Source organism: Macrococcus armenti, from assembly GCF_020097135.1.
Classification (GTDB): Bacteria; Bacillota; Bacilli; order Staphylococcales; family Staphylococcaceae; genus Macrococcoides; species Macrococcoides armenti.
On sequence record NZ_CP083608.1, the window covers coordinates 1 to 57671 of the forward strand.

A 57671-nucleotide genomic window follows, 5' to 3' on the forward strand; every position below is an offset into this window, starting at 1 on the left:
AAGAGGATTATTATATGAGTGGAATTGATACGATTTGGGATAAAGTGCTTGCTAATATAAAGAAGCGCCTCGCACTTGCAAGTTATGAAACTTGGTTTAAAGATACAGAAATTAAAGCATTAAACAATCACCAGGTTGTTATCCAGGCACCTTCATCATTTACTTCAGAATGGCTTCAAACGAATTATATAGATTTTATTCAGGAAGTTGTCGAAGAAGAAATCGGTGAGAAACTGCAAGTTAAAATCATTTCAGCTGATGATGACGTACCTAAAGATGACTTCACGATGCCGCCACCTAAAGTACAGCCAAATAATCAGGAAACATTGCCAAACCAACTAAACACAGACAATACATTCGATACTTTTGTTATCGGAAGTGGTAACCGCTTCAGTCATGCAGCAAGTCTTGCAGTTGCCGAAGCACCTGCTAAAGCTTACAATCCACTATTCATTTATGGTGGTGTTGGTCTCGGTAAAACTCATTTAATGCATGCAATTGGTCACTATGTAATGGAACACAAAGAAAATGCCAGAGTTGTTTACATATCTAGTGAAAAATTTATGAATGAGTTTATTAACTCAATTAAAGACAATAAAACTGAAGAGTTCAGATCAAAGTATCGTAATGTAGACGTCCTATTAATCGATGATATACAATTTCTTGCTGGTAAAGAATCAACACAGGAAGAGTTTTTCCATACGTTCAATGAACTTCACCAGAATCACAAACAAATTGTTATCTCAAGTGATCGGGCACCTAAAGAAATTCCTACACTTGAAGAGCGATTACGTACTCGATTTGAATGGGGACTAATTACTGACGTCACTCCTCCGGATTTAGAGACAAGAATCGCAATATTGAGAAAGAAATCTGAAGAAGAAAATATTGATATTCCAAATGAAGCAATGCTTTATATTGCAACACAAATTCAGTCAAACATCCGTGAATTAGAAGGTGCATTAACTCGTGTATCTGCCTATTCAAAACTTGTTAACCGTGAACTTAATTCTGATCTTGTAGCAGAAGCACTTAAAGATATTATCGCTACAAGTAAACCAAAAAAAGTTACAATTAAAGACATTCAGCTTATCGTTGGTGAATATTATAATGTTCGCTTAGAAGATTTCAGCGCAAAAAAACGTACAAAATCAATTGCTTTCCCACGACAAATTGCAATGTATTTAGCACGTGAGCTTACGGATTTCTCATTACCTAAAATTGGTGAGGAATTTGGTGGTCGAGATCATACTACTGTCATACATGCACATGAAAAAATTAAAAATCAAATCGAAAATGATGAAAATTTAAGAAATGAAATTAAAACGATTGAAAAAGATATCACCACGTAATTGTGGGTAATGTTAATAAAGTGTTCTAACTTACAAACAAGTTATACACATGTGGATACTTACAGTCACGTAAAGTTGTTCTACTTATCCACCTATTCACAGCCCCTATTACTATTATTACTATTTTAAAAAAGATATTATATAGTTATAAATATCAATTAAGGAGATTTATCGAATGAAATTTACTATACAAAGAGACTACTTTATTACTCAATTAAATGACACTTTAAAAGCGATATCACCTAGAACAACTTTACCTGTACTAACAGGTATTAAATTAGATGCTCATGATAATCGACTTGTATTAACAGGTTCAGATTCTGAAGTTTCAATCGAAATTACGATACCTTCTGAATTAAATCATGAAGAAATTCTAACAGTTGAAGATAAAGGTGCAATTGTATTACCGGGTAGATTCTTCGTTGATATCATTAAGAAACTTCCTGCAGATACTGTAACCATTGAAACTAACGATAATTTCCAGGCTAAAATTACTTCAGGTCAATCTGAGTTCAATGTATCTGGAATTGATTCAGATCAATACCCATTACTACCACAAGTAAGTGAAGATGAAGCAATCACTTTACCTGTGAAAGTACTTAAAAATATTATTAAACAAACAAACTTCGCAGTGTCCACGTCAGAAACACGTCCGGTGTTAACTGGTGTTAACTGGATGATAAGAGAAGGGATTCTAAACTGTACTGCAACAGATTCACATCGATTAGCTTTACGTAAACTTAAATTAGAAGATACAAATATTGATGAGATTAATGTTATTATTCCAGGTAAAGCATTAAGCGAACTTAATAAAATTATCGGAGATAGCGAAGATACAATTGATATTTTCTTTGCATCAAACCAAGTTTTATTTAAATTTGGACATATCAATTTCATTTCTCGTTTACTTGAAGGAAATTATCCAGATACATCTAGACTATTCCCTGAAAGCTCAGAAACAGCACTTTCAATTAATAATGGTGACTTCTTCCATGCGATTGATCGTGCATCGTTACTTGCTCGTGAAGGCGGGAATAATGTTATTAAACTATCAGCAAATGATAATAGTGTTGAATTATCGTCAACATCTCCTGAAATCGGTACAGTAAAAGAAGATGTTAAAACATCGCAATTCGAAGGTTCAGGTATTAAGATTTCATTCAATTCTAAATATATGATGGATGCACTGCGTGCAATTGATGTAGATGATGTTCGTGTAGAGTTCTTCGGTACGATGCGTCCATTCATATTAAAACCTGAAGAGGACGAAAATTTAGTGCAATTAATTTTACCAATCAGAACATATTAATATAACGGTCACGACAATAGTAGTTTATTGTCGTGACTTTTTTTGACTAATAAATTTATTATTTTGACTAATATACTTGTCAAGATGATTGTGATATATTACAATTTTAAATGAGTTACCACTATTTTCTAAAAGTACAAACTTATATTCAAACACGGAGGATACATAATGCTCATATTAGAGAACGTAAGCAAATCATTTAATACGTTTAAAGCTGTTGATAACGTAAATATTCAAGTGCCACAAGGAGAGATGCTTGGATTTTTAGGTGGCAACGGTGCAGGTAAAACAACAACATTCCGCATGATTCTTGGTTTGTTAGAAAAGTCATCAGGTACAATTACGTTCGATGGAAAACCGATTGATTATTCAATGACAGATAATATCGGTTATTTACCAGAAGAACGTGGTCTAAATCCGAAATTGAAAGTTTCAGAACAAATTCAGTATTTAGCGCGTATCAAAGGGATGAAAAAGTCAGAGATTGATAAAGCGTTAGATTACTGGTTAGAGCGTTTTAAAGTTCCGGAAAATAAAAACAAAAAAATCGAAGAGTTATCAAAAGGTAATCAGCAAAAAATTCAGTTAATCGGGGCTATTATACATAATCCAAAACTTCTTATACTGGATGAACCATTTAGTGGGCTTGATCCGGTAAATGTAGAGCTACTCAAGTCAGCTGTAAAAGAAATGAATGAAAATGGTGCGACGATTGTATTTAGTTCACATCGCATGGAGCATGTTGAAGAGATGTGTGATTACGTCTGTATTTTAAATAAAGGAAAAACTGTCGTCTCGGGAAATATTAGGCAAGTAAAACAAGATTTCGGTAAAAAAGAAATTATTATCGAAGGTGAGCATGATTTTAGTGATCTTGCGAATATCGAAGGTGTATTGAAATTCAAACAGAACAAAAACGATGTAAGATTAACAATTGCAGATCAATCTATCGCGCCGATTATATTCGAAGCAGTTAAAGAAAAAGGATTTGTTTCAAGGTTTCAGGTGGATGAACCATCATTAAACGACATATTTATCGAGAAAGTTGGTGGCGCAATTGAATAAATTTATCCCGACATTCTGGTTAACATACTGGAAAAAAGTATCGAGTAAATCATTTATTTTTTCAACGCTATTTATGATTGTCATTTTCATTGCAGTGAGTAATGCTGATAAAATTTACGATTTCTTTGATAAAAGTGAAGATGATATTACTGTTATCTCTAGTTCTGATAAAGCACTTGCAACAGCATTTAAAGATAGTTATCAGAAACTCGACAAAAATAAAAAATTAAAGATTGTAGACTTTAATAAAGGTGAATCAGGTATTAAAGACGAAAAATATAAAATTTTAATAGATATTAGAGAAAATAAAGATAAGACACTTGAAGCAAAGGTTTATTCAACGGAATATGCAGATGAAGATGTGATGAGTGCTGTTCGCTCAACATTAACAACTTTCCAGAGCAATAATATCGCAAAGTCATTAAATTTATCTCAGGAAAACTTAAGTCGTGTAATGAGTGAAGCAAAAGTAACAGATAAAGTAATAAAGCCGAAAAATGCAAATGATAATGTATCTGAACAAAGTAAAGCATTAAATACAGCAATTGTATATGCAGGATTATTTTTAATATTTATTATCACATTAAATTATGGTAGCCAAATTGCAACAGAAATTGCACAGGAGAAATCTTCACGTGTTATAGAGATGATTATTACAAGTATTTCTCCGATTACACACTTGATGGCAAAAATATCAGGTGTTATCGCAGTAGCTGCGACACAGATGTTGATTTATGCAGTAGCGATGGTCACGTGTATATATGTATTTAATTTAGGTGAAACAATTAGTAAATTTGGTTTTACATTTGATCATGAAAACGTAAGGATTTTAATTTATGCGATTATCTTTTTAATTCTTGGATTATTAATTTATATTAGTGCCAGTGCAATTGTTGGTTCATTAACAAACCGCATTGAAGATATTGCACAATCTATTATGCCGGTTACAATGCTGAATATGATTGCTTTTTATATTGCGATGTTCAGTTTAACAAAACCAGATACAATGCTTGTTAAAGTAGCGAGTTACGTACCATTTTTCACACCACAGATTATGTTGCTCAGAACAATTTCAACAAAAACAAGTGATATTGAAATTATGATTGGTATCATTATTTGTATAATTACGATTATTTTATTGTTCTTATTAGCGGCAAAAATATATAAAGGCAGTGTATTTAGTACAGATAAGAATATCTTTAAAAATTTCAAACGTGCATTAAAAACGAAATAATGTCACAAATTATATAATATTCTTATGATGAAATTTATAATGAATTAGTATAATATTTATATTATATAAATTTATTAGGGGTGTACTATGAAGAATAAAGGTTCTTTAATATTTACGATGGTAATGACATTATTGGTTGTAGGTGTTATCGCTGCGCTAGTAATCACGAAAAAAAATGGTGATTCATCTGATGAGTCACAAATAGCTACTGATTCAAGTAAAGGATTACAAGCAATTGAAAAGATTGATACTAAAGGTCAGCCGCAAATGGGTAAGAAAGATGCAAAAGTAAAAATCATTGAATTCGGTGACTTTAAATGTCCGGCATGTCGATATTTCGAAACAGATATTAAACCTGAAATTGAAAAGAAATACATTGATACCGGGAAAGCAGAACTATATTTTATTCATTCTCCCTTTCATGGTGAAGAATCAATATTTGGAGGACTTGCAGGCGAAACAGTTTTAAAGCAGGCACCAGATAAATATTGGGCATTCCAGAAAGCAATCTATGAATTACAACCTGATACAGATCAGGAATGGCTATCGATGACAGCTGTAAAAGAAGCCGCTAAAAAGGCAGGCATTAAAGATTTAGATAAACTTGAAAAAGCAATTGACAATAAAACAGAAGAAGCAGGATTAAAGAAGGATATTGAACTTGTGACAAAACATAATATAACGATGACACCTACGATTATTGTTAACGGGAAAGAAGTCGCAAACCCTATGGACATTAAAGAAGTAGAAGCAGCGATTGAAAAGGCACTGAAATAATGAGAAATACAAAGCTATTTTATATTTCCTGGGTAATAGCACTTGTCGCAACTTTAGGGAGTTTATATTTCTCGCAGATTAGACATTTTATTCCTTGTGAAATGTGCTGGTATCAAAGAATTTTAATGTATCCATTAGTCATAGTTTCAGGATTTGCTGCATTTGTGAATGCATATTACATGAAATATATGATTATGACTTTTTCGATTATCGGTTTTTGTTTTTCTGTGTATCATTACATGGAACAAAAGGTTCCGGGATTTTCGACTATTAAGCCATGTGTAGGTGGGGTACCTTGTAATACTCAATATATAAATTACTTCGGTTTTATTACGATTCCGTTTTTAGCGGGAACGGCATTTTTATTAATTACAATTGCAATGTTGCTTGTGAAAAAAGAAAATGCAGCTGAATAATACAACTAAATTTTGAGAGGTTTAGACATAACAGTCTAAACCTCTTTATTATTCTTTAAAAAACATGCAATTTTTGTGAAATAACGGTATAATTATATAATGACTGAATGATAGGAGTGAGCCGTGAAATGATAAATATTATCGAACTTGATAAAGAGATTACATTAGGACAATTTCTAAAATCAGAAGGCATTATTTCTACAGGTGGGCAAGCGAAATGGTATTTGCAGGATCATCCTGTAGTTTTAAACGGGGAACCGGAAAATCGACGTGGTAAGAAGTTGCTTCAGGATGATTTACTGGAAGTTGAAGGTGAAACATATCAGATCACGTATAAAACGACAGAATGAAATTAAAGACGTTAACGCTAACTCATTATCGAAATTATGAAACTGCTGAATTAAATTTTAATGATGAAGTAAATATTTTCATAGGCATCAATGCACAAGGAAAAACAAACTTACTTGAAGCTATTTATTGTCTTGCAATGGCTAAAAGTCACCGCACTTCAAATGACAAAGAACTGATAGGATGGGGACATGAATTTAGTCATATCGAAGGCATGCTGTCATACAAACATGGCACGATGCCGCTATCTTTATCCATCTCTAAAAAAGGCAAAAAAGCTAAAGTAAACTATTTAGAACAGAAACGATTAACAGAATATATAGGCCATATGAATGTTGTGCTCTTTGCACCTGAAGATTTAAATTTAGTTAAAGGGAGCCCACAAATAAGAAGAAGATTTATCGATATGGAAATCGGTCAGATATCTGCAGTTTATTTGAATGATTTGTCAAACTATCAGCGATTATTAAAACAGAAAAATCATTTATTAAAGCAAATGAAAGTATCGCGTAGCAATGATAAAACAATGCTTGAAGTCATCAATGAACAGTTTGCGCAATACGCAGTGAAACTAACATTGAGACGAAAGGTCTTTATCGAACAACTGGAAGCATTAGCAATACCGATTCATAAAGGTATTACTAAAGATAAAGAACGACTCTCATTACGCTATAATGCAAGCTTGAACTATGAATTAACTGAGCAGGAGATGCTTGAGGAGACGATTCGCATATTAAATGCACATATGGATAAGGAAATTGAAAGAACACAAAGTTTATATGGTCCTCACCGAGATGACTTAAGCTTTAAAATAAATGATATTGATGTACAGACCTATGGTTCGCAAGGTCAGCAGCGTACAACAGCATTATCTGTTAAATTAGCAGAAATTGAACTTATTAACCAGGAAATTGGAGAGTATCCGATTTTATTGCTGGATGATGTATTAAGTGAACTGGACGACTATAGACAGACGCATCTGTTAACAACAATACAGCATAAAGTTCAAACATTTGTGACGACAACGTCAGTAGAAGGTATTGAACATGAAACAATCAATAGAGCGAAATTATTCAACGTATCAGAAGGACAGATTTCGACTAACTAAAGGATAGGTGAACATAGTGGAACAACAAAATTTAGATCAGTATGGTGCCGACCAGATACAAGTACTGGAAGGATTAGAAGCGGTAAGAAAACGTCCTGGTATGTATATCGGTTCAACTGCTTCAAAGGGATTACACCATCTTGTATGGGAAATTGTTGATAATAGTATTGACGAAGCCCTTGCTGGATATGCCGACCATGTTGAAGTGACGATAGAAGAAGATAACTGGATAAAAGTTACGGATAATGGTCGTGGTATCCCGGTAGATATCCAGAAAAAAATGGGTCGTCCTGCGGTTGAAGTAATTTTAACTGTACTACATGCTGGTGGTAAATTTGGTGGCGGCGGATATAAAGTTTCAGGAGGACTGCATGGTGTTGGTTCTTCAGTCGTTAACGCCTTATCATCTACATTAGAAGTATATGTTCATAAAGATGGCAAAATTCATCATCAGGCTTATCACCGTGGTGTACCGGCATTCGATTTAAAGGTAATTGGAGAAACAGATAAGTCTGGAACGGTCATTCGTTTTAAAGCAGATCCTGAAATATTTACTGAAACAACAGTTTATGAATATGAAATTCTGCAAAAACGTATTAGAGAACTCGCTTTCTTAAATAAAGGTATTAAACTTGAAATTAAAGATGAGCGTAATCAGGATGAAATACGTCATGATGTATACCATTATGAAGGTGGTATTAAATCGTACGTAGAATTGTTAAATAAATCTAAAGAAGTGTTATTCCCTGAGCCTATTTATATTCATGATAACCGAGATGATGTTGAAGTAGAAATTTCGATTCAATACAATAATGGCTATTCAACGAATCTGCTGAGTTATGCAAATAACATTCATACATACGAAGGCGGTACGCATGAAGATGGATTTAAACGTGCCTTAACACGTGTTATTAATAGTTACGGTGTTAAAAACAAACTTATTAAAGAAGCGGATGAGAAATTATCTGGTGATGATGTTCGTGAAGGGATTACCGCAATTGTCTCAATTAAACACGGGGACCCTCAATTTGAAGGTCAGACGAAAACAAAGCTCGGAAATACAGAAGTACGTCAGATTACAGATAACTTGTTTGCAGAGAATTTTGAACGTTTCTTATTAGAAAATCCGCCAATCGCACGTATTATCGTTGAGAAAGGAATTATGGCATCGCGTGCACGTCTTGCAGCGAAAAAAGCACGTGAAGTGACGCGTCGTAAGTCAGGACTTGAAATTTCAAGTCTTCCGGGAAAACTTGCAGACTGTTCAAGTAAAGACCCTTCTATCAGTGAGTTATACATCGTTGAGGGAGATTCTGCCGGTGGTTCAGCAAAGTCAGGTCGTGATTCGAAGACACAGGCGATTTTACCATTACGCGGTAAAATACTAAACGTTGAGAAAGCAAGATTAGATCGCATACTTGGTAATAACGAGATTCGCTCTATGATTACTGCGATGGGAACAGGTATCGGTGGCGAGTTTGATATTTCAAAAGCACGCTACCATAAGATTGTTATCATGACCGATGCCGATGTAGATGGTGCGCATATTAGAACGTTGTTACTTACATTCTTCTATCGTTTTATGCGTCCATTGCTCGAGGCAGGTTATGTTTACATCGCACAACCCCCTTTATACAAAGTTGAGCAAGGTAAGAAGAAATACTATGTATATAATGATCGTGAATTAGAAAAATTAAGAAATGAATTGCCAGCGACACCGAAATGGCAACTTGCACGTTATAAAGGTTTAGGAGAAATGAATGCAGATCAGTTATGGGAGACAACAATGAATCCGGAAAATCGTTCGATGTTACAAGTGACATTAAGCGATGCAATCGAAGCGGATGAAGTGTTTGAAATGCTGATGGGTGACGTTGTTGAGCATCGTCGTACATTCATTGAAGAGAATGCAGAATACGCAAATGTTGATGCATAAAGATTGTACTTTAAGGAGGCGCCATCTATGGCTTTAGACCATGATTCAAAATTGAAGGAGCAAAATATAGTTAAAGAAATGAAAGATTCATTTCTTGATTATGCAATGAGTGTCATTGTATCGCGTGCATTACCAGATGTTCGTGACGGAATGAAACCCGTACATAGACGTATATTGTATGGTATGAACAATCAAGGGATGACACCTGATAAACCATATAAAAAGTCAGCACGTATCGTTGGGGATGTAATGGGTAAATATCACCCACATGGTGACTCATCAATATATGAAGCAATGGTACGTATGGCTCAGGACTTCAGTTATCGCTATATGTTAGTCGATGGTCAAGGAAACTTCGGCTCTATGGATGGTGACGGAGCTGCAGCGATGCGTTATACAGAAGCGCGTATGTCTAAAATTGCAATGGAATTAATGCGTGATATTAATAAAGACACGATTGATTTTACAGATAACTATGACGGTAATGAAAGAGAACCTGTAGTATTACCGTCAAGGTTCCCGAATTTACTCGTAAATGGTGCATCAGGTATCGCGGTTGGTATGGCGACAAATATTCCGCCACATAACTTAACCGAAGTCATTAATGGTGTATTAGAGCTCAGTAAAAATCCGGACATATCAATTCCGGAATTAATGGAATTTATTCAAGGACCGGACTTCCCGACTGCAGGTCTCATATTAGGACGCAGCGGTATTCGACGAGCATATGAGACAGGTCGTGGATCTGTTATCATGCGTGCAAAAACATTAATTGAAACACGTCCGAACGGTAAGGAAACAATTATTATTACTGAAATTCCTTATCAGGTGAATAAAGCGAGACTCGTTGAGAAAATTGCCGAACTTGCCCGTGATAAAAAAGTAGACGGCATTACGGATTTACGAGATGAAACGAGCTTGAAAGAAGGCGTTAGAATTGTTATTGATGTACGTCGCGATGCAAATGCGAGTGTCATCTTAAATAATTTATACAAGCAGACGCCGCTACAAACATCATTTGGAGTTAACATGCTCGCTTTAGTGAATGGTAAACCACAAGTTTTAAATATTAAACAAGCAATTTATCACTATTTAGAGCATCAGAAGACAGTTGTACGCAGAAGAACGGCTTACAACTTAAAGAAAGCGGAAGATCGTGCACATATTCTTGAAGGGTTAAGAATTGCGCTTGATCATATCGATGAGATTATTGCTTTAATCAGAGCTTCAAAGAACGATGCTGAAGCGTTACAAGGTTTACAGGAACAATTTAAACTATCTGAACGTCAGGCACAGGCAATTCTTGATATGCGTCTACGTCGATTAACTGGTTTAGAACGCGACAAGATTGAAGAAGAATACCAGGACTTATTAAAGTATATCGATGAATTACGTGCAATTTTGGCAGATGAAGAGAGACTTCTTCAAATTATTCGCGATGAACTTATTGAGATTCGTGATAAATATGGCGATGCGCGTCGTACTGAAATTGTAGCAGGTGGCTTAGAAGATCTTGAAGATGAAGATTTGATAGACGAAGAAAATATAGTTATTACATTAAGTAGCAATAACTATATTAAACGTTTACCTGCTTCAACTTATCGTGCACAGCATCGTGGAGGACGTGGTGTTCAGGGTATGAATACTCTGGACGAAGATTTCGTAAGCCAGATGGTTACGACATCAACACATGATAATGTGCTGTTCTTTACGAATAAAGGCCGTGTCTATAAAGTGAAAGGTTATGAAATTCCTGAACTTTCAAGACAATCTAAAGGAATTCCAATTGTAAATGTAATTGAGTTAGAAAAAGGCGAATCTATTAGTACGATGATAGCTGTAAAAGATTTAAATCGTGAAGATGCATTTATCGTCTTTGCTACGAAAGAAGGATTAGTTAAACGTTCTAATTTAACACACTTCTCTCGCATTAATAAAAATGGTAAGATTGCCATTAACTTCAGAGAAGATGATGAATTAATCGCTGTTCGTTTAACGGATGGTAACAAACAGCTGATTATCGGTACGAAACATGCTTCGCTTATCCGTTTCGATGAAAACACTTTACGCCCATTAGGCCGCACTGCAACTGGTGTTAAAGGAATTACACTTCGCGAAGGCGATGAAGTAATCGGTTTAGATGTTATTGAATCTAACGATGAACACGAAGTGCTGATAGTTACGGAGAATGGTTACGGTAAACGTACAAAAGAAAGTGAATACAGAATTTCTAACCGTGGTGGTAAAGGAATTAAGACGGCAACAATTACTGAGAAGAACGGTAACCTTGTATGTATTACGACCGTAAAAGGTGACGAAGACATTATGATCGTAACAGATCATGGCGTTATTATTCGACTGGATGTCACTGAGTTCTCTCAAAATGGTCGTTCAGCTCAAGGTGTAAGATTAATTCGACTGGATGAAGGACAATTTGTTGCTACTGTCGCTAAAGTGGAAAAAGAAGAAGTGATGGATGCGGATAAAGAACCAGGAGAAGTTATTGCAGAACAAGGTGCAGATTTGACTGAAGTAGCCAAAGAATCGATTGATGAAACTATAGAGGTTGAAGATGGTCATATGATGGGAACCGTTGATGTGTCAGAGCAAAATCCATTGGAACGTTCTGGATTTGAATCAATATATAATGACAGTGAAGAATAAAAATATGAAATAAAATTTCTTAACTATTAAAAGTTTCAAAACTTTTAATAGTTATTTTTTTATTAAAAACCCTTTATAAATAGTATTTTATTTAAAAATATATTTCTCATTTTAATTATTTGCTATTGAAAATATTTAGTAATATTATAAAAATATAATACAAAGCATAAAATTATATTTAGGAGAGATAATGATGAAAAAATCTGGTGGAGATTTATTTGTTGATACTCTAATTAATCATGGAGTAACTCATGTTTTTGGTATTCCAGGAGCTAAAATTGATAAAGCATTTGATGTACTCGAAGATAGAGGACCGAAAATTATTGTGACACGCCATGAACAAAATGCGGCTATGATTGCACAAGGTATAGGGCGTATTACTGGTAAACCTGGTGTTGTTCTTGTGACAAGCGGGCCAGGAGTAACGAACTTAACTACTGGACTGATTACTGCAAATTCAGAAAGTGATCCGATTGTAGCCATTGGTGGTAACGTAAGACGAGAAGATAGTTTAAAACGTACACATCAATCACTTGATAATGCTGGATTAATGAAGCACGTTACGAAATATTCTGTAGAAGCTCAAGATGCAAAAAGTATTTCTGAGGCAGTGACGAATGCATTTCGTGAGAGTGTCGAAGGCCGCAAAGGTGCAGCATTTGTAAGCATTCCTCAAGATGTTATTTCTGATGATAATATAGAGGGTGAAGCTATTAAAGTAAAAGAAGCTCCAGTCCATGGACCTGCACCAGTTCACGAAATTGATGCGTTGGTTGAACGTATTAAATCAGCAAAATTGCCTGTACTTCTTTTAGGAATGAGAGCTTCTTCTGAAGCATGTACAGCATCCATTCGCGAATTACTCTCAAAAACGCCGATGCCAGTTGTAGAAACGTTCCAGGGTTCTGGTATTCTATCTCGTGAATTAGAACATAATTTCTATGGGAGAATAGGTTTATTCCGCAATCAACCTGGAGATGAATTATTAAAACAAGCTGACTTAGTGATCACCGTTGGATATGACCCTATTGAATATGATCCATTCATCTGGAATGCAGAAAATGAAAAAACAATCATTCACATTGATGAAGTACAAAGTGATATTGATAACAACTATGCACCAGTCACTGAATTGATTGGTAATACACCTTTAACAATTCAACGTTTGAATGAAAAACTTCAAAAAGATGATGTCGAATTAGATGACACAACTAAAGAAATATTAGAAAAAATTCAAACGTTAATTGAAAAAAAATATGAGCTTCCTGAAAACTATAAAGACAGTGAAAAAGTTAATCCTAGACATATTGTTAAAGCAGTACGCGATATAATTGATGATGAAACAACTGTTACTGTAGATGTAGGTTCACTCTATATCTATATGGCACGTTATTTCAGAAGTTATGCGCCAAGACATCTGCTCTTTTCAAATGGAATGCAGACGTTAGGTGTTGCTCTACCTTGGGCTATTGCCGCGTCTATTGCACGTCCTGGTAAAAAAGTAGTTTCGATGGCAGGAGATGGTGGTTTTTTATTCTCAGGACAAGAATTAATAACAGCAGTTGAAATGAAAGCCCCGATCGTACAATTAATCTGGAACGATGGCTACTATGATATGGTTAAATTCCAGCAAGAAGGTAAATACGGCAAAGGTGCAGCCGTTAGATTGCACCCAGTGGATTATGTGAAATATGCTGAATCTATGGGTGCTAAAGGATATCGTGTGAACCATGCTAGTGAATTAGAAGAAATTCTAGAAAAAGCAATGCAAGAAGAAGGACCAGTTGTAGTAGATATTCCTGTAGATTACAGCAATAACTCTAAATTAATGGCAGAGCTTTTGCCTGATAGCACAAACTAAGGAGGAACTTATGAATCATTTATATCAATATTCAACCATGGGTGCATTAGTTGGTGGTTTGTTCGAAGGTACGTTTAAGATGTCAGAAGTACTGAAATCAGGTAACTATGGTATTGGCACGATGGACGGTCTAGACGGAGAATTGGTTATTCTTGAAGGTAAGTCCTATCTCATAGAAAGTACTGGAAATATACGAGAGGTGGATGCTGAAGAGCGCACACCTTTTGCGAGCATGATTGAATTTAAACCTACACATACATTAAATTATAAAGAAGTATTAAATAAAGAACAGATGGATGAAATTATCCTAGAAGAAATACAAGGGATGAACTATTTCCATGCGGTTAAGATTACAGGTAAGTTTAAGCTTATCAAAGCACGTGCGGTAAAAAAGCAGAAGAAACCTTATCCGAAATTAGTAGAGGCAGTAAAAGAACAGGGATACTTTGACTATACAGACACTACTGGAACATTGTTTGGTTTCTATACACCACACTTCATTCAAGGAGTTGGTGTTGGTGGCTATCATGTCCATTATCTGAGTGATGATGGTAAAGAAGGTGGCCATGTATTTGATTATGAAATCGAAGATGTATCTGTAGAGATGGCATTAGCAGAAGATTTAATATTAAGGATGCCAGAAACAGAGACATATCGCAAGAATGACTTGAACAACCCTGACATGCTTAAAGATATAGAGGCAAGTGAATAATAATTATAGAAGAGGATGAGGCATTATGCCTCATCCTCTTCTAATTCTTTCATCATATAAGGTAGCTGATCAATAATAGCAGAAGGTGGTACTACATACATATCACGAGCAAGTTTATCTCCTATAAGGCTATGGATATAAACAGCTTGCTTTATCGCTTCCTCTGTGTCGAATTGTCCGATAAAGCTTGAAATGATGCCTGCCAATGCATCACCCATACCTCCTGAAGCCATAGCGGGATCTCCTACTGTAATCTTATAATCACCGCTTTTAAGGTATAGTTCTGTTTCATGTTGTTTCAATATAACATGTGCTCCAAATTCATTAGCTTTTATTCGATTGAGTTCTGGTGTCTGTTCATCTATACTAATGCCACTGATACGCTCCCACTCCATCTGATGTGGCGTAAGTATTACATTACATTTAGGAAATGGATGTTTTAGTTTGCTTAAAATCGTTATTGCGTCTCCATCAATAATCAAGCTCTGTTCTTCTTTAATATGTTGAAACAGTAGCGTCAGAACATTATTTCCTTGGAAATCTAAGCCGAGTCCTGGTCCGATGAGTATACAATCAGCATTTTCGATAAGTTTTGTTAAACGTTTAATGTCGTTAATATCTGAAACCATAGCTTCTGGGCAACGGGAATGCAGAGCAGTATGATTTGAATGATGGGTAGCTACTGTTGTTAATCCACCACCGCTATATACACATGCACGAGCAGCGATCATAATAGATCCGCCCATATTTTGATTACCACCGATGAGTAATATACGTCCGTAATCTCCTTTATGACTATAAGGTTTACGTTTAGGTATACGTATTTCATTGATTAACTGCATAACCATTCTCCTTTTATGTTTCAATGTCCATATTACTATAACAGATATAGTTGAAATTCTGAAATGAATTTGATAATATGAACTTAAATTCAAATATATTATTTGTCTGTATGGGATAAGTAATGAATACATTTAATATTAGAGACGTAATGGTTGGTGAAAGTTACGGGATGTATTGATGAAATTCTACCCATTGTGTTCATGACAAATCGGTTTAACCGTTATTTAATTGAGAGAATAGTCGTAATGGCTATTAATTAGGGTGGCAACGCGTAAATACCACGTCCCTTTTAAGGGATGTGGTATTTTTTTGTTACCCATATATAAAATATGAGGAGGCAATACAAATGTTAGACATTAAATTATTTAGAACAGAACCAGAATTCGTTAAGAAAAAATTAGAAATGCGTGCGATTGATGCTTCAATCGTTGATGAAATTTTAGCACTGGATGCAAAGTCTCGTGAACTTACTGCACAAACAGAAGAACTAAAGGCTAAACGTAATAAAGCGAGTGAAGAAATTGCACAGAAGAAACGTAATAAAGAGAATGCAGATGATGCAATTAATGCAATGCGTGAAGTAGGAGAAGAAATTAAATCAATTGATACAGAATTAAACGAAGTATCTGCAACTTTAAGAGATAAACTTGTACGTCTGCCGAACTTAGTAAGCGATGAAACGCCATTTGGGAAAGATGAAGATGAAAACGTTGAAGTGAAAAAATGGGGTACACCACGTACGTTTGACTTTGAAGCGAAAGCACATTGGGATATCGTTGAAGATTTAAATATGGCGGATTTTGAACGTGCTGCTAAAGTTTCAGGAGCGCGCTTTGCGTTCTTAACGAAAGATGGTGCACGTTTAGAACGTGCATTAATGAACTTTATGTTAGACACACACCGCGAAAACGGATACGAAGAAATGGTAACACCACAATTAGTAAATGCAGCTTCTATGTTTGGTACTGGCCAACTTCCTAAATTTGAAGAAGATTTATTCAAAGTTGAAAAAGAAGGTCTATATACAATTCCAACTTCAGAAGTACCATTAACAAACTTCTATCGTGATGAAATCTTAACAGATGATTTGCTACCGACGAAATTTACAGCGATGACTGCATGTTTCAGAAGTGAAGCGGGTTCAGCAGGTCGTGATACACGTGGTTTGATTCGTATGCATCAGTTTAATAAAGTAGAGATGGTACGCTTTGAGCGCCCTGAAGATTCTTATGCTGCATTAGAAGATATGACACGTTCAGCTGAAAGCATTCTAGAAAAGCTGAATATCCCTTATCGTACAATCGCATTATGTTCTGGTGACATTGGATTTGGGGCAGCGAAAACTTACGATGTTGAAGTATGGTTACCTAGCTATAATGCATATAAAGAAATCAGCTCTTGCTCTAATATGACGGATTTCCAGGCACGTCGTGCTAACATTCGTTTTAAACGTGATAAAAATGCAAAGGCTGAACTTGTGAACACATTAAATGGTTCAGGTCTTGCGGTAGGACGTACATTTGCTGCAGTCGTAGAGAACTATCAGAATGAAGACGGATCAATTACAGTACCAGAAGTATTAGTTCCATATATGGGCGGACAAACAGTAATTAAATAATTGGCTGAATCATCCCGTTAAGTAAATATGCTTAACGGGATGATTATTTTTATAGTCATTATAATTGAATATGTTAAATAAAAGGTGTTAACATCTAATTATCAGAATAAAAAGATTTTTAATAATATAATTATTATAGTTGCATATACTTTTTATATTTGATATATTAAGTATAACAACAGAACACATCATTATTGATATGTTCAAATAATAAATTAAAAAGGTGGAAATTAATTATGACAAATTTTCAATTAGATAAAGCACATAGTAGTATCGAGTTTTCAATTAAACATTTAATGGTATCTAAAGTTAAAGGTGAATTTACAGAATTCGATGGTGAAGTGACAGGGGATATTAATGACTTATCTTCATTACAAATTAAAGGGTCGGTAAAAGTTGACTCAATCGATACAAATAATGCTGACCGCGACGGACATTTAAAAACAGGTGACTTCTTCGAGGCAGCAACTTACCCAGAGATTAAATTTGTTTCTAAATCAGTTAGTGAGAACAAAATTACAGGTGATTTAACAATTAAAGATCAAACGCATGAAGAAACATTTGATTTAGAGTTCAACGGTGTCCACAAAAATCCAATGGATGGCAGTAGTGTCACAGGCTTTATCATTAATGGAACTGTAAATCGTGAGAAATATGGTATGAACTTCAATCAAGCATTAGAAACTGGCGGTGTAATGCTTGGTAAAGATGTTAAATTTGAAGTAGGTACAGAGTTCAGAATTGAAGAATAATAACGAATAAACAGAGCATCGTTTTTAGAATATCTAAAAACGATGCTCTGTTGTTTTGTATTTGCAGATTAAATTGAAAAATTGAGTCTTTTTCAATAAAGTTGTAAAATAGAGTAGTTATAGAAATATTCTTAGTTGAGAAAGTGAGTCGTTATTTTGAAGATAGATTTGAAAAAAACGTTGATTACTACTGTGTTAATGTTACTGGCGACATTACTGATTCACGTCATGCCTGTACTCTGTTTAATTATCGTACCATTTTTACTGATACCGACTGTAACGTTATATTATCATGATAGAAACAGCTATTATGTTATGAGTGGTATCGTTTTATTTACAACATTGTTTACTTCAATATTTGCGATGCAAGTAATGCTGAGTACGATTTTTGGCGCATATATCGTGGCACAATTATTATTAGAAAGAACGTCGAAAGAACGCATTCTGTATGTCCTTACAGGTTTTTATGCAATTTATTCGTTAATTTCTATGATCATATTACAGCTTACAGGAATAATGCCGAAGTCAGGTGCAATATTTGGTCCTGTTATTGATACATATTCTAATATTCTGATGAAAGAAGTTGAGCGCGGGACAATAACGAAAGATTATGCAGATTTAGTTTTATCAAGTACAGATGCAATAATATTGCAGATACCAGGATTACTGATTTTCTTTTTATTTTTACTCGCACTTATACAACTCGTTATTACGCTGCCTTTAGTAAGAAAATTTAAAGTATCAACGCCTGACTTCAGGCCGCTATATATGTGGCGCATTCCAAAGTCAGTACTGTATCTGTACTTTTTAACATTATTAGTATCGTTGTTTGTAACCGAAAGTGACGTCGTGCTGTTAGGCATAGTCACAAACTTTAAGTATGTGTTAGAATGGATTATATTCATACAAGGATTATCGCTCTTCAGCTACTTTATGAAAGTACGAAGAACGCCTACAGTATTAAACATTTTAATATACATATTTGCATTTATATTCTCACCAGTGACACAAATCTTTGGGATGATAGATATGATATTGAATTTAAAATCTAAAATAAAACGTAAGTAAGATTATAAATTTATCGAAGAGGTGTCAAAATGAACAGGAAGTATAACAGACAGACATTAATGATTCCTTTTATCGTGATGAGTGTGCTCGCACTTATCGTGACCGGAATACTGTATACGGAGAATGTCATGTTAGCTTTAGTTGCCGGATGTATTATATTCATGATGATATGTGTTTCTTTTATTTATATGAGACGTATCATACATGGAAATGAGGCATACATTGCACACTTATCAACAGTGATTGGTAATGGTAAGAAGTATGCGATTAGTGAATTGCCGATAGGTGTTTTATTGCTGGATGATAATGAGCGTATTGAGTGGCACAATCACTTTATGAACGAAAAAATAAGTGAGCCGATTATTTCAGAATCTATTCACGATGTATTTCCAAACTTACTTAATCAACTTAAAGTGAGTGGCATTAACGAAGCAAATGCGCATTATAAAGACTTTAAGTTTAAAGTCATGTACTCAGAAAAAGATAATGTACTTTATTTCTTTGATATTACGGATAAAGTGGAAACGCGTCAGCTATTCGAAGATTCTAAACCTGTAATTGGTATTATGTTCCTGGATAATTTTGATGAAGTTACTCAGAACATGACAGATGCGCAGCGAACAGAAATTAACAGTTTAATGTCTATGGAAATTAATAAGTGGGCAGAGATGAATAACGTTTACATTAAACGATATCAGTCAGACCAATTTATGATGTTCTTTAACCAGAAGATTCTTCATAAAATCGAGGAAACTAAGTTTAATTTATTAGATAATATTCGAGAAAAGAGCCGCGAAATTAAAACGCATATTACATTGAGTGTCGGTATAGGTGAAGGTGCAGATAACTTAATTGAGCTTGGGACGTTGGCGCAATCAAGCTTAGATTTAGCGTTAGGCCGTGGTGGTGACCAAGTTGCAATTAAGCACACGAACGGAAATGTAAGGTTCTATGGCGGAAAAACAGATCCTATGGAAAAAAGAACGCGCGTAAGAGCACGTGTAATTTCTCATGCCTTAAAAGATATTCTCGTTGAAGGTGATAACGTAATGATTATGGGGCACAAGCGACCAGATATGGATGCGATAGGTGCCGCAATCGGTGTTGCCAGATTTGCTAAAATGAATAATTTAAAGGCGAATATTATACTAAATCCTCACGATATCGATGATACATTATCACGTGTGATGAATGAAATTAGAGAAAAGCCAGAGCTGGATGAAATATTTATTACTTCAGAAGAAGCATGGAATTTAATGACGAAACGTACAACTTTAGTTATTGTTGATACACATAAACCAGAAATGGTTATCGATGAAAGTATATTAAATAAAGCTTCACGTAAAGTAGTAATCGATCATCACAGACGTGGAGAAGAATTTGTTTCAAACCCATTGCTCGTTTATATGGAACAGTATGCAAGTTCAACGGCAGAACTTGTTACTGAATTACTTGAATATCAACCAACTGAGCATAAGTTAACGCGACTTGAAGCGACTGTAATGCTTGCAGGTATTATCGTGGATACGCGCAATTTTACATTACGTACGGGCTCAAGAACATTTGACGCAGCGAGTTTCTTAAGAAATCATGGTGCGGATACGATATTATGCCAGCATTTCCTGAAAGATGATATGGATACGTACATTAAACGCTCAGAAATTATTCAGACCGTTGTTCTTGAAGAAGATGGTATTGCGATAGCACATGGGCCTGATGATGAAGTAATCCATCCTGTTATCGTTGCGCAAGCGGCAGATCAGCTGCTTAACATTGAAGGTGTCGAGGCATCATTCGTAGTAGCGAAACGTAAAGACAATGTTGTCGGAATATCTGCACGTTCATTAGGTGAAATCAACGTACAGCTTGTAATGGAAAAAATGGGCGGTGGCGGTCATTTATCTAATGCAGCAACACAAATTGAAGATATGACGGTTGAAGAAGTTATCGGTCAACTGAGAAACATTATTCATGAAGAAGAAGGAGAGGAATAAGATGAAAGTTATATTTACACAAGATGTTAAAGGAAAAGGTAAAAAAGGTGAAATTAAAGAAGTGCCTGTAGGATATGCGAATAACTTCCTGCTAAAAAATAAATTAGCTGTTGAAGCGACACCAGGTAATTTAAAACAGTTAGAAGCACAGAAGAAAAGAGTAGAAGCAGATAAACAGCAGGAGCTTGAAGATGCACAGGCATTAAAAGAAAAATTAGAAACACTTGAAGTAAAAGTGACTGCAAAGTCAGGTGAAGGTGGCCGTTTATTTGGTTCAGTCAGCTCTAAACAAGTTGCTGATGCATTAAATAAACAACACGGTATTAAAATTGATAAACGTAAAATGGATTTACATGATGGGATTAGAAGCTTAGGCTATACAAATGTACCAGTTAAATTACATAACAAAGTAAGCGGGACATTAAAAGTACATGTAACTGAAGCGTAATAGATAAGGAGGATAATATGGCAGATTATCTTGAAGGTAAGAAACTCCCGTTTAATTTAGTTGCGGAACAGTCCGTTTTAGGCGCTATCTTTATTGATAATGAAGTATTATCTTCCGTTCTAGAAGTACTCGTTCCCAGTCATTTTTACAGACAGGCACATCAGCATATATTTGAAGCGATGATGACGCTATCTGAGAAAAATGAAATTGTTGATATTGTAACAGTTGCAGATCAATTGACTTCTGAAGGAACATTAGAAGCAGCTGGCGGTGAACTGTACTTAGTTGATCTTGCAAGTATTGTACCAAGTGCACGAAATGTAGATTTTTATGCTGACATCGTATACAAAGATGCAATCAAACGTCGTTTAATTCATACGGCAGATACAATTATGGCGGATGGTTACAACGAAACACTTGATTTAGAAACATTGCTTTCAGATGCAGAGAAACGCATAATGGAAGTTTCGACGTCGAGAGGATCAGAGGGCTTTAAGGAAATTAAAGATGTATTAACACAAGTCTTTAACAATGCTGAAGAATTGGATAAAAACCAGGGCCAAACGCCGGGTATACCGACAGGTTACAGAGACTTAGACCAGATGACTGCGGGGTTTAACAGAAATGATCTGATTATTATTGCGGCACGTCCATCCGTTGGTAAAACAGCCTTTGCACTTAATATTGCGACACAAGTTGCAACGCATGACCGTGGAGATGAAGTGCCATACAGTGTTGGAATCTTTAGTCTTGAGATGGGTGCAGATCAGCTTGCAACACGTATGATCTGTAGTACAGGCAATGTTGATTCGAATCGTCTTAGAACAGGGACGATGGATGGCGATGACTGGAATAGATTCACCGTGGCAGTAGGAAAACTCTCTAAAACAAATATATTTATTGATGATACACCAGGTATTCGTATTACAGATATACGTTCTAAATGTCGCCGTTTAAAGCAGGAACATGGTCTTGATATGATATTAATTGACTACTTACAGTTAATTCAAGGATCTGGCAGCCGTTCAAGCGATAACCGCCAGCAGGAAGTATCAGAAATTTCGCGTATGTTAAAAGCACTCGCAAGGGAATTAGAATGTCCGGTTATTGCATTATCACAGCTATCACGTGGAGTAGAGCAAAGACAGGATAAACGTCCGATGATGAGTGATATCCGAGAATCTGGATCGATTGAGCAGGATGCGGATATCGTTGCGTTCTTATATCGTGATGACTATTATAATCGCGGTAATGGTGAAGAAGGCGAAGAAGCGGAAATTGATGCGGGTGCACAAGATGAGAATGGTGAGATTGAAATTATTATCGCAAAGCAGCGTAACGGTCCGACAGGTACTGTTAAACTTCATTTCTTAAAACAGTACAACAAATTTACAGATATTGATTATGCACATTCAGATGTATATTAATTAATAAAATGAATAAAACAACTAAGAACCGTACAATAAACTATAGTGTAAGTTTATTGTACGGTTTTTAGTTGTTATTAGCCATAACATGATTCACATAGTTTGTGAAAAAATAAAATTATTTTTGACTAAATATTAAAATATATTATGAAAAACATTGAGGAAACAACTGTTTCCAATATGTATCATATTCACATATCCTATATGATTAATATGACATAGAAAAAAGTGTATATTTATTAATGTTCGTTTTTTAGTTGATTTTTCATAATTTCATTGTTAAAATGTTTAAGGTTAGTGAACAAAATTTGGAGGTGCACTCATGTCATCAATCGTAGTTGTTGGGACTCAATGGGGAGACGAAGGTAAAGGTAAAATCACGGACTTTTTAGCAGAAGAAGCAAACGTTATTGCACGTTTTTCAGGTGGTAATAACGCAGGACATACAATTAAATTTGATGGAGAAACATACAAATTGCATTTAGTACCATCAGGTATCTTTTATTCAGATAAATTATCTGTTATTGGAAATGGTGTTGTAGTAGATCCTGTTGCATTATTAAAAGAATTAGATGCACTGAATGCACGTGGTGTGAAAACTGATAACCTACGCATTTCAAACCGTGCACAAGTTATTTTACCGTATCACTTAAAACAAGATGAATTAGAAGAAGAAAAACGTGGTGATAATAAGATTGGGACGACGAAAAAAGGAATCGGACCAGCTTATGTAGATAAAGCACAACGTATTGGTATCCGTATGGCGGATTTACTTGATAAAGAAACATTTGAAACAAAATTAAAAGAAAACTTAGCAATTAAAAACGAAATGTTTGAGAAGTTATTTGATGCTGAAGGTTTCAAATTTGAAGATATTTTTGAAGTATATTTTGCTGCTGGTCAACGTTTAAAAGAATATACAGTGGATACTGCAAAAGTATTAGACGATGCATTTATGGCAGATGAAAAAGTATTATTCGAAGGTGCTCAAGGTGTAATGCTTGATATCGATCACGGTACTTATCCGTTCGTTACTTCAAGTAACCCGATTGCAGGTAACGTAACAGTTGGTACTGGTGTAGGTCCAACGTTTGTAGATAAAGTTGTTGGTGTATGTAAAGCTTACACATCACGTGTAGGTGATGGACCATTCCCAACTGAATTATTTGATGAAGATGGTCATCATATTCGTGAAGTCGGTCGTGAATACGGAACGACTACAGGACGTCCACGTCGTGTAGGTTGGTTTGACTCTGTTGTATTACGTCATTCACGTCGTGCGAGTGGTATTACGGACTTATCTATTAACTCTATTGACGTATTAACTGGCTTAGAAACAGTTAAGATTTGTACAGCTTATGAGTTGGACGGTAAAGAGATTACAGAATATCCAGCGAATTTAAATGAACTCAATCGTTGTAAGCCAATCTTTGAAGAGTTACCAGGATGGACTGAAGATGTAACATCTTGTAAGTCTTTAGATGAACTTCCTGATAACGCACGTCGTTACTTAGAGCGTATTTCTGAGTTATGTAACGTAAAAATTTCTATCTTCTCAGTAGGACCTGATAGAAATCAGACCAACCTTTTAGAAAACTTATGGGTAAAATAAGAGGTAGAGAACTAAGATAAATAATAATGCACGAAAACATTCAATGTTTTCGTGCATTTTGTTATTAATGAATATCTCTTTTCTTAAATCTTCCGCCTTTAACTTCGGATACATTACCAATTGCAACAAATGCATTTTCATCGTAATGATTAACGATATCTTTAAGCTTAAACTCCTCTAGACGTGTAATGATACAGAAGATAACTTTCTTATCATCGCCTGTATATGCACCTTCACCTTTCAAATATGTTACACCACGTCCAAGGCGATCATTAATTGCGCTACCGATCTCTTCATGTTGATCACTAATAATCCATACCGATTTAGATTCATCTAAACCTTGCTGTACGATGTCAATTGTTTTAAAAGCGATAAAGTATGCGATAACAGAATACATCGCGGATTCCCATGTAAATACAAACCCTGCGACAGTATATATAAAGAAGTTGATTACCATTACAACCTCACCGACAGAAAAAGGTGTTTTATTGTTAATTAATATCGCAAGTATCTCAGTACCATCAAGTGATCCTCCATAGCGAATAACGAGACCAACGCCAAGTCCGAGTATGACGCCGCCAAATATTGTTACGAGAAACTTTTCATCTGCAAATGGAGGTACAGGATGTAATAATACTGTTCCGACTGATAATACTGCAATGGCGTATAAAGTAGAAATCGCAAATGTTTTACCAATCTGTTTATAGCCAAGATAAAAAAATGGAATATTTAATATAAATATAAAAAGTCCGATAGGAAGCTTTAAAAAGTGGCTGGAGATAATCGATATACCAACGATACCACCGTCCAGTAATTTGTTCGGTACTAAAAAAAGTTCAAGTGCAATCGCCATCAGTATGGCACCGATTGTGATTAATATAAATCTTTTAAGTTTCTCTTTCAAAGGTAGTTTTTTATGTGATTTTTTATAATTACTTGAAGTCGCCGCCATAATGTCTCCCCAATCGTATAAATATATAAATAATTATACAAAAAAATATAAAAAATTTTTAAAAATATGCTTGATATTTATAAAATTGTCATGCTATAATCAATCTTGTGTTAAAAAAATATGGCCCCTTGGTCAAGCGGTTAAGACACCGCCCTTTCACGGCGGTAACACGGGTTCGAATCCCGTAGGGGTCACCATTTTCAATTACATATTTATACATGGTCCCGTGGTGTAGCGGTTAACATGCCTGCCTGTCACGCAGGAGATCGCGGGTTCGATTCCCGTCGGGACCGCTTTTTAGAAGATACAGTTATGTATCTTCTTTTTTTTATGCTAATCGGCAGTATAGAAAAAGATAGTAAACAATGGTAAATTATAAAGTAGGTATTTATGAAATTTTTTAAGAAATGAGGAAACTAAATGTCGAGAAAAATCGTAGTAGTAGATGATGAAAAACCGATTGCAGATATATTAGAATTTAATTTAAAAAAAGAAGGTTATGATGTACATGTAGCTTATGATGGCGATGATGCTGTTGAGCTGATTTATGATATTCAGCCGGATATCGTACTGCTTGATATTATGTTACCAGGTCGTGATGGAATGGAAGTATGTCGTGAAGTGCGCAAAAAATATGATATGCCAATCATTATGTTAACAGCAAAAGACTCTGAAATTGATAAAGTATTAGGTCTTGAGTTAGGTGCGGATGACTATGTAACGAAACCATTCTCAACACGAGAATTAATTGCACGTGTTAAAGCGAATTTAAGACGTCACTACTCTCAGGCACAATCAGAAGAAAAAGAAGAAACAACAGATATTGTCATTAAAGATATCGTTGTTTATCCAGAAGCGTACTCAATTAAAAAACGCGGTGATGATATTGAACTTACGCATCGTGAGTTTGAATTATTCCATTACTTAGCGAAACATATCGGTCAGGTTATGACACGCGAACATTTACTTCAGACTGTATGGGGCTATGATTATTTTGGTGATGTGAGAACAGTAGATGTAACGATTAGACGTTTGAGAGAGAAGATAGAAGATGATCCAAGTCATCCAGAATATATTGTGACACGTCGCGGTGTAGGCTACTTCTTACAAACTCAGGAGTAATGAAATGAAGGCAGTATATAAGAAACTTCAATCATTACATATTAAACTTGTAGTTATCTATGTATTATTAATCATCATAGGTATGCAGATTATTGGTTTGTACTTTACGAACAATCTGGAAAAAGAGTTAACGAAAAACTTCAAAACAAATATTAATCAGCAAATTAAATCAATTAACTATGATATTCGAAATGTTTATAACGAGAATAAATCATCTCCGAATAAAATTCAAAAAGAAGTTCAGAAAGTTGTCGATGAGTACGCGATTCGAACGAAAATTGACACGATTAGATTTATCAATGACTCGGAAATGATTATTGCGATGAGTAATGAATCGAATAAAGATAACATTAACCAGAAAATAAATGATAAACAAATTCAAAACTCACTATCGCTTGGTAAAACGAATGATCGTATTAAATTACGTGATGATCCTGATGGTAAAGTACGTGTGTGGGTAAAAAACTTTCCGATTAAAGACGATAATAAAATATTAGGTGTTATTCATATAGAAGAATCTATTGAACCAGTTTATGCACAGTTAATGAAAATTAACAGTATTTTCATTATCGGAACGGGGTTATCTCTACTCATTACAATTATTTTAGGATTCTTTATCGCACGAACAATTACGAAGCCGATTGCAGATATGCGAAATCAGGCGCTTGAAATGTCGAAGGGTAACTATACAAACCGTGTTAAAGTATACGGAAACGATGAAATTGGTGAGCTTGCGCTTACATTCAATAATTTATCTAAACGTGTACAAGAAGCACAGGCGAATACTGAAAGTGAAAAGCGCAGACTCGATTCAGTAATTACGCACATGTCAGATGGCGTTATTGCGACAGATAGACGAGGTCGTGTGCGTATCGTTAATGAAATGGCACTTAAGATGTTGGATATGAATAAGGATGATGTTGAAGGCCGACATGTTCTAGACGTACTTGCGATCGATGCACATTACTCGCTTGAAGAACTGCAGGATATTGCAGGCGGTATTATTATCGATATTAACGAAAAAGAAAAATTAATTGTTAGAGCATCGTTTAGCACAATTATTCAGGATACAGGATTTATTACAGGTTATATCGCAGTATTACATGATGTTACTGAACAACATCACGTAGAAAACGAACGTCGGGAGTTTGTAGCGAATGTTTCACATGAGTTACGTACACCGCTTACCTCTATGCGCAGTTATATTGAAGCGCTTGAGGAAGGTGCGTGGAAAGATGAGAATCTTGCACCACAGTTTTTAAGTGTTACACGTGAAGAGACGGATCGCATGATTCGTTTAGTAAATGACTTATTACAACTTTCTAAAATGGATAACACAGATGACAACTTAAATAAAGAGCTTATCGATTTCAATATGTTTATCCATAAAATAATTAATCGATTTGAAATGTCTGAAGGAAAGAATGCGACATTTGTACGCGATATTCCTAAAAACGGAATATTCGTTGAAATTGATCCTGATAAAATGACACAAGTGTTCGACAATGTTATTACGAATGCGCTAAAGTATTCTAAAGGACGTAAAAAAGTTGAATTCCACGTGAAACAAAATACGTTATTCAATCGAATGACAATACAAATTAAAGATAACGGTATTGGAATTCCATTAAATAAAGTAGATAAAATATTTGACCGCTTCTTCCGTGTAGATAAAGCAAGAACACGTAAAATGGGTGGTACAGGATTAGGTCTCGCAATTAGTAAAGAAATTATTGAAGCGCATAACGGCAGAATCTGGGCGAATAGTAAGGAAGGGTATGGCACTTCGGTGTATATAACATTACCTTGCGAAGTGCTGGATGATGGTGATTGGGATGTATAAAAGCATATTTAAAGGGATTACGCTTATAGCACTTGTACTTATGAGTGTAGTCCTCACTTATAAAATATGGAACTTTAAGCCGAATCTTGCAAACGTTGATAATGCAATTACGAAAAGTTCGACTGCACTCAGTCCGAAAAATCTTGATAATATTCATAGTGCCTTTTTACCTTACCAAGTTATAAGTTATAAAGAGCATGACATCCAGGGAACTACAGATAAAGAACATTTAATGGAATATATCGATAACTTATCAGGGAAAAAACTCATTTCAATTAATAAGAAACCATTTGATATTAATTATATTTCTAAAGGAATGAGAGAGCAGTTTATTATTCTTGATTATGCAAATGACATGCCATTATCAATGTATTTAACAGATATTCTCGACAGTACTTTTAAAAATGATGTTAATGAGACATTTAATCGTCTCATTATTGATAGCCATTCTAAAGAAAACCTTATTCTATATGCTGTAACGAATCAGCAAACAATGATTGCGATCGAAATGAATGCATCAAGTGAGGCCTTTAATTCATTCATAAAGTCTAGCGAGAAGTCTATGGAAGATTATGCTAGGATTATTACGAATGCTCAAACAACAAATGAAAAAACAAGCATATACGTACCAGAACAACCAGCAGAATCAAAGCGTTATAGTTATCTAGCGGATATTATTAATGTAGATGATATAAATAAAGCAGTATTAGGAGATAAGAATAGTATTATAGAGCGAAAAGATAAAAATGGTACGAAAACTTACAATTCTAATACTGGTATCGTTAAAGTGAATAATAATGAATTGTATAAGTTTAACAATCTATCTGAAGTCAATCATGCAAAACCGCGTCCATTTATCCACTTAATAAATAGCTTTAATTTTATAAGTGAACATGGTGGATTTACGGATGATTATCGCTATTTTGATATAAAGCAGTCAGATTCTGCAATCAGTTATCAAATGTTCTTTAAAGGATATCCGGTATTTGATGAAAAGCAACTGAGTGAGATCAATGTAGTGTGGGGAGATAAAGATGTATATGAGTATAAACGTGGATTATATTCAACAAGTGTAGCTGTACCATCTACAAAGGATATTGAAAAATTACCATCAGCTGAAGAAGTTCGCTTTAAGCTAGCATCAAGCAGAGAGTATCAATTTGATAAAGTGTCGAATATGATGGTTGGATTTAAGATGGTTTACTCTGATGAAGATACGATTCAATCTACATTATCATTCCAACCTGAATGGTTTGTGAAATATAATAACGAATGGAAATTGTATCAGGATGGGAGGCTCGTTTAATGGATTGGAAACATGCGACTTCTCTTTTTATCTTTGTATTTCTGATCATTAACATTGCACTTGGATACATTTATTATGAAAAAGTTCAGCGTGCAAATATTGTAGAAGATACGAGTAGTGAAAAACTGGACTTTAACAAAGAAGGTATTAAATTACCGAAATTACCACCCGTTGATAATGTAGCGATGAATATTGTATCAGGAAAGAGTGCTGGTTTTACTCAGGATGCAGCAGACTTTGATAAGAAAAGCGAAGAACTGAGCACCGTGACAAAAGTAGAGATTAAACCTGTCATTAAACTTGCATCGATTCAGGAAGATGCTATTATAAAGGGATTAAAAAGTTACTTAGTCAACTATATTGATAAAGGTAAGGAATATACGTTAAGTGGTATAGACCGAACGAATAAGAAACTTTATTTTGATCAAGTATATGGAAAGTACCCGATACTCAACAATGATAAAGCACAGATTGAATTTTCTTATAATGAGAAGAATGAAGTCACCGCCTTTGAGCAAACATACTTAAAAGACATCCAGGAAGGTCTCGGTAAGAATAACGAGAAGAAAAATGTAATACCAGCTAAGGAAGCACTGGAAGTCCTTTACTATCAGACGAAGCTAGAACGTGGAGATGAAGTGACAAGCGTGCGTCTTGGATATTATTCAATCGTTCGAGAAGTACGTGGACAAGTATTGAAACCGACTTGGCAGGTGGCTGTACGTAAAAGAGATGGTAAGCTGGAAACGTATTATGTAGATGCAGTGAATCCGGAACAACCAATTTTGTAAGTTAAGTGAGTGATTTTATGATAAATATGTCAGTACTAGCAAGTGGCAGTACAGGAAATGCAGTTTATGTAGAAAGTGAAAAAGGATCACTTTTAGTAGATGCAGGACTAACAGGTAAAAAAATAGAAGGATTATTTGATCAGATTGATCGTAAAATTGAGAATTTAAATGGCATTCTCGTGACACATGAACACATCGATCACATTAAAGGACTCGGTGTACTCTCTAGGAAATATAAACTACCCGTGTACGCAAATGAGAAAACTTGGGAAAGAATAGAACATGCAGATAAAAACATACCAAGTGATCAGAAATTTATATTTAATCCATATGAAACGAAAACAATTGCAGGAATGGACATCGAATCCTTTAATGTTTCACATGATGCAGTAGATCCTCAGTTTTATATCTTTAACAATAACTATAAGAAGTTAACGGTAATAACAGATACAGGGTATGTGTCCGACCGAATGAAAGGTATGATTCACGGAAGTGATTGTTACGTGTTTGAGAGTAATCATGACGTGGATATGCTACGTATGGGAAGATATCCATGGAAGACGAAACAGCGTATATTAAGCGATATGGGACATGTATCGAATGAAGACGCTGCATATGCGATGCGTGATGTCATTACGGGGAGTACGAAACGTATATATCTATCGCATTTATCTCAGGATAACAATATGAAAGATATTGCACGAATGAGTGTGCAGCAAATATTGAACGCACATGATATCGATACGGAGAATGAAGTGTTGATATGTGATACGGATAAAGCGGTAGCGACACCGATTTATGAGATTTAAGTGTTCACATGTGTATAAGTGATACAAATTCACAAAATATGTGTATAACTATGGATAAGTGTGTGGGTAAGTGATGAGTTATCCACAAAATCGAAAAGATGTTCGGTAAAACGAGCATCTTTTTTATGTTTATGCAGCGTAATTTTACAATTTTTATATGAAAAATTTTGAAAATGTGATTATAATAAGGTTGTGAAATGTGAATATGTGATTAACTTGTGGATAAGTAGGATAACTTTTATAAAAAGGATGAATAAACATGAAAATTACAGTTATAACTGTGGGTAAATTGAAAGAAAAGTATTGGAAGATGGCAGTTGATGAGTACGTGAAGCGATTAGGTGCATATGCGAAAATGGAATTGATTGAAGTGGCGGATGAGAAAGATTCGGATAATATGAGTGAGAAAGATATTGAGATTGCGAAGAAGAAAGAAGCGGATAGAATACTATCTAAAGTGAAAGATGACAGCTTTGTGTATACGCTGGAGATACTAGGTAAACAACTGGATTCTGTGCAGCTGGCAAAAGAGATGGAGCAGAAGATGAATACAGGGAAAAGTCATCTGACGTTTATTATCGGTGGATCAAACGGTCTGCATCAAAGCGTTATGGACCGCTCTAACTTTGCGCTTTCATTCAGTAAGATGACATTCCCGCATCAGATGATGAAGGTAATATTGTTGGAACAAGTGTATAGAGGGTTTAGGATTATTAGAGGGGAAGCTTATCACAAATGATGCGGTTTTGCTTTTAAGATCAGATTGGAAAGTATGGGTGTTGTCGAATCATTTATTGATTTATTACAGCCATTCGTACATACAAAAAGCCATTTTATTTTTTCATCAGTTATATAATAGATATGAATAGTAAAATAAATTAAATATTGAAAAAAAGGGAGATAGAAATGCAAAGAAAGAAGATACCTGTGAAAGTAGAAAGAAGTTTATATGCTGAATCTCTAGGATGTTGTTTAAATCCTAATTGTAGACAGAGAATTGTTAACTATGAGGGAGATATAAGTGAAAAAGCCCACATAATTGAATATTCTCAATCACATGATAATAGTTATGAAAATTTAATAATATTATGTCCGAATTGTCATACCCGTTTTGATAGAAATGAAGAATTTACAATAGAAGAAATAAAAAGTTGGAAAAAAGTAAGACAAAAAGAGATAAGTAAAATATTAGAAGAAAGATTTTCGAGCTTTGAAGAGTTAGAAAAACAAGTGAAACCGCTATTACTAGAGAATCAAACAATTTACAATAATTATTATTTAAAAGATAATAAACGGCAATGGGAAAAATTCGAAAATACTATCGTTGTAAATAATAATAAAATAAAAAATTTATTAAATAAAAATGAGCATTTATTTGAGGATTATAACAATGGGGATAATACTAATAGAAAAATAGTAAATAGTTTTATCTTACATGTTGATGAGTTTCAAAGAACTAGATTAGATGGCGAAAAAGTTCGAGAAGTGTTATATCCTGAAAAATTAAATGCAATATTCGGCATTGAAGAAGATTTTCATGAATTTTTCTTGCCATCAGTTGAATCTTTAGAATGTTTGGTTAGTGTATTCTTACAATGTGGAAAATTAGATTACATAGAGTTAGGAGAAGAAAGACCTTTTATACAATTAAATAAGCTTGGAAAAAACGAAAAAATACACTTAGATAATTTACCAAGATTAAAACAATTGTATTATTCTCATAAGTGTTTTAGACAAACAAAGGTTAGACTAAATAGTTTAAATTTTGCTTTAAAATATCTCAATAAGAGTAATATAAAATATAGCTTCAAAGAATTACCTAGTTTAAGAGAAATAACTATCAACTCAAATAATATTATTTTTGTATATGAGTATTGTTTGACACAAGAATATTTATTTAGAAATGCGTTTCCACAAGGAACAACAATTGTTAATTTGCATAATTGGAATGAAGATAAAAGTATATCGGCAGATGCTAGAGACCTTGCCTCTGATATGGAAATAATATTATTAACTTTAAAAGAGTACTATTCCTATGTACATAAAATTAAGTGATATTATAATCAAGAATTTAGAAAAAGAAGTGAATATTTATAAAACATTCAATAAAGTGTATATCTTTGGGTCCTTTTTAAATAATACAAATCCCTCAAATGATATTGATATATTAATTATTTACAAAGATTATTCAAATGAATTTAGAAATGATTTGAATACATTTAAGCAAAATTTATCAAAATTAATAAACTTACCTCTTGATGTAAATGCTCTAAGTGAAAAAGAAGAAAGTGAGTTTAAGTTTATTACAAGATTAAATAATAATTATTTAGAACTAAAATAGAAGAAATTGTATAATATTAACATTTCTAAATTGTTCATTAAACCTTATTGTAACGGTGTTTTTAGACTATGAAGAAAATCAAGCTGATAGACAGCAATCTGAGTATATGTCTAATTGTTAGAAAAACTGGATGTTTTCTTACAGTTTAATGGTATAGAGTTATAGAATACTTCAGGAAAAGTATGTAAAAAAGTAGCCGAGAAGTTGGTTTTGAAAGAATATAACATTTAATATCATTCGAGAGTAATAAAAGATGATAAAAGTGAATTTTTAGATTGTATAAAAGAAAATAATCTTTAGTGATATCAGATTTATGGGTTACATTACTGTGTCTAACCACACGGAAAGAGACGAAAGACATGTCAATTTTTTGACATGTCTTTCTTAATTTTTATAGAGAAGTGTTAATTAGAGTTATAACCAAACTGTCGACTTTGCAATGCTTCCTTCCAGTACGACTCTCTCTGTAGAACTAACTTGTCGTCAACTTTCCCATTATAGTTTTCAAGTATTGTATATTGGAAATTTTCCTTAACATAGTCAAATCCTTTTTCTTCTACTAATGCTACCAACTCTTTATTACCACCATGACCGTTAGCTACATAGTTAGACCATCTGGTAAGCAACATTTTACTCATACTCGTTGCTGAACCAACGTACAACTTACCATTACTTTTATCTGTAATGAGATAAACTGCTTTTTGATTTTCAAGGGCAGCAATCCAGTCACGTTTACCACGATGAATAATTGTAGCGAGTTGTTGATAGGATAACTTAACTTTGTCATAACCCGGGAAATCATCACCGTCATATATAGTGGGTAATATCTGTTGAACAACTAATTCTTGGTGTAAGTCTTTGTAAAAGCGCCCTTGAGCCATGAAAGATTTCTTAAATTTGATGATAACTCGTCCATAATATTGTTCGTATTGTGGGAGTTCAACACCTTCATAATTGATACCTTCTAAAACATCTAGCTCTTTAGTCACTTTCTTAATCGTCGTAAGTAACCACGTATCGTATGAAAGTTTGAGTAAACATACTGCAGTCTGACCTACATTAAAGTACCTCGATTTGTTCCTCCAAAATAGCCATTGTGTATTCACTTCTTCAGGGTTTTGCTTAAATACTTCCATAGGATCAACAAAGCCATTTGATTGGTTGAACTTGATTTTCACAAGATTCATTTCTTCTTCTGTAAAACCAAGTAAATCATTAATTTTTATTTGCGACATAATTGATGCCCCTTTTCTAATTAAGTAATATAATCATATCAAACAAGCGTGATTGTGAGATAATAGAATTGAAAATAATTGATACAAATTATCAAAATTTGGTGGTGAATGAAATGGACGATAGGCTATTAACTCAAACTATAAGCGATCTAATTGATTTGAAATATGAGGGTGGCTATTGGGATTACAAACAAGAACATCATTCAAAAGAAAATAATCACAAATTACTGCATGATATTATCTGTCTTGCTAATAACCTTGAAAATAGAGAAGCATACCTCATTATTGGTGTAGACGATAATGGAAAAGTTGTTGGTTTTAAAGGTGATAGTTTTAGAAGGAATCAGCAGCAGTTAAATGATTTAGTAAGACATAAAAGATGGGAAGGTTATGGTGCGCCTAATATTAGACTTCGTACTATAAATATTGAAGGAATAGAGGTTGATGTAATAGTTATTCAGCAATCTATCCATGTACCATATACATTGGGAGAAGATATTAAGCCTAAAGGACAAAAGAATACATTCTTAAGAAAACATACCATATATACAAGGAATCAAGATAGCAATACTCCACATAATGGAGCTGCTACAATTACTGAGGTAGAACATTTGATGAAGATTAGATTAGGCATATTGCCTAATCCAATAGAAAGAATTAGAAGATATATTGATGACGTGGAAAACTGGAAATTAATTAATTCTAATTATGAGGGTATGTCCTGGTACTATCTATTACATCCTGAATTTACGATTGAATTATTAGATGAAGAGGAAGATGAGAATGCTAGCCCTCCTAATTTTTCTTTCGTTCAAATAAATGGGAGAAATTCTAAATTAAAGATTAATTTAAAGTATCATTCGACAATACTATATAAAGATTTTGCAAGGTATGTTGATGAAGCACGAGGAATTGTAGTATATCCCGATTTTTCAGCATTGAATGCATTTAAGTTAGGTAGTAAATTTACTAATACTTTTGATTATTATATTAAGAACTCAATTAAAATACAGCTTTCATCATTTTTAATGAAATTAAATCGTTTAGATAGAGAAGGGTGTTTATGGGAAAGGCATCTTTCCTATATACCTATTTTTATAGACGCAGATGAGATGAATGAAGTTAAATCAATTATTAATAAAAACTCTGATCAAGCTATGATAGATGTTACTCATTACAAAGAAGAAGTAAGTATATCAGGTTATAATACAGGTTTAACTGATGATGAAAGGGAGTTCGTAAAGCAAGATTTGGCAACAAATTTAATGGTAATTAATAAGATAAAAGAATATAGAGAAACTATTTGAGAAGATAAAACAGACATTTAGGGGATGTGTCACTAATGGTAACTATTGAAACGGAACGTTTAATCCTACGTGAGCTAAGAGAAGATGACAAAGTAAATCTAGCTAAAGTCCTCTCTAATCCTATATCTATGCAATACTATAATCATCCGTTTAATGAGCATGAGGTTGAAGAATGGATTAAGTGGAATATCGAAAATTATGTTACATATGATTGTGGTCTATGGGCTGTTATTCTGAAAGAAGATGGAACTTTTTTAGGTGACTGTGGTATAACGATGCAAAATATTGATGGAGAGGTTCTACCCGAGATTGGATTTCATATTATTAAAGGATACTGTAATAAAGGTTATGCAACTGAAGCGGAGAAAGCATGTATGAAATATGCTTTTAATGTTTTGGGATTTGAAAAAATATATTCATATTCAACTATAGATAACTTGCCATCTCAAAAAGTAGCATCAAAAATAGGAATGAAAAAACATAAAGTTTTTGATAAGAACGGTATACAACACATTGCTCATATTATAGAGGAGTGAAGGATATCATGAAGTATTGGATAATACCTTGTAATATAAAATCATACGATGTAATAGGTGCTTTTCAATCATTGAAATCTATTGATTGGAAGCAAAGTAGGAACCTCAAGTCAGCTGAAGTAGGGGATATGGTATTAATTTATGTATCAGCCCCATATTCATGTATTAAGTATGTATGTAAAATTAAAGTGGTTAATAAACCAAAAGTAACGATTGATGATAGAAGTTTTGTTATCAATGGTGAAAATTATGTCGATTATGGAAATCATATGGAGTTAGAGTTAGTTAATGAACTTGAGGAGGGTTCTTTAAACCTAAAAGCATTACAAGAGAATGGTATGAAAGGTGCAGTCCAAGGACCACGTACAGTAAAAGGAGAGCTATTAGATTTTGTTTTGAGACATTTACCTTCAGATACTGAAGAATCTCAATCTGAAGAAATCTTGTTAGAGAACGTTATTTATAAAGAGGGTAAGATAATACAGCAATATGGAACTAGATATGAACGTAATCCAAATCTAAGAAAAAAAGCGATTGAAATACATGGTGTGACTTGTAAAGGTTGTGGATTTAATTATGAAGAAATGTATGGAGAAATTGGTAAAGGATTTATTGAGATTCATCATATAAAACCAATGTCCAGTATAAAAGAGGAAATAATAGTTGATCCAAAAACTGATTTAGTACCATTATGTTCAAATTGTCATAAGATGGTTCATAGAAAAAAAGAAAAGCTACTAACAATTGAAGAATTGAAGCGGTTAATTTCAAAATAAGTATAGTAATATATAGGGGTATTAATAAGAAAAACAGAGAATTGCACTCTAAGTTGAATGAAGCGGTTAATAAAATTAATAATTCATTTAGATTTTTTCAAAGTAGACAAGCTGAGATAATGGCAAATAAATCGGAATTAATAATTAAGGGAAATAAAATTGAATTAGAACTGTTAAATAATATTGGTAATGAAGGCATTAAAAGAGGATGGGCATTTACACAAAAAATATCATATGAACTTCAGTATTCCATAATAATGAATGAAATAGAAGGTAAAAGTAATTCAGATAATTACAAAATATTATTAGAATCAGTATACAAAAGCGTAATGGATGAATTAGCGGATATTCTAGATGGGCAAGGATCACATTATTTGAAGAACCAATGGGAATTAGTTGAAAATAATATGCTAATACAATTTGTGCCTTATCACATGATTTTAATCGAAAAGTTAATGAGGGAGACAATAAATCCTTCAGAAAATGATAAATTTATATCGAATGCAAATCTTCGTAATAAGATGAAAGAGAAAGTTAATATTATTGAGAAGCATATCGAAAAAAATACCATACGAAAACATGAATAACTTCGATTTTTCAATGAATTTATTGTCAAAAACATATAATACATTAATAATGAAAGATTTATATTTGTCAGCTCATAGTCAAGAAAACAAAAATATTTAAATTATTAACCGCCAAAACGTTTTACACTATTATATAAATTTTGATGAGATTCATGAAAGAGATTTTCACCAACTAATGTTTGTAATTATATGTATGATAGATTTGTATTATCTATTACACGAAATTGAATTTGATTATTAATAGGTAGAGTCAGGAATACTCAATATAAAGTAAATCGTACAAATAGCTATAAAAGAAAAGGAGAGCATAATGTGAGTATCGAACAAAAATTATTTGATGAAGCTAAATCTTTTATTATTAAACGTTTCCCTAAAGGATGGGGAGGTGCTGCGGCGATGTATTCCAAGAAAGGTGAAATTTATATTTCAGTTGCTCCCGAGGTTATAAATACTTCAACAGAATTATGTATTGAAACAGGAGCGATTTTAGAAGCTCATAAATTTGATGATATTATTACACATAGTATCTGTGTTGTAAGAGATGATGAAAATAGTGAATTTAAAGTTTTAACACCATGCGGTACATGCCAAGAAAGATTACTTTATTGGGGGAACAATGTTAAGGTGGCTGTCACTAATGACAGTGATAATTTAGAATATAAGTCATTAAGAGAGTTACAACCGTTCCACTGAACAAATGCATATGATGATATCGAATATAAAGAGTATTTATAAAATCTAATTATAAATAGAGAGGAACAATTAAATGAAAACATACATACTGCAACACGTACCATTCGAGAATCCAGGGATACTTGAAGAATTAAATGCAAAGGTTATTAAGTTATATGAGAATAATCATATCTTACCTGAGGAAAAGGATATCGATATGCTTATTGTACTAGGTGGTCCTATGAGTGTACATGATGATATTCCGTGGCTTAATCATGAGAAGGAACTAATAAAAGATTTGATAAAAAATAATAAGCCTTTACTTGGAATATGTCTTGGTGCTCAGTTAATCGCAGAAGTTCTTGGTGGTAAAGTTTATTCTAACCCTAAAGGAAGGGAAGTTGGATTTGGTATTATTAACAAAGAAACTAATGAATACTCGTTCCTTCCTCAACAGTTAGATGTATTGCACTGGCATGGAGATACCTTCACATTACCTGATAAAGCAAAAAGACTATACAGTTCAACGCATTGTGAGAATCAAGCCTTTATCTATAATAAAAATGTGATTGGATTACAATTCCATATGGAAACGACAAAAGAGACGTTAAGTGATTTGGTGGAAGCGGATCGTGAATATATAACAGGTAACGTTTTAAACAATACAGAGGAAGATACTATGACATATGATATCTCTACTGAAAATCAGGAAGTATTACTAAGTATGGTGAATTACATAAGTGGAGGTCAACTAAGTGGAAAGTAGAGTACATAAAGAACTATTAGAAACATTTAAGAAACTGACACCGATGGATTTGTCGGAAGAAAAGCTTCCTTCAATACGAACAGCTAATAAACTGTTAATCAAGCCTTATATTGATGAAGCGATTACTCAGAAAGAATACTTTGCCAAGTATGATGAGGAGGATATACAAGTTAGGCTTAAAGTCTATGCTCCTGTGAATCAGACAGATACATTACCTGTGGTGTTATTCATCCATGGTGGCGGTTATATGTTTGGATCGGTAGAGGGTAACGATGCTAAATGTGCACGATATGTAAAAGACGTGAATTGTGTTGTAGTATCTGTAGATTATCGATTAGCACCAGAGAATCCATATCCTGCAGCAATTGAAGATTGTTATCTAGCACTTCAATGGATTGTTGAAAATAAAGATCAACTTAATATTGATGTTGATAGACTTGCAGTGGTTGGAGGAAGTACAGGTGGTGGACTAACGGCAGCCTTGTCATTATTAGCAAGAGATCGTAAAGGTCCAAAAATTAAGTTTCAGATGCCGTCATTCCCAATGATTGATGATAGTTGTACAACATATTCAAGTAATGAATTTAGTGATAAAAGAGTGTGGAGCAAGGAACTGAATCAGTTTGCCTGGTCTATGTATCTGAAAGGTGTTGAAGGTGAGACACCTAAGTATGCTGCACCAATGCGTGAAACAGACTTTAGCAATTTACCACCTACATATACAACAGTTGGTTCACTTGATCCGTTTAGAGATGAGACGATGAACTATGTAAGAGTATTAACAGAAGCAGGCGTACCTGTTGAGTTTCATTTATATCCAGGTGGATACCATGAGTTTGAAGCGATGGTTCCTGATTCTGAGATAAGTAAAAGAGCTATATCAGATTCTATTAGAGCGCTAAATGAGGCTTTAAATACAAATTAATATGTAAGGGGTATTTGAAATGTCGGAATATCTTTGGTTTGTTGTTTTCATACCATTATTTATTGCTTTAATAGTCGCATTTAATAATAAAGATAATAATCAATAGATGATTAGCTTTTCTTAAGAACCATTTTAGGTATGAGTATTATCCACTTAGTGATCTTTGGAGGTTTTATTTTGGAATCCAATAATATATGGAATAAAATTTTTGAGGGTAGAGAAGTTGTTATAAAACAAGACAAATGGAACGAAGAGTATGAAGGTTTAAATATTTCAAGTGAAAATTTTAATTTTAAAAGTAGATTAGCAAAGAAAACTCCTAAGAAACCTGGATATTTCGTTGCTATATGGAAGAAAGATTCCCTTAATAAAAATATACCTTTTAATGAAGATGATATTGGCGATTACCTTGTAATTAATATTCTTGATGACTATAATGAAGGCCAGTTTGTTTTCCCTGTTTCGATCCTAATCGAAAAAGGTATTGTCAAAGCAGATAATTCAAAAGGCAAAATGGCTTTTAGAGTCTATCCGCCATGGGTCAAAGATTTGAATAAAACTGCAATGGTTAGTCAGAAATGGCAGACTGAACATTTTTATAAGATGGGTGAATATAAGTTTAATATGTAATATATAGAGCAGTAGCGATTTAAAATTCTAATCGCTACTGTTTATTTTAATATTTTTTGAGAAACTATCCATTAAATTCTCAAAATCTTCATCGCTAATATTCGATTCCGTTAATGTTATTTGATAACCATTAGGATTTACAATCGTCATTTCCTTCGCATTCCACGGCATCTGTTCTAACGATTGTAACACATACTTCTCGGATATCGACTTTGCTATTGTTTCAATATCATCAACAAGAATATTTATGAAACAGCCATTACCACTTTTAAAGTCAACAGACTGAATCAGCATGATATCCTGATATTTTTCCAATCGCAAGTGATTCATAATAACTTCATTATTCTCATTACGAAACTTGAATATACTTTGAAATCCTAAAGTGTGACGATACCACTTCTCAGCTTTTTTTATATCTTTTACCAGTATTTTATTAAACAGCGGTATTTGATAAAATTCCATATCATCACCTCCTTACCTATATCGTAAGGTATAACGTGACGTTAGAGTAAAGAAGGAAATACTATTTTTTATAGGAATTTTGAAATATTTGATACAGATATCTAATTGGTCATAGTATTTCCTAGGAAATAACGACTATAAAACATTTTATAGCCCTTATTCTGTTGTATTATAAAGATATTAGATAGCACGAAATCTTTAATCAAGTTACGGTTAGTGTGAAGGAGCTGTTGAACATGGATGTAGGCAATCAAATTAGATATTACAGAAAAGAGAACGATTTATCTCAAGCAGAATTAGCAGAAAAGATATTTGTTTCAAGTCAGACGATATCGAATTGGGAGAATGAAAGAAGTTATCCAGATTTACATAATTTGATTGAACTTGCTACTTTGTTTAACGTTTCTTTAGACCAACTTGTTAAAGGAGATGTTAAGATGATGAGAAATGCAGTGGATCACAGTAATATGGATAGTTACGGGAATTTAATGATGTTTTTTACATTATTAAGTGCTGTATCTTTTGGTGCTGCTTTAAAATTTAGTGATGGGTGGTTTGGTTTTCTTGTTCCGCTACTTTTGTGGATGATTTCATTTTATTTTGCCAATAAGATTGAGCGATTGAAGAAGAAGTATGATGTTCAAACATATAAAGAGATATTAGATTATATGGAAAACGGTGAAGTAATACAACATACACCTAGAAATGAAAATAAATTTAAAAGGGAAAAAATAATAATCGTGTCATGTTTTACAGCAGCATATGGTATTCTAGTGCTTATTAGTATATTTCTATTCCAATTACTATAATAGGTATTTGAATAAAACTCATAATCTTTTCACAATCGAAAAAGATTATGAGGTTTTTATTTTTTCTAGGATAGGTTATTCATCTAATTTTGTCGTGAGCGATTAAAATGAGTTAGAACACCTTTTAGGTTTTAAGTTAGATATGCAAAAGGTTAAATATTATATTTTAGTGGATGAGCTCTTTTAATGGAGATATAGTTATTAGCAATTAATTTTATTGTTGAAGTTGGTAGCAGTAACGAATAAAGGTAGCACTAAATCAAATCAGTCGCTACTTTTAAACTAAGAAAGTAGCTCCTTAAACAAGTAGCTCCTTAAACAAGTAGCTCCTTAAACAAGTAGCTCCTTAAACAAGTAGCTACTTTCTTTATTTTATTGTCACCTACTAATCCAAGTCCATAATACATTTGTCACGAATATTACTTTTTCTTTGTCTTTCTTTATGTAGTATAGTATATCAAATTTATCCTCTTCGTCTAAATTAACATAATCAGTAAAATTCATTTCCGTTACAGATACCTTACGTGTGAACTTCAAATTATATTTACTTTCAAGTTGTTTGATATAATTAGGAATTTTTTCTGATTGTTCTTGTATAAGGTTTAAATTTAAATCATTATTATCGTCACTAATAATTAAATGACTATTCAAAGCATTTATCTCATCAATGATATACGTAAAAGCCGCAGATTCAGGAATAGAATCTTTAGTATTTTCAATCAGAAAATCAATAACTTGATATTCATAACCACTTATATTTTCGTTAACATAATTTATTTGAGGGACATATAATTCTACATATCCACTATATTCATTTAACTTTTCGTTATAATCATATAATGTCGATTTAAATTTCCTCTTAAGTCCTCTATTTTTCTTCATAAACTCTCACTTTCTATACTTTTATTCTTCAGAAGGTCTCACATTAAAGAAAAGAGGAATTTATAAATCTTGACTTCTCATTTTACTTAATTCAGTTTCTCTTCTTTTCTCATAGTCCTTTTGTCCTTTATCATATTGAGAAAATAATAATACATACGCGATTATTAAAAGTAATGCTAAAGCCCATAAAGGCCAAACATCATTTACATATAAATAACCAGCATATAGTGTACATAAGATAGGAACAATAAGACCTAGAAATTTAAACTTTGTTTTGGATAAAAAATATTGTGAGGCTAATATAGCTGCAAATATTAAAGCATTTATAATATGTTCTGTCATTTTATTTACTCCTTTTCACTGTTATAAAGTTTAATGATCTTTTTAGCATCTTCTAAACTTATTTTTTCATCAATTGCTAATGATTTTACATAGTTTATTAGACCTGAGTTTTCCTCTTGTGAAGCTAATTCTATTTTTTGGATTAAAGTATTGAGTCGAATTCTTACAGTCGGATATGAAACATCATACATTTTGGCAATACTTTTTAAGGAACCCGATTCCAAAACAAAATTCTTCATAAATTCAATATCTTCTTTATCTAGTTTTAATAACCAATCTGGTAACTCATTTCTTTCCATTTTGCTCCCCCAATCTTTAAATTCATTCTAAGGCTTATATTAATAAAAATCAATGTTTAAACAATAATAATTTTAATAAAATTAAAAAATACTTTAACTTTATTTAAATATAGTATAAGATAATGTCATAATACAATTTATGGGGGTAACAAATGTTTAATATTATTGAATTAATTTTTTTAATTTTAGTTTTATTTGGATTGCAACGCTATTTAGCTTCTCGTGATAACAAGTTGTTAGGGTTAGTTGTGCCAATAATTTTTAACGTATATGTAATCTATAATTTTAAATACGTGCACCAAGATATAGATTACTTATGGAATAAAGCTGTAATAGGTAATGTTATTCTACTTTTCGACTTTTATTTAGGTCTCCAAAAAAGAAAAGATAGATATAAAAATGAAATTCAAAGAATGAAATCAAAAGATATCTAAATTGCTGTTTAAAATGGGAGGATATATGAAAAAATCAAAAGTAAACTATAATAAAAGAGCTTTTACAATCTATGGAATTATGCTGTTAATAGCCATTTTAACTTTTATTATTTCACTCGTGTTTTATCCATCAGATGAAATATTTAAAGAGATAAATAATAAGAGGCCTGCAAACTTGGAAGAATTAAAAGGACTTGATAAAGTATGGATGTATATAGCAAATAATGCTTTCGTCGTACCATTACAAATGTTTATTCTAGCATTATTACCTGTGCCATTTCTTTATTTTCTAAATGTAATATCTGCCTCAATTATTACTGGAATTGTTTTTGGTTTCGCCATTCATGTATCACCCAACTTTGGTTGGATATTAGTATTATCATCGACGCCTCATGCAGTGTTAGAAATTCTGGCAATTTGTTTTGTTGCAAGCGGACTATGGTCATTGAACCAATCAATCATTAGAAAAGTAAGTAATTTTTTTAAAAAAGAAAAGAAGTGTGGATTGTCTATTTCAGAATCTATATATAACTTGATCAGAATTTATGTATTCATTGCACTACCTTTATTTATTATTGCGGCCTTTGCCGAAACTTATTTAACAAATTTCATAGAACATATGCTGAAGTAACTGCAAATAAGTTACTCTTTTAATAGAGTTGTTGAGAATTGTTGGAGTAGAACGTATGTTCGTTTTTGTGTTATAATGAATTTAATAAAAAATTCATTAGGTGATGATTAATGAAAAACAAGCTAACTATCGCAGCACAAATTCAGAAGTTAAAGGACAAAGGAATATATTTCAATATTATTAACGAAGAAGATGCACAAAACATTCTACTAGATAAAACTTATCTTTTTAAACTATTCTATTTTCGGAAAAGTTTTATGAAAAATATAGATGGCAGCTATAATGTAGAATTTGCTTGTTTATCGGACTTAGCATCTATTGATATGGAAATGAGATATACATTACTACAACTAACATTAGATATAGAGCATTCTTTAAAGGTTATATTAAACAAATATTTAAGTATGACCCCAAATGAAGATGGATATAATATAATTAATCAGTTTATAAATAAAACAAATGTTACTAAGAGAGATATTTTTAAATATAAAATGAATAACAACGAAGTATATCCTGACTGGAATAAGTTTTATCAGGCTACTCCATATTGGGTGGCTTTTGAAATCATGAGTTTTTATCATTTTGAAAGATTTGTAACTTTTTATTATGAAGTTTCTAAAAATAGGAGATTAAAGTTGGCTAGTAATCAGTTGGTATTAGTGAGGAATATCAGAAATAGTTGTGCGCATAATTCTGTAATTAATGTTCCATTATTTGATGATACTAATGTTACTCCAGAATTAAATAGTTATTTTAGTTTGCATAATATTAACATACATTATAAGCAATCTAAACCCTTTATTGATATTGCAACGCTATTAATGATTCATAATAAGTATTGTAATCAATCAATAAAAAATAGAGCTTCTAGTAATCTTCAAAGGTTATTAGAAAGGTTAATGCTAAATAGAGATTATTATAATGATTACGATTATATAATAAAATATGTTGATAGTATTAGTATGGTTGTTAATCACTATATCAAATTAAACGCTTGCGAATAGATCGCATTTCTATTATTATAGTGAATAAGGAATAAGGGAAGTCCTACCTTGCTGTGTCTAACCACGCGGATAGAGGCGAAAGACATGTCATTTTGGCATGTCTTTTTTGTTTACTATAAATTAATCGCACTTCTAAATGATACGCTGAGTCGTACCATAAATAATTAATCTGTGATTTGATACTATTGATTGTGGTATAATATTACCATTAAAATTGAAAATAAACAAAAGGGCAGTGGCTGAATCGATTACTGCTTTAAGGAAGGGACTTATGGAGTTATAGCTAAAAATCATTATGGCGATAAGGAGAAAACACTATGAACTTGAATCAGTTACCGTTGAAGAATAAAAATATATTTATAACGGGTGTAAGTACAACACGTGGTATTGGATATGCTGTTGCTTTAGAATGTGCTAAACAAGGAGCATCAATTTTTATCCAATATTTTAAGAGTAGTGGAGCACCAGAGGATTTTCAGAAAGTTTGTACTGGGATTAAGCAAAACATTATTGAAGGAGCAAAGTTCAATTATATTCATGTCAATTTTGAAAATGATTCGTTCGTGGATGAAATTGAATTATTTATGCGACAAAATGGGACAATGGATTATATTATTTGTAATCATGCGCTTTCAGGTTATGACGGTTATTTACTAGAAACTACATCTGAGAATTTAGATAAGCATTGGCAAATTAATACGAAATCTAGTATCTTACTGTCCAAGTTATTTGTTGAACAGCATGATCAAAAAAATAGAGGTAAAATTATTTTCATGACTTCTGGTCAAGCCCTAGGTCCTATGCCTAATGAAATAAGCTATGCATTATCCAAAGGAGCTTTAAAAGAAATAGTTAAATCTTTAGCACATGATTTAGCGAATAAAAATATTACTGTGAATGCGATTAATCCAGGTGTGACTAATACCGGATATTTAGATGAATATGACTTAAGCGAATGGGTTGAGAATAATTTTCCATTTGGAAGATTAAGTGACCCTCAAGATACAGCTAATTTGATTACGTTCTTATTATCTGATAAAGGTTCATGGATAACCGGCCAAATTATAAATAGTGAGGGTGGATTTATAAGATAAATAAAAAAGAATTTTATACATCGAAAGATTTGGCGTTATCTGTAATTGGAGGTAGATGGAAAATTGCAATCATCTATCATCTTTTACATGATGATAGATTAAGATTAAGTGAGTTACAAAACAAATTGCCGGACATCAATCAACGTATGTTAATTAGGCAGTTGCGAGAATTAGAGCACGACAAAATTATTGAAAGAACCGTCTATCCAGTCGTTCCCCCTAAAGTAGATTACAAGTTAACAGAAATAGGATTAAAACTTGATAATGTTGTTTCTTCAATTTGTAATTGGGGTGATGACTTTTTGGCAACAATTAATCTTGATAATGGCGATAATTCAAATGAAAAATAAGAAAGGCTAAATCAATAAGAATTGCAAATTACTCAACCGCTATATGGATACTTATTTTAATGGGAACATCAAAGTTGAGATGTTTTTATAAATTTAAGTAAGGGTATGAACTACATATAAGTATCGTATAATAGGGGAGTGTTGTATATGAAGGCGGTAACGTTCAAGGTAAGAAGAAAATAAAAATGAAAAAATTTCTAGATCCAAAGATAATTGAGCCGACTGATGCAATTATTAAGATTACCGCTATTTTAGTTAAATGACAAGATTAAGGAGAAAGCTATGAAAATTATTATTAGAATGATTCTTGGTATATTATTCATCTTCGCAGGGATATTACATTTCTTACGTGAACCCAATTTCTCAAAGATTATTCCGTCGTATGTTCCGTTTAAGAAAGAGATTACGTATATTACAGGTGTAATGGAAGTGATAATGGGGATATATTTATGCATGAGACGTCCAGGTGCTAATGCGAAGAAATGGATCAATCGCTTCTTACTGGCAGTATTTCCTGCAAACGTCTATATGGCGAGAAAGCAGATTCCACTTGGTGACAAGCAGCTGTCTCAACCTGCATTGTATGGAAGATTACCATTACAGTTTGTATTGATGAAATTGATAAAGTGGTTGTAGTATATTTACAAAAAATAATTTTGTGAAAGTTCATCTTAGTAATTGTTATAGTTTATAGCGCGCATAAATTACTCGTGTGATTTATGCGCTTCTTCATTAATCCCTGCTGCTGCGCGTAATCCACTGAATATGCAGCCGCCTAGAAATGTTCCTTCTAAAGCGCCATATCCATGTACACCGCCACCACCGAAGCCTGCTTCCTGATCCAGCATTACAACTTCATGTCCTGATTTCAGCAGTTCGGTCGCTGCAACTAAGCCACTTAGACCTGAACCGATGATATGTACTTTTTTCTTCATGTTTATCTCCCTTTATTTTGCTAATTTTATGTTGAATCTTTTTGTAATTATTAATTTGTATGATGATATCACTATATCAAAAAGAAAGAAACCTTACCTCATAAACTAGATTAACTATGGTAGGGTTTCTATATTGTAGTTATCTTATGTGATGATTATTTCTCGGGAAATCTTATGAAATATATCTTCTACTTCTTATTATACTTACAAATCACACCGCGAACTTTATGTTTTCCAGAAGGCAATTTCTTTTTACCTTGGATGCCGAAGTATTCTTCTAATGTGACATTATTGTATTTGATTCGTTTTGCGTGAGTCGTACCTACATAACGAATATGCCATGGTTCGTACATAAAGCCTGTAATATGCTCTTTACCTTTTAAGTAACGGATGATGAAGCCATATTTATGTGCATTTTTCTGTAAGTACTTAGAAGCTTTCGTATATTCAAAAGCAGTATTCAGTGTACCGTAATTTGTACCGTCTTGAATATCCATTGCAAGCCCTAACTGATGTTCACTTGTTCTGGGTCTTGCTGAAATGCGATTAGCATAGTTTTGCCCATAAGAATAAACATAACTGTTATATAAAGCGTTCTGCGTTGCATATGATCTAAAACCATATGCACCTGGCTGACCTACGATATTTAAAACAATACCTTTCCTTTTAGCATCATCTTTCATTTTTTTAAAAGTTTTAATCATATATTTATTTGCACCCGGATTGTAGTTACGCGACATAGAGTATCTCTTATTTGCAATTGGAACGCCATTAATTTTAGATAATGATTTGTGACTTACTGAAATGTAACAACTTTTATTGGATGTAGCTGCTAATACAGCATGTGATGGTATTAAGGATGAAGTTATGATGATACTAGTCAATGACACTTTAGCAAATATTTTCATAATTTAGCTCCTAAATGTATATTATTGTAAAAATTATTATATGATGCAATATTATCTTATTCAATATAATTTAATAAGATAACATTACGATTATGGTTATGAATTTGATTCATGCTATAATCTTTATATCTTATTTTTAGGGGTTGATGATATGAGGCATAATACTATGTCATACATCATACGTAATTGTACTTTATTAATAAATTAAGAAGTACTTTACAATGTATATTCATTTCAAAGAGTACTTCAAACAATGATATGGAGGAATAGGAAATGAATCAAATTAAAGTTTATGAGTTTGTTAAAGTAAAGACACTCATTTATCAGTTAATCAGACTATATAGAACTAATGATATTAAGGCGCATAGTACACAAAAAACCGTTTTGTTAAACGAGATTGAAGATATATTTCAGTCGTATGGAATAGATGTTACAGAGTTTATTAAGGCGATTGATGATGTACAGCTTACGAAAAAGAAAGCTGATCATTTATTAGAAGGTATGAAAGTACATGTTCAGGACTTTGATATGCCAACACAAGCACAATTAAATAAGTTGTTTCGTAAAGTGAAGAAACTAAAAGCGCCTGATGTCAATACGATGGATACGAAAGAAACGTCTTACCTTGGATGGAATGATGTGTCGGCGAATAGAAAGTATATTGTGTATAAAAATGAAGCTGATCAGTTTGAAGGTATTTATGGAGAAATTTCACCAAATAAAGTGAAAGGGTTCTGCAATATATGTAATGCGGAATCAGATGTTGCGTTATTTTTAAATAAAACGAAACAAAATAAGAGTGAAGGCACTTATACGAAGAAAGGTGATTACATTTGTCACGATAGTGTGAAGTGTAATCAAAACTTAGAAAATATAGAAGCTTTATATGAATTTGTTGAACGTACGAAATAGTTGGCCGACAAAAATAGCCGGAGTACATACTGTGTACTTCGGCTATTTTTTGTCTTTATTGCAGAGATTGAGGAGTTGTTTATTCTGTTTAACAATCTCATCTGTATTTCTTCTGATTTTATAAATATCCATGAATATTAGAAAAAATATTATCATCAATACTAAACTAATAATTGTATCTCCCATTTACATATTCCTCCAGAATTTTATTTTTAGTATAGCATAAAGAAATAACATATGCGTTTATCATGTTAAGACGTTGTTTAAGTAATTTTTCAATGTTTCATTTATTATTGTGTTATTAAACGAATTGAGGGGATAGAAATGGAATTTAATGCGCTATTAAAGCAGGCAAAGCAAATTAGAACGCAATACCATGCGTTAGAAGAAAAGCATCATGGGAAAGCGTGGTCAGTTGAAGAAGATGCGTTAGCGTTTTTGACAGATGCAGGCTTAGTAGGAAGGCTTGTAATGGATCAGCAGAAAAGTTGGCCGAAGCCGGATAGTACAGGTCAGCTGGAGCATAAATTAGCAGAATGCATATGGTGGCTCATGGTAATAGCCGAACGTACAGATGTAGATTTAGAGCGTGAAGTGAAGCGTTTGTTTAATCAGTTAGAGGAGAAGACAAAGTAAGGAGGGGATAATGTGTTTTCTATATTTAAATCAGTGCCTTCAATATCGATAGAAGAATTGGAGCATTTAGTTAAAAAAGATATTAAACTCATCGATGTCAGAACACCAGGTGAATTTAAGAAAGGTCATATTAAAGGTGCAAAGAACGTGCCATTGAATTATATTGAGGATTACAAAAGGACAGAAACGGTATATGTCATTTGTCAGTCAGGTATGAGAAGTAAGCGTGCAGTTAAAGCGTTAAGAAAGCATGGAGTAGATGCAATTAACGTAAGAGGCGGTATGAGTATGTGGCGTGGACATAGAGTAATAGGTAAGAAATAGAGGTGCATTAGCATCTCTATTTTTTTAAGCAGTTATATTTGTGACAAAAATCAGACGATTTTTAAAGCTGCATTTAATATACAACTTTAAAGTGTATAATCGATGTATAGATTCTGGATAAAAACATTGGGGTGAAAACATGATTGATTATAATGAAAAGCCGTTTATTGTAATATGGGAAGTAACGAGAGCCTGTGAATTACATTGCTTACATTGTCGTGCTGAAGCACAAGTGAATAGAAATCCATATGAGCTATCAACTGAAGAAGGTAAAGCGCTAATTGACGATATTGCACAAATGGATGGTCCGATGCTTGTATTCACAGGTGGAGACCCATTGATGCGTGAAGATATATTTGAACTGAGTGAATATGCAGTACAAAAAGGTGTACGTGTATCGATGACACCAAGTGCAACGCCCAATGTAACAAAAGAGAGCATGCAGCGTGCACGAGATGTAGGATTATCACGATGGGCATTTAGTATAGACGGTCATACTAAAGAGATTCATGATCACTTTAGAGGAACTGAAGGCAGTTTTGACTTAACGATGCAGGCGATTGATTATTTAAAGGAACTTAAGATGCCTTTACAAATCAATACGGTAATTAGTAGATATAATATAGATTATTTAGAAGAGATGGCAGAAATGGTAGAACAATTGGGTTGTGTGTTATGGAGTGTGTTCTTTTTAGTACCAACAGGTCGTGGTAAGACTGAAGATATGGTATCCCCGGAAGATCATGAACGCGTCTTCAGATTCTTGAATAAATTAAGAAAGACAGTGTCATTTGGTATAAAGACAACATCAGCCCAGCACTATCGACGTGTTGTATTGCAGGAACAGATACGTCAGATGAAGAAAGACGGTACATTTAATGCGATTAACTATGAAGATAGTTTAACAACGATGGATATTAATACGATTGATGGACTTGGACGTGCGCCAAAAGGTGTGAATGATGGTAATGGATTTGTATTTGTATCTCATATAGGGCATGTTTATCCAAGTGGTTTATTACCAGTAAACTGTGGTAATGTGAGACACCAACCTTTAAGTGAAATTTATGTTAACTCAGCAATATTACAAGATTTAAGAACACCAGATAAGTTTAAAGGTAAATGTGGCATGTGTGAATTCCGTTATGTGTGTGGTGGGTCAAGAAGTCGCGCATATGCGGTTACAGGTGATTATATGGAATCTGAACCTTATTGTGTATATCAACCGAAAGCGTGGATTAGACATAAACGAAGTTTAAAATAAATTGAAATAGTCCTTATAGGGCTATTTTTTTATGAAAATTATGTAAATACGATATGATAAAGTAAATAAATTTAAGGAGTATTATTTTGCAAATTTTTAGAGTTCATCCGAATCATGAAATAAGTGCGCGATATTTGGATAATAGGAGACTATCTAAGCAAGTACTGGAACTATATCAGATTATTAGAGTATGTCTTGCAGAGATGAATGTTATTGAAGGGAACACAAGATACTTGCATCATCCAATCGTGAAACATGTATATAATGAAGGGCATCCGTATATTATAGATACTTATAAAATGCTGGAAGCAATGGATAAGGAGCATCAAAGAAGGGGTGGAAAACGTTCTAAAAACTTTAAAGAAGACTTAAAAGTTTTAGAAGGTATAATACTTCAGCACGAAACAAAATTTAATTCATTACCACTACCTCCGTTTTACGTATATGGTGATGATAAATTATATGGCAATGAAGCGTATGAAGCATACAAGCAACTACTTCAATTAAAATGGAAGAACGATACAATTGCTCCAAGATGTAGTATTGTACGCTAATAGAAAATAATGTAAACTTATTTTTTAATTAATCTGAAAATTCATATATTCAAACACACTTTAAAGTGATATAATAAAAAATTAATTTCACAATAAAGGAGTGTATGATTATTAACGCTAAAACGAAATTAACATTTAAAGAAAACATGTTTATCGGATCAATGCTATTTGGACTATTCTTCGGGGCTGGAAACTTAATTTTCCCGATACACTTCGGACAAATATCAGGTAGTAATGTATGGCTTACGAATTTAGGATTCCTTATTACTGCAATTGGTTTGCCGTTCTTAGGTATCATCGCAATCGGTATATCTAAAACGAACGGCGTTTTTGATATTTCAAATCGAGTAAATCGTTCATATGCATACATATTCACGATTCTTCTATATTTAGTTATCGGGCCACTATTTGCACTACCTAGGCTTGCAACAACGTCGTTTGAGATTGGTTTTTCTTCATACGTGACAGAACAAAATGGAAAACTGTTTTTATTTATTTTTAGTTTATTATTCTTTTTAGTTGCATGGATGTTCTCACGTAAACCATCTAAAATATTAGATTATATCGGGAAGTTCTTAAACCCTGTCTTTTTACTACTGTTAGGTGTTTTAATGTTACTTGCATTTATTAAACCGATGGGAAGTATCGGAAGTGCGCCTATACAGGCAGACTATCAATCTAACGCTGTACTAAAAGGCTTTATCGATGGATATAATACGTTAGATGCACTCGCATCACTTGCATTCGGTATTATAATCGTGACGACAATCAAAAAGTTAGGAATTACAAACCCAACACACATTGCTAAAGAAACAGTGAAGTCAGGATTTATCAGTATTGTACTTATGGGATTAATTTATACATTGCTTGCGGTTATGGGTACGATGAGTTTAGGACAGTTTAAAGTAAGTGAAAACGGTGGGATCGCATTAGCTCAAATTGCACATTATTACTTAGGTGACTACGGAATTATCTTGTTATCATTAATCATTATCGTCGCTTGTTTAAAAACGACAATCGGATTAATTACAGCATTCTCTGAAACATTTACTGAATTATTTCCGAAAAGAAGCTACTTAATGTTCGCAACAGTCGTAAGTATCGTATCGTTCGTTATTGCAAATGTCGGATTAACAAAAATTATTACATACTCTATACCAGTATTAATGTTCTTATATCCATTAGCGATTACACTTATTTTACTGACATTATTCAGTAAGTACTTCAATCATTCACGTACGGTTTATCAATTTACAACATACTTTACGATGATTGCAGCATTTGTGGATGGTTTAAAAGCAAGCCCTGAGTTTATTGCGAATACAGCTTTCGCGAAAGGGATTGTCAACTTTGGAGACCACTATTTACCGCTTTCATCGATTGGGATGGGATGGGTATTACCGGCAGTAATCGGATTTGTGATTGGATATATCGTTTATTTAGCAAGAGGGAAAAAAGCAGTGACAGGAGTTTAATATTTCACGTGAAACGCCTTACAGATTTTCTGTAAGGCGTTTTAAAATTAGTTCGGTGGATGGAAGGCGTTTTTTATCATATTTTTCTCTGATTTTATAGGCTTTTTGAGCGTATTTAAGGGCATTAACATAGTCTTTATTATCAAAATAGAGTTTAGATAAATGCTGATATGCAAATCCATTTATTACGATGTCATCATTTATTGATATACATTCCTCGAATAATGCTTTTGATTTATCGAAGTTATTACACCAATGATAAACAGAAGCGAGTCTTATGATAGCAGTTGCTTTATGTCGTTCATCTTTACTTGAATCGATAAATAACAATCCAAGCTCGATAGCGTGATTATATTGACCTAACATTCTTAAGAAAGAAACGACTTCTGGATTATGCTCATTACGACTGCACCAATATTCAGTGTAATCTTTATCATGAAGTACCTCTCTTAAAGTGTAAGGATTGATAAAATACGTTGGATATTTCATAGAACACCTCGAAATAATTATATATTTATCTATATTAAATTATTACATCATTTTAAATTTTGTCAAAATTTTATGAGAAATGTATAATTGAAGCAATATAATGAGTGATTGAGGTGCTAATGTGAGACTTGAAGAAGTAAATAGAACAAATATAGATGCAATTATTAATTTAAAGGTTAAAGAAGAGCAAAAATATTATGTCGCTCCTAATATTAGATCTCTAGCAGATGCATATGTTTACAGAAATGATGGTGTAAATCCATATGCTGTGATAAATAAAGATAGAGTAATAGGTTTTATAATGTTTGATAAGCATGAATCGAAAGAATCCGTTTGTATAATTTGGAGAATGATGATAGGTGAGCAATACCAAGGGAATGGATATGGGAGAATGCTGATTGAATTAGCCAAAGAACATGCAATAGAAAAAGGTTATCAATATATTATGGCAGATTATATTAAAGATAATCTGGCAGTTAAAAATTTATTGGAAAGCAGTGGTTTTAAAGAACAGGGAATAGATGATTATAACCAAGTGATAATGATATATAAACTTTGACAAGGAGTATTTATGAATAAAGTTAAGCTGTACGATATTAATTACGACAGTAATAATTCTATGGTGTGTTTTGAGGTTGTAAGTATAGATGAAGAAGTTATAGATGTACGTATAATAGTCACGACCGGAATATATACATTTGATTTTACCTCAAGTTTTTTTGACTTTGACAAAGTTACTCTGGATTCAGTATCAAATATAGGGGATCATCATTTTACCGAACCAGACTTCTGGATAACTACTCTAAGTTTAATGAATGATACTGTAACATTTTATATTAATATTGATAATGGAGCTTTACACAACAATATGTATACTGAATCAGGAGTAGCAGTTCGGCTGAATGTAAGTCCTTTAGAATTTATTCGTTTATTTAGAAGTATATCTGAATTATTTAATGAATAGGAGTGTTTACTATGGATAAAATAGAATTACAGGAAGCGCATGAAGCGGTAACGCGTGCTTTAGATGAAGTTGCAGTAATAAAGAAGCAGGTGGATAAGGCGAAGGGCTGGAGCTGGTTCGATATTATGAGCGATAGCATTTTAGGAAGTTATTTCAAAAGAGAAAGAATTAAAGGGATAAATAATAGTGTTGTAAGTCTTCAAAAGCACTTGAGTAAAGCTGTTGCAGAATTGAAAGATATCGATCTGGATGTCGACTTGCATATATCTGATAATCGTAATGATCAGCTGCTTGATGTGTGGTTTGATAATATCTTTACGGATGCACGTGTACATAAAGAAATTAATATGTTACAAGATAATTTAAAACGTTTAGAATCTCAGCTTCATGATATTTTAGGTGTGTTGAATAAATATTTATAATGCTTTTTTAATATCTTGTATTCTTGCAAGGAACTTCATATTATAGAAGTTCTTTTATTTATGATGAAAAAGTTTTGAAAGTAGGGGTAGGATGATTATACGAGGCTTAGTATCGGAGCTTATTTGTTAGTAACGCATCTATTCATAAGTCATACTTCGAACTAATTAGGGTATATGATAGGTAAACTGTTATGGAGTGAGTCGATGAAACCGATTAAGATTATTGGAGCAAAACAGAATAATTTAAAAGATATTACAGTAGAAATTCCGAAGCATAAACTGACGGTTTTCACAGGTCGTTCTGGTTCGGGTAAGTCATCGCTTGTATTTAATACGATAGCTGCAGAGAGTGAACGTTTGCTCAACGAGACGTATAGTACGTATATTCAGAATCAATTGCAGCATTACGATAAACCGATTGTTGATCGTATTGAAAACTTGCCAGTTTCAATGGTTATTGGTCAGGACAGAATTGGAGGTAATTCCAGATCTACTGTCGGTACAATTTCAGATATTTACTCAGGTGTAAGATTGTTATGGTCACGCATAGGTACACCATTCGTGGGATATTCTATGGATTTTTCTTTTAATAATACGAATGGTATGTGTAAAACGTGTGATGGACTTGGTTATATAGAAGATATAGATCTGAATGAGTTACTGCATTTTGACCGTTCGCTTAATGAAGATGCGATTAACTTTCCGTCATTCTCTCCGGATTCATGGCGTGGTAAGCGATACTTATATTCCGGTTTGTTTGATAATAATAAAAAACTAAAAGATTATACGAAGGAAGAATTGGATACGTTTCTCTATCAGGAGCCGATTAAACTGAAAAATCCACCTTCAAACTGGCCAAAGACAGCCAAATTTGAAGGGCTTATCTATCGATTCAGAAGATCATTTTTAATAAACGATACGTATGAAAAGAAGAAATTTATTAAAGATGTAAATCGCATCGTGACTGAACAAGTATGTCCAGATTGTCACGGTAAGCGTCTCAATGACAAAATTTTAAGCTGTAAAATTAATGATTTAAACATTGCGGAGTTTTGCGATTTAACGATAGATGACGAGATACAATTTTTGAAAGAAATTAAGGATGATAAAGCAAAGTATATAATCGAACCTCTTGTTAAGCAGCTAGAAGCTTTAAAACGTATAGGTCTAGGTTATTTAACATTAAGTCGGGAAACTACGACTTTATCAGGAGGAGAGTCGCAGAGAATTAAACTCATTAGACATTTAAATAGCCCGTTAACAGATTTGGTTTATATTATTGATGAACCGAGTGTCGGACTTCATCCTGAAGATATCGAAAATATTAATCAAATAATGC

General features: G+C 33.3%; 62 protein-coding genes, 2 tRNA genes and 1 other annotated feature (1 of these 65 running past the window's edge). Of the genes, 54 read left to right on the forward strand and 10 right to left on the reverse strand.

What is annotated here, in order from left to right; all coding sequences use genetic code 11:
• Nucleotides 1–14: 14 nt before the first annotated feature.
• From dnaA to budA, 12 genes are all read left to right on the forward strand, one after another.
• Nucleotides 15–1352: a chromosomal replication initiator protein DnaA gene (dnaA, locus tag LAU42_RS00005; RefSeq protein ID WP_224183713.1), complete on the forward strand. Its 1338-nt coding sequence runs from the start codon at nt 15–17 to the stop codon at nt 1350–1352.
• A gap of 175 nt (nt 1353–1527) precedes the next feature.
• Nucleotides 1528–2661, forward strand: coding sequence for a DNA polymerase III subunit beta (gene dnaN / locus LAU42_RS00010; protein WP_224183714.1), 1134 nt, complete (start codon nt 1528–1530; stop codon nt 2659–2661).
• A 168-nt stretch (nt 2662–2829) separates the two neighbouring features.
• The gene (locus LAU42_RS00015; protein ID WP_224183715.1) at nt 2830–3726 is read left to right on the forward strand and encodes an ABC transporter ATP-binding protein; all 897 of its coding nucleotides are present in this window, start codon (nt 2830–2832) and stop codon (nt 3724–3726) included.
• Nucleotides 3719–4960: an ABC transporter permease gene (locus tag LAU42_RS00020; protein WP_224183716.1), complete on the forward strand. Its 1242-nt coding sequence runs from the start codon at nt 3719–3721 to the stop codon at nt 4958–4960. The genes LAU42_RS00015 and LAU42_RS00020 overlap by 8 nt, the downstream gene beginning before the upstream one ends.
• Before the next feature lie 87 nt (nt 4961–5047).
• A complete protein-coding gene (locus tag LAU42_RS00025; protein ID WP_224183717.1) occupies nt 5048–5737 on the forward strand; it encodes a DsbA family protein in 690 nt (229 codons plus the stop codon).
• The gene (locus LAU42_RS00030; RefSeq protein ID WP_224183718.1) at nt 5737–6153 is read left to right on the forward strand and encodes a disulfide oxidoreductase; all 417 of its coding nucleotides are present in this window, start codon (nt 5737–5739) and stop codon (nt 6151–6153) included. The genes LAU42_RS00025 and LAU42_RS00030 overlap by 1 nt, the downstream gene beginning before the upstream one ends.
• A 128-nt stretch (nt 6154–6281) precedes the next feature.
• Nucleotides 6282–6503 carry a S4 domain-containing protein YaaA gene (gene yaaA, locus LAU42_RS00035; protein ID WP_041635745.1) on the forward strand — a complete coding sequence of 74 codons (222 nt, stop codon included), beginning with the start codon at nt 6282–6284 and terminating at the stop codon, nt 6501–6503.
• The gene (gene recF / locus LAU42_RS00040) at nt 6500–7609 is read left to right on the forward strand and encodes a DNA replication/repair protein RecF (RefSeq protein WP_224183719.1); all 1110 of its coding nucleotides are present in this window, start codon (nt 6500–6502) and stop codon (nt 7607–7609) included. Before yaaA ends, recF begins: the two co-directional genes overlap by 4 nt.
• A 7-nt stretch (nt 7610–7616) precedes the next feature.
• Entirely contained in the window at nt 7617–9545 is a 1929-nt protein-coding gene (gyrB, locus tag LAU42_RS00045; RefSeq protein ID WP_420908091.1) for a DNA topoisomerase (ATP-hydrolyzing) subunit B, read from the forward strand.
• A gap of 27 nt (nt 9546–9572) precedes the next feature.
• Nucleotides 9573–12209, forward strand: coding sequence for a DNA gyrase subunit A (gene gyrA, locus LAU42_RS00050; protein ID WP_224183721.1), 2637 nt, complete (start codon nt 9573–9575; stop codon nt 12207–12209).
• 193 nt (nt 12210–12402) lie between these two features.
• Nucleotides 12403–14070 (forward strand): acetolactate synthase AlsS, encoded by a 1668-nt coding sequence (gene alsS / locus LAU42_RS00055; protein WP_224184817.1) that lies wholly within the window; start codon nt 12403–12405, stop codon nt 14068–14070.
• A gap of 10 nt (nt 14071–14080) precedes the next feature.
• On the forward strand, nt 14081–14782 hold the full coding sequence (gene budA / locus LAU42_RS00060; protein ID WP_224183722.1) for an acetolactate decarboxylase: 702 nt from the start codon (nt 14081–14083) through the stop codon (nt 14780–14782).
• 23 nt (nt 14783–14805) lie between these two features.
• On the opposite strand, the gene LAU42_RS00065 is transcribed toward budA, so the two are convergent.
• Nucleotides 14806–15624 (reverse strand): NAD(P)H-hydrate dehydratase, encoded by an 819-nt coding sequence (locus LAU42_RS00065; RefSeq protein WP_224183723.1) that lies wholly within the window; start codon nt 15622–15624, stop codon nt 14806–14808.
• A gap of 97 nt (nt 15625–15721) precedes the next feature.
• Nucleotides 15722–15916, forward strand: a binding site (T-box leader).
• Nucleotides 15917–15971: 55 nt separating this feature from the next.
• Between LAU42_RS00065 and serS the strand changes: the two genes are divergently transcribed.
• The 7 genes from serS to LAU42_RS00100 all read left to right on the forward strand — a co-directional run bounded on the left by serS (nt 15972) and on the right by LAU42_RS00100 (nt 24544).
• A complete protein-coding gene (gene serS / locus LAU42_RS00070; protein ID WP_224183724.1) occupies nt 15972–17243 on the forward strand; it encodes a serine--tRNA ligase in 1272 nt (423 codons plus the stop codon).
• A 236-nt stretch (nt 17244–17479) separates the two neighbouring features.
• Nucleotides 17480–17995: a YceI family protein gene (locus tag LAU42_RS00075; protein WP_224183725.1), complete on the forward strand. Its 516-nt coding sequence runs from the start codon at nt 17480–17482 to the stop codon at nt 17993–17995.
• A 168-nt stretch (nt 17996–18163) separates the two neighbouring features.
• Entirely contained in the window at nt 18164–19063 is a 900-nt protein-coding gene (locus tag LAU42_RS00080) for a DUF2232 domain-containing protein (RefSeq protein WP_224183726.1), read from the forward strand.
• Between the two features lie 29 nt (nt 19064–19092).
• Nucleotides 19093–21057, forward strand: coding sequence for a DHH family phosphoesterase (locus tag LAU42_RS00085; protein WP_224183727.1), 1965 nt, complete (start codon nt 19093–19095; stop codon nt 21055–21057).
• Between the two features lies 1 nt (nt 21058).
• A complete protein-coding gene (gene rplI / locus LAU42_RS00090; RefSeq protein ID WP_224183728.1) occupies nt 21059–21505 on the forward strand; it encodes a 50S ribosomal protein L9 in 447 nt (148 codons plus the stop codon).
• 17 nt (nt 21506–21522) lie between these two features.
• On the forward strand, nt 21523–22932 hold the full coding sequence (gene dnaB, locus LAU42_RS00095) for a replicative DNA helicase (RefSeq protein WP_224183729.1): 1410 nt from the start codon (nt 21523–21525) through the stop codon (nt 22930–22932).
• Between the two features lie 322 nt (nt 22933–23254).
• On the forward strand, nt 23255–24544 hold the full coding sequence (locus tag LAU42_RS00100; protein ID WP_224183730.1) for an adenylosuccinate synthase: 1290 nt from the start codon (nt 23255–23257) through the stop codon (nt 24542–24544).
• Between the two features lie 64 nt (nt 24545–24608).
• Here the strand turns inward: LAU42_RS00100 and LAU42_RS00105 are convergent, their stop codons facing one another.
• Entirely contained in the window at nt 24609–25496 is an 888-nt protein-coding gene (locus LAU42_RS00105; RefSeq protein ID WP_224183731.1) for a YitT family protein, read from the reverse strand.
• Between the two features lie 122 nt (nt 25497–25618).
• Here LAU42_RS00105 and LAU42_RS00110 point away from each other — a divergent pair.
• The 10 genes from LAU42_RS00110 (at nt 25619) to LAU42_RS00155 (ending at nt 33708) form a co-directional block, all read left to right on the forward strand.
• A tRNA-Glu gene (locus LAU42_RS00110) sits at nt 25619–25693 on the forward strand.
• A 23-nt stretch (nt 25694–25716) separates the two neighbouring features.
• Nucleotides 25717–25789, forward strand: a tRNA-Asp gene (locus LAU42_RS00115).
• A gap of 127 nt (nt 25790–25916) precedes the next feature.
• Nucleotides 25917–26618 (forward strand): response regulator YycF, encoded by a 702-nt coding sequence (gene yycF, locus LAU42_RS00120; protein WP_224183732.1) that lies wholly within the window; start codon nt 25917–25919, stop codon nt 26616–26618.
• A gap of 4 nt (nt 26619–26622) precedes the next feature.
• On the forward strand, nt 26623–28461 hold the full coding sequence (gene walK, locus LAU42_RS00125; RefSeq protein ID WP_224183733.1) for a cell wall metabolism sensor histidine kinase WalK: 1839 nt from the start codon (nt 26623–26625) through the stop codon (nt 28459–28461).
• Nucleotides 28454–29767: a YycH family regulatory protein gene (locus LAU42_RS00130; protein ID WP_224183734.1), complete on the forward strand. Its 1314-nt coding sequence runs from the start codon at nt 28454–28456 to the stop codon at nt 29765–29767. The genes walK and LAU42_RS00130 overlap by 8 nt, the downstream gene beginning before the upstream one ends.
• Nucleotides 29767–30558 (forward strand): two-component system regulatory protein YycI, encoded by a 792-nt coding sequence (locus tag LAU42_RS00135; RefSeq protein ID WP_224183735.1) that lies wholly within the window; start codon nt 29767–29769, stop codon nt 30556–30558. Before LAU42_RS00130 ends, LAU42_RS00135 begins: the two co-directional genes overlap by 1 nt.
• Nucleotides 30559–30575: 17 nt before the next feature.
• A complete protein-coding gene (locus LAU42_RS00140) occupies nt 30576–31367 on the forward strand; it encodes an MBL fold metallo-hydrolase (protein WP_224183736.1) in 792 nt (263 codons plus the stop codon).
• Between the two features lie 259 nt (nt 31368–31626).
• Complete coding sequence (gene rlmH, locus LAU42_RS00145) at nt 31627–32106, forward strand: 23S rRNA (pseudouridine(1915)-N(3))-methyltransferase RlmH (RefSeq protein ID WP_224183737.1); 480 nt, start codon at nt 31627–31629, stop codon at nt 32104–32106.
• Between the two features lie 167 nt (nt 32107–32273).
• Nucleotides 32274–33422 carry an HNH endonuclease signature motif containing protein gene (locus LAU42_RS00150; protein ID WP_224183738.1) on the forward strand — a complete coding sequence of 383 codons (1149 nt, stop codon included), beginning with the start codon at nt 32274–32276 and terminating at the stop codon, nt 33420–33422.
• Nucleotides 33403–33708, forward strand: coding sequence for a nucleotidyltransferase domain-containing protein (locus tag LAU42_RS00155; RefSeq protein WP_224183739.1), 306 nt, complete (start codon nt 33403–33405; stop codon nt 33706–33708). The genes LAU42_RS00150 and LAU42_RS00155 overlap by 20 nt, the downstream gene beginning before the upstream one ends.
• A 404-nt stretch (nt 33709–34112) precedes the next feature.
• Here the strand turns inward: LAU42_RS00155 and LAU42_RS00160 are convergent, their stop codons facing one another.
• Nucleotides 34113–34943, reverse strand: a complete 831-nt coding sequence (locus tag LAU42_RS00160; RefSeq protein ID WP_224183740.1) for a GIY-YIG nuclease family protein — start codon at nt 34941–34943, stop codon at nt 34113–34115.
• A 68-nt stretch (nt 34944–35011) separates the two neighbouring features.
• Between LAU42_RS00160 and LAU42_RS00165 the strand changes: the two genes are divergently transcribed.
• From LAU42_RS00165 to LAU42_RS00200, 8 genes are all read left to right on the forward strand, one after another.
• Complete coding sequence (locus tag LAU42_RS00165) at nt 35012–36250, forward strand: ATP-binding protein (RefSeq protein ID WP_224183741.1); 1239 nt, start codon at nt 35012–35014, stop codon at nt 36248–36250.
• Between the two features lie 35 nt (nt 36251–36285).
• The gene (locus LAU42_RS00170) at nt 36286–36786 is read left to right on the forward strand and encodes a GNAT family N-acetyltransferase (RefSeq protein WP_224183742.1); all 501 of its coding nucleotides are present in this window, start codon (nt 36286–36288) and stop codon (nt 36784–36786) included.
• Nucleotides 36787–36794: 8 nt separating this feature from the next.
• The gene (locus LAU42_RS00175) at nt 36795–37562 is read left to right on the forward strand and encodes an HNH endonuclease (RefSeq protein ID WP_133454062.1); all 768 of its coding nucleotides are present in this window, start codon (nt 36795–36797) and stop codon (nt 37560–37562) included.
• A gap of 119 nt (nt 37563–37681) precedes the next feature.
• Nucleotides 37682–38149, forward strand: a complete 468-nt coding sequence (locus tag LAU42_RS00180; protein WP_224183743.1) for a hypothetical protein — start codon at nt 37682–37684, stop codon at nt 38147–38149.
• A gap of 312 nt (nt 38150–38461) precedes the next feature.
• Complete coding sequence (locus LAU42_RS00185) at nt 38462–38842, forward strand: cytidine deaminase (RefSeq protein ID WP_224183744.1); 381 nt, start codon at nt 38462–38464, stop codon at nt 38840–38842.
• 73 nt (nt 38843–38915) lie between these two features.
• Nucleotides 38916–39587 carry a type 1 glutamine amidotransferase gene (locus tag LAU42_RS00190; RefSeq protein ID WP_224183745.1) on the forward strand — a complete coding sequence of 224 codons (672 nt, stop codon included), beginning with the start codon at nt 38916–38918 and terminating at the stop codon, nt 39585–39587.
• The gene (locus tag LAU42_RS00195) at nt 39577–40512 is read left to right on the forward strand and encodes an alpha/beta hydrolase (protein WP_224183746.1); all 936 of its coding nucleotides are present in this window, start codon (nt 39577–39579) and stop codon (nt 40510–40512) included. The genes LAU42_RS00190 and LAU42_RS00195 overlap by 11 nt, the downstream gene beginning before the upstream one ends.
• 177 nt (nt 40513–40689) lie before the next feature.
• On the forward strand, nt 40690–41142 hold the full coding sequence (locus LAU42_RS00200) for a MepB family protein (RefSeq protein ID WP_224183747.1): 453 nt from the start codon (nt 40690–40692) through the stop codon (nt 41140–41142).
• Between the two features lie 27 nt (nt 41143–41169).
• On the opposite strand, the gene LAU42_RS00205 is transcribed toward LAU42_RS00200, so the two are convergent.
• On the reverse strand, nt 41170–41604 hold the full coding sequence (locus LAU42_RS00205; protein ID WP_224183748.1) for a VOC family protein: 435 nt from the start codon (nt 41602–41604) through the stop codon (nt 41170–41172).
• A 236-nt stretch (nt 41605–41840) separates the two neighbouring features.
• Between LAU42_RS00205 and LAU42_RS00210 the strand changes: the two genes are divergently transcribed.
• On the forward strand, nt 41841–42413 hold the full coding sequence (locus tag LAU42_RS00210) for a helix-turn-helix domain-containing protein (RefSeq protein ID WP_224183749.1): 573 nt from the start codon (nt 41841–41843) through the stop codon (nt 42411–42413).
• A gap of 378 nt (nt 42414–42791) precedes the next feature.
• Here the strand turns inward: LAU42_RS00210 and LAU42_RS00215 are convergent, their stop codons facing one another.
• Genes LAU42_RS00215 through LAU42_RS00225 form a run of 3 tightly spaced genes read right to left on the reverse strand, consistent with a single transcriptional unit; the run spans nt 42792 to nt 43936 of the window.
• Nucleotides 42792–43295, reverse strand: coding sequence for a hypothetical protein (locus tag LAU42_RS00215; protein WP_224183750.1), 504 nt, complete (start codon nt 43293–43295; stop codon nt 42792–42794).
• A 60-nt stretch (nt 43296–43355) separates the two neighbouring features.
• Nucleotides 43356–43637 carry a hypothetical protein gene (locus tag LAU42_RS00220; RefSeq protein ID WP_224183751.1) on the reverse strand — a complete coding sequence of 94 codons (282 nt, stop codon included), beginning with the start codon at nt 43635–43637 and terminating at the stop codon, nt 43356–43358.
• A gap of 5 nt (nt 43638–43642) precedes the next feature.
• Complete coding sequence (locus LAU42_RS00225; protein WP_086041478.1) at nt 43643–43936, reverse strand: DUF2089 family protein; 294 nt, start codon at nt 43934–43936, stop codon at nt 43643–43645.
• 152 nt (nt 43937–44088) lie between these two features.
• Here LAU42_RS00225 and LAU42_RS00230 point away from each other — a divergent pair, with 152 nt between their 5' ends.
• The 6 genes from LAU42_RS00230 to LAU42_RS00255 all read left to right on the forward strand — a co-directional run bounded on the left by LAU42_RS00230 (nt 44089) and on the right by LAU42_RS00255 (nt 48085).
• Complete coding sequence (locus LAU42_RS00230) at nt 44089–44370, forward strand: hypothetical protein (RefSeq protein WP_164952786.1); 282 nt, start codon at nt 44089–44091, stop codon at nt 44368–44370.
• Between the two features lie 25 nt (nt 44371–44395).
• Entirely contained in the window at nt 44396–45001 is a 606-nt protein-coding gene (locus tag LAU42_RS00235; protein WP_224183752.1) for a stage II sporulation protein M, read from the forward strand.
• A 110-nt stretch (nt 45002–45111) separates the two neighbouring features.
• Entirely contained in the window at nt 45112–46005 is an 894-nt protein-coding gene (locus LAU42_RS00240) for an Abi family protein (protein WP_224183753.1), read from the forward strand.
• A gap of 317 nt (nt 46006–46322) precedes the next feature.
• Entirely contained in the window at nt 46323–47099 is a 777-nt protein-coding gene (locus LAU42_RS00245; RefSeq protein WP_224183754.1) for an SDR family oxidoreductase, read from the forward strand.
• Nucleotides 47087–47449 (forward strand): winged helix-turn-helix transcriptional regulator, encoded by a 363-nt coding sequence (locus LAU42_RS00250; RefSeq protein WP_224184703.1) that lies wholly within the window; start codon nt 47087–47089, stop codon nt 47447–47449. Before LAU42_RS00245 ends, LAU42_RS00250 begins: the two co-directional genes overlap by 13 nt.
• 282 nt (nt 47450–47731) lie before the next feature.
• Entirely contained in the window at nt 47732–48085 is a 354-nt protein-coding gene (locus LAU42_RS00255; protein ID WP_224183755.1) for a DoxX family protein, read from the forward strand.
• 68 nt (nt 48086–48153) lie between these two features.
• On the opposite strand, the gene LAU42_RS11820 is transcribed toward LAU42_RS00255, so the two are convergent.
• On the reverse strand, nt 48154–48390 hold the full coding sequence (locus tag LAU42_RS11820; protein WP_420908213.1) for an NAD(P)-binding protein: 237 nt from the start codon (nt 48388–48390) through the stop codon (nt 48154–48156).
• Between the two features lie 182 nt (nt 48391–48572).
• Nucleotides 48573–49292, reverse strand: a complete 720-nt coding sequence (locus LAU42_RS00265) for a M15 family metallopeptidase (RefSeq protein WP_224183757.1) — start codon at nt 49290–49292, stop codon at nt 48573–48575.
• 273 nt (nt 49293–49565) lie between these two features.
• Here LAU42_RS00265 and LAU42_RS00270 point away from each other — a divergent pair, with 273 nt between their 5' ends.
• From LAU42_RS00270 to brnQ, 6 genes are all read left to right on the forward strand, one after another.
• Nucleotides 49566–50204: a FusB/FusC family EF-G-binding protein gene (locus LAU42_RS00270; RefSeq protein ID WP_224183758.1), complete on the forward strand. Its 639-nt coding sequence runs from the start codon at nt 49566–49568 to the stop codon at nt 50202–50204.
• Between the two features lie 324 nt (nt 50205–50528).
• Nucleotides 50529–50840, forward strand: a complete 312-nt coding sequence (locus tag LAU42_RS00275) for a nucleoside triphosphate pyrophosphohydrolase family protein (protein WP_224183759.1) — start codon at nt 50529–50531, stop codon at nt 50838–50840.
• Nucleotides 50841–50852: 12 nt separating this feature from the next.
• Nucleotides 50853–51164: a rhodanese-like domain-containing protein gene (locus LAU42_RS00280; RefSeq protein WP_224183760.1), complete on the forward strand. Its 312-nt coding sequence runs from the start codon at nt 50853–50855 to the stop codon at nt 51162–51164.
• A gap of 139 nt (nt 51165–51303) precedes the next feature.
• Nucleotides 51304–52428 (forward strand): TIGR04053 family radical SAM/SPASM domain-containing protein, encoded by a 1125-nt coding sequence (locus LAU42_RS00285; RefSeq protein WP_224183761.1) that lies wholly within the window; start codon nt 51304–51306, stop codon nt 52426–52428.
• 86 nt (nt 52429–52514) lie between these two features.
• Nucleotides 52515–52982 (forward strand): pyrimidine dimer DNA glycosylase/endonuclease V, encoded by a 468-nt coding sequence (locus LAU42_RS00290; RefSeq protein ID WP_224183762.1) that lies wholly within the window; start codon nt 52515–52517, stop codon nt 52980–52982.
• A 104-nt stretch (nt 52983–53086) separates the two neighbouring features.
• Nucleotides 53087–54457, forward strand: coding sequence for a branched-chain amino acid transport system II carrier protein (gene brnQ, locus LAU42_RS00295; RefSeq protein WP_224183763.1), 1371 nt, complete (start codon nt 53087–53089; stop codon nt 54455–54457).
• Between the two features lie 18 nt (nt 54458–54475).
• Here the strand turns inward: brnQ and LAU42_RS00300 are convergent, their stop codons facing one another.
• On the reverse strand, nt 54476–54946 hold the full coding sequence (locus tag LAU42_RS00300; protein WP_224183764.1) for a tetratricopeptide repeat protein: 471 nt from the start codon (nt 54944–54946) through the stop codon (nt 54476–54478).
• A 121-nt stretch (nt 54947–55067) separates the two neighbouring features.
• Between LAU42_RS00300 and LAU42_RS00305 the strand changes: the two genes are divergently transcribed.
• From LAU42_RS00305 to LAU42_RS00320, 4 genes are all read left to right on the forward strand, one after another.
• On the forward strand, nt 55068–55505 hold the full coding sequence (locus LAU42_RS00305; protein ID WP_224183765.1) for a GNAT family N-acetyltransferase: 438 nt from the start codon (nt 55068–55070) through the stop codon (nt 55503–55505).
• A 12-nt stretch (nt 55506–55517) separates the two neighbouring features.
• Complete coding sequence (locus tag LAU42_RS00310) at nt 55518–55910, forward strand: hypothetical protein (protein WP_224183766.1); 393 nt, start codon at nt 55518–55520, stop codon at nt 55908–55910.
• A gap of 11 nt (nt 55911–55921) precedes the next feature.
• The gene (locus tag LAU42_RS00315; RefSeq protein ID WP_224183767.1) at nt 55922–56332 is read left to right on the forward strand and encodes a hypothetical protein; all 411 of its coding nucleotides are present in this window, start codon (nt 55922–55924) and stop codon (nt 56330–56332) included.
• Nucleotides 56333–56536: 204 nt separating this feature from the next.
• A protein-coding gene (locus LAU42_RS00320; RefSeq protein ID WP_224183768.1) for an ATP-binding cassette domain-containing protein crosses the window boundary here: on the forward strand, nt 56537–57671 show its 5' portion. Its footprint extends 1118 nt past the window's final position; 1135 of the gene's 2253 nt are visible here — the first part of the coding sequence; the start codon lies at nt 56537–56539; its stop codon lies beyond the right edge, outside the window.

Bases quoted from the DNA above. Each gene is read 5' to 3' on its own strand.
- dnaA (WP_224183713.1), top strand. From the start codon at position 15: ATGAGTGGAATTGATACGATTTGGGATAAAGTGCTTGCTAATATAAAG.
- dnaN (WP_224183714.1), top strand. From the start codon at position 1,528: ATGAAATTTACTATACAAAGAGACTACTTTATTACTCAATTAAATGAC.
- LAU42_RS00015 (WP_224183715.1), top strand. From the start codon at position 2,830: ATGCTCATATTAGAGAACGTAAGCAAATCATTTAATACGTTTAAAGCT.
- LAU42_RS00025 (WP_224183717.1), top strand. From the start codon at position 5,048: ATGAAGAATAAAGGTTCTTTAATATTTACGATGGTAATGACATTATTG.
- LAU42_RS00030 (WP_224183718.1), top strand. From the start codon at position 5,737: ATGAGAAATACAAAGCTATTTTATATTTCCTGGGTAATAGCACTTGTC.
- yaaA (WP_041635745.1), top strand. From the start codon at position 6,282: ATGATAAATATTATCGAACTTGATAAAGAGATTACATTAGGACAATTT.
- recF (WP_224183719.1), top strand. From the start codon at position 6,500: ATGAAATTAAAGACGTTAACGCTAACTCATTATCGAAATTATGAAACT.
- gyrA (WP_224183721.1), top strand. From the start codon at position 9,573: ATGGCTTTAGACCATGATTCAAAATTGAAGGAGCAAAATATAGTTAAA.
- alsS (WP_224184817.1), top strand. From the start codon at position 12,403: ATGAAAAAATCTGGTGGAGATTTATTTGTTGATACTCTAATTAATCAT.
- budA (WP_224183722.1), top strand. From the start codon at position 14,081: ATGAATCATTTATATCAATATTCAACCATGGGTGCATTAGTTGGTGGT.
- LAU42_RS00065 (WP_224183723.1), bottom strand. From the start codon at position 15,624: ATGCAGTTAATCAATGAAATACGTATACCTAAACGTAAACCTTATAGT.
- serS (WP_224183724.1), top strand. From the start codon at position 15,972: ATGTTAGACATTAAATTATTTAGAACAGAACCAGAATTCGTTAAGAAA.
- LAU42_RS00075 (WP_224183725.1), top strand. From the start codon at position 17,480: ATGACAAATTTTCAATTAGATAAAGCACATAGTAGTATCGAGTTTTCA.
- LAU42_RS00085 (WP_224183727.1), top strand. From the start codon at position 19,093: ATGAACAGGAAGTATAACAGACAGACATTAATGATTCCTTTTATCGTG.
- rplI (WP_224183728.1), top strand. From the start codon at position 21,059: ATGAAAGTTATATTTACACAAGATGTTAAAGGAAAAGGTAAAAAAGGT.
- dnaB (WP_224183729.1), top strand. From the start codon at position 21,523: ATGGCAGATTATCTTGAAGGTAAGAAACTCCCGTTTAATTTAGTTGCG.
- LAU42_RS00100 (WP_224183730.1), top strand. From the start codon at position 23,255: ATGTCATCAATCGTAGTTGTTGGGACTCAATGGGGAGACGAAGGTAAA.
- LAU42_RS00105 (WP_224183731.1), bottom strand. From the start codon at position 25,496: ATGGCGGCGACTTCAAGTAATTATAAAAAATCACATAAAAAACTACCT.
- yycF (WP_224183732.1), top strand. From the start codon at position 25,917: ATGTCGAGAAAAATCGTAGTAGTAGATGATGAAAAACCGATTGCAGAT.
- walK (WP_224183733.1), top strand. From the start codon at position 26,623: ATGAAGGCAGTATATAAGAAACTTCAATCATTACATATTAAACTTGTA.
- LAU42_RS00130 (WP_224183734.1), top strand. From the start codon at position 28,454: ATGTATAAAAGCATATTTAAAGGGATTACGCTTATAGCACTTGTACTT.
- LAU42_RS00135 (WP_224183735.1), top strand. From the start codon at position 29,767: ATGGATTGGAAACATGCGACTTCTCTTTTTATCTTTGTATTTCTGATC.
- LAU42_RS00140 (WP_224183736.1), top strand. From the start codon at position 30,576: ATGATAAATATGTCAGTACTAGCAAGTGGCAGTACAGGAAATGCAGTT.
- rlmH (WP_224183737.1), top strand. From the start codon at position 31,627: ATGAAAATTACAGTTATAACTGTGGGTAAATTGAAAGAAAAGTATTGG.
- LAU42_RS00150 (WP_224183738.1), top strand. From the start codon at position 32,274: ATGCAAAGAAAGAAGATACCTGTGAAAGTAGAAAGAAGTTTATATGCT.
- LAU42_RS00155 (WP_224183739.1), top strand. From the start codon at position 33,403: ATGTACATAAAATTAAGTGATATTATAATCAAGAATTTAGAAAAAGAA.
- LAU42_RS00160 (WP_224183740.1), bottom strand. From the start codon at position 34,943: ATGTCGCAAATAAAAATTAATGATTTACTTGGTTTTACAGAAGAAGAA.
- LAU42_RS00170 (WP_224183742.1), top strand. From the start codon at position 36,286: ATGGTAACTATTGAAACGGAACGTTTAATCCTACGTGAGCTAAGAGAA.
- LAU42_RS00175 (WP_133454062.1), top strand. From the start codon at position 36,795: ATGAAGTATTGGATAATACCTTGTAATATAAAATCATACGATGTAATA.
- LAU42_RS00180 (WP_224183743.1), top strand. From the start codon at position 37,682: ATGGCAAATAAATCGGAATTAATAATTAAGGGAAATAAAATTGAATTA.
- LAU42_RS00190 (WP_224183745.1), top strand. From the start codon at position 38,916: ATGAAAACATACATACTGCAACACGTACCATTCGAGAATCCAGGGATA.
- LAU42_RS00205 (WP_224183748.1), bottom strand. From the start codon at position 41,604: ATGGAATTTTATCAAATACCGCTGTTTAATAAAATACTGGTAAAAGAT.
- LAU42_RS00210 (WP_224183749.1), top strand. From the start codon at position 41,841: ATGGATGTAGGCAATCAAATTAGATATTACAGAAAAGAGAACGATTTA.
- LAU42_RS00215 (WP_224183750.1), bottom strand. From the start codon at position 43,295: ATGAAGAAAAATAGAGGACTTAAGAGGAAATTTAAATCGACATTATAT.
- LAU42_RS00220 (WP_224183751.1), bottom strand. From the start codon at position 43,637: ATGACAGAACATATTATAAATGCTTTAATATTTGCAGCTATATTAGCC.
- LAU42_RS00225 (WP_086041478.1), bottom strand. From the start codon at position 43,936: ATGGAAAGAAATGAGTTACCAGATTGGTTATTAAAACTAGATAAAGAA.
- LAU42_RS00230 (WP_164952786.1), top strand. From the start codon at position 44,089: ATGTTTAATATTATTGAATTAATTTTTTTAATTTTAGTTTTATTTGGA.
- LAU42_RS00235 (WP_224183752.1), top strand. From the start codon at position 44,396: ATGAAAAAATCAAAAGTAAACTATAATAAAAGAGCTTTTACAATCTAT.
- LAU42_RS00240 (WP_224183753.1), top strand. From the start codon at position 45,112: ATGAAAAACAAGCTAACTATCGCAGCACAAATTCAGAAGTTAAAGGAC.
- LAU42_RS00245 (WP_224183754.1), top strand. From the start codon at position 46,323: ATGAACTTGAATCAGTTACCGTTGAAGAATAAAAATATATTTATAACG.
- LAU42_RS00255 (WP_224183755.1), top strand. From the start codon at position 47,732: ATGAAAATTATTATTAGAATGATTCTTGGTATATTATTCATCTTCGCA.
- LAU42_RS00265 (WP_224183757.1), bottom strand. From the start codon at position 49,292: ATGAAAATATTTGCTAAAGTGTCATTGACTAGTATCATCATAACTTCA.
- LAU42_RS00270 (WP_224183758.1), top strand. From the start codon at position 49,566: ATGAATCAAATTAAAGTTTATGAGTTTGTTAAAGTAAAGACACTCATT.
- LAU42_RS00275 (WP_224183759.1), top strand. From the start codon at position 50,529: ATGGAATTTAATGCGCTATTAAAGCAGGCAAAGCAAATTAGAACGCAA.
- LAU42_RS00285 (WP_224183761.1), top strand. From the start codon at position 51,304: ATGATTGATTATAATGAAAAGCCGTTTATTGTAATATGGGAAGTAACG.
- brnQ (WP_224183763.1), top strand. From the start codon at position 53,087: ATGATTATTAACGCTAAAACGAAATTAACATTTAAAGAAAACATGTTT.
- LAU42_RS00300 (WP_224183764.1), bottom strand. From the start codon at position 54,946: ATGAAATATCCAACGTATTTTATCAATCCTTACACTTTAAGAGAGGTA.
- LAU42_RS00310 (WP_224183766.1), top strand. From the start codon at position 55,518: ATGAATAAAGTTAAGCTGTACGATATTAATTACGACAGTAATAATTCT.
- LAU42_RS00315 (WP_224183767.1), top strand. From the start codon at position 55,922: ATGGATAAAATAGAATTACAGGAAGCGCATGAAGCGGTAACGCGTGCT.